General features: G+C 64.8%; 46 protein-coding genes (1 of these 46 running past the window's edge). 17 read left to right on the top strand and 29 right to left on the bottom strand.

Going from position 1 to position 55061, the window contains the following annotated elements; translation table 11 throughout:
- Positions 1–223: 223 nt before the first annotated feature.
- From VKR55_RS01060 to VKR55_RS01050, 3 genes are all read right to left on the bottom strand, one after another.
- Positions 224–1009, bottom strand: a complete 786-nt coding sequence (locus VKR55_RS01060; RefSeq protein WP_324398939.1) for a 2-keto-4-pentenoate hydratase — start codon at positions 1007–1009, stop codon at positions 224–226.
- Between the two features lie 141 nt (positions 1010–1150).
- The gene (dksA, locus tag VKR55_RS01055; protein WP_324398942.1) at positions 1151–1561 is read right to left on the bottom strand and encodes an RNA polymerase-binding protein DksA; all 411 of its coding nucleotides are present in this window, start codon (positions 1559–1561) and stop codon (positions 1151–1153) included.
- Between the two features lie 186 nt (positions 1562–1747).
- The gene (locus VKR55_RS01050) at positions 1748–2359 is read right to left on the bottom strand and encodes an NAD(P)-dependent oxidoreductase (protein WP_324398938.1); all 612 of its coding nucleotides are present in this window, start codon (positions 2357–2359) and stop codon (positions 1748–1750) included.
- A 101-nt stretch (positions 2360–2460) separates the two neighbouring features.
- Here VKR55_RS01050 and VKR55_RS01045 point away from each other — a divergent pair, with 101 nt between their 5' ends.
- Entirely contained in the window at positions 2461–2832 is a 372-nt protein-coding gene (locus VKR55_RS01045; protein ID WP_324398937.1) for a winged helix-turn-helix transcriptional regulator, read from the top strand.
- A gap of 207 nt (positions 2833–3039) precedes the next feature.
- Here the strand turns inward: VKR55_RS01045 and VKR55_RS01040 are convergent, their stop codons facing one another.
- Positions 3040–3459: a flagellar assembly protein FliX gene (locus tag VKR55_RS01040; protein WP_324398936.1), complete on the bottom strand. Its 420-nt coding sequence runs from the start codon at positions 3457–3459 to the stop codon at positions 3040–3042.
- A 269-nt stretch (positions 3460–3728) separates the two neighbouring features.
- On the opposite strand from VKR55_RS01040, the gene VKR55_RS01035 reads away from it, so the two are divergent.
- The 5 genes from VKR55_RS01035 (at position 3729) to VKR55_RS01015 (ending at position 8214) form a co-directional block, all read left to right on the top strand.
- The gene (locus VKR55_RS01035) at positions 3729–4853 is read left to right on the top strand and encodes a flagellar basal body P-ring protein FlgI (RefSeq protein ID WP_324398935.1); all 1125 of its coding nucleotides are present in this window, start codon (positions 3729–3731) and stop codon (positions 4851–4853) included.
- A complete protein-coding gene (gene flgJ / locus VKR55_RS01030; protein ID WP_324398934.1) occupies positions 4853–5212 on the top strand; it encodes a flagellar assembly peptidoglycan hydrolase FlgJ in 360 nt (119 codons plus the stop codon). The genes VKR55_RS01035 and flgJ overlap by 1 nt, the downstream gene beginning before the upstream one ends.
- Before the next feature lie 21 nt (positions 5213–5233).
- Positions 5234–5725 (top strand): hypothetical protein, encoded by a 492-nt coding sequence (locus tag VKR55_RS01025; RefSeq protein WP_324398933.1) that lies wholly within the window; start codon positions 5234–5236, stop codon positions 5723–5725.
- Between the two features lie 156 nt (positions 5726–5881).
- The gene (locus VKR55_RS01020) at positions 5882–6247 is read left to right on the top strand and encodes a hypothetical protein (RefSeq protein WP_324398932.1); all 366 of its coding nucleotides are present in this window, start codon (positions 5882–5884) and stop codon (positions 6245–6247) included.
- Between the two features lie 122 nt (positions 6248–6369).
- Positions 6370–8214 carry a tetratricopeptide repeat-containing glycosyltransferase family protein gene (locus VKR55_RS01015; protein ID WP_324398931.1) on the top strand — a complete coding sequence of 615 codons (1845 nt, stop codon included), beginning with the start codon at positions 6370–6372 and terminating at the stop codon, positions 8212–8214.
- A 36-nt stretch (positions 8215–8250) separates the two neighbouring features.
- Here VKR55_RS01015 and flaF read toward each other — a convergent pair whose 3' ends face one another.
- The 3 genes from flaF to VKR55_RS01000 all read right to left on the bottom strand — a co-directional run bounded on the left by flaF (position 8251) and on the right by VKR55_RS01000 (position 12104).
- Positions 8251–8616, bottom strand: coding sequence for a flagellar biosynthesis regulator FlaF (flaF, locus tag VKR55_RS01010; RefSeq protein ID WP_324398930.1), 366 nt, complete (start codon positions 8614–8616; stop codon positions 8251–8253).
- 199 nt (positions 8617–8815) lie between these two features.
- On the bottom strand, positions 8816–10354 hold the full coding sequence (locus VKR55_RS01005; RefSeq protein ID WP_324398929.1) for a flagellin N-terminal helical domain-containing protein: 1539 nt from the start codon (positions 10352–10354) through the stop codon (positions 8816–8818).
- A 208-nt stretch (positions 10355–10562) separates the two neighbouring features.
- The gene (locus VKR55_RS01000; RefSeq protein WP_324398928.1) at positions 10563–12104 is read right to left on the bottom strand and encodes a flagellin N-terminal helical domain-containing protein; all 1542 of its coding nucleotides are present in this window, start codon (positions 12102–12104) and stop codon (positions 10563–10565) included.
- Positions 12105–12456: 352 nt separating this feature from the next.
- Here VKR55_RS01000 and flbT point away from each other — a divergent pair, with 352 nt between their 5' ends.
- On the top strand, positions 12457–12879 hold the full coding sequence (gene flbT, locus VKR55_RS00995; protein ID WP_324398927.1) for a flagellar biosynthesis repressor FlbT: 423 nt from the start codon (positions 12457–12459) through the stop codon (positions 12877–12879).
- Positions 12880–13081: 202 nt separating this feature from the next.
- On the opposite strand, the gene VKR55_RS00990 is transcribed toward flbT, so the two are convergent.
- The 9 genes from VKR55_RS00990 to VKR55_RS00950 form a co-directional block, all read right to left on the bottom strand.
- Positions 13082–14569: a pyridoxal phosphate-dependent decarboxylase family protein gene (locus tag VKR55_RS00990; RefSeq protein WP_324398926.1), complete on the bottom strand. Its 1488-nt coding sequence runs from the start codon at positions 14567–14569 to the stop codon at positions 13082–13084.
- A complete protein-coding gene (locus VKR55_RS00985; protein WP_324398941.1) occupies positions 14566–15756 on the bottom strand; it encodes an ATP-grasp domain-containing protein in 1191 nt (396 codons plus the stop codon). Before VKR55_RS00985 ends, VKR55_RS00990 begins: the two co-directional genes overlap by 4 nt.
- Positions 15757–15808: 52 nt before the next feature.
- Complete coding sequence (locus tag VKR55_RS00980; RefSeq protein ID WP_324398925.1) at positions 15809–17434, bottom strand: hypothetical protein; 1626 nt, start codon at positions 17432–17434, stop codon at positions 15809–15811.
- A 13-nt stretch (positions 17435–17447) separates the two neighbouring features.
- Positions 17448–18227, bottom strand: a complete 780-nt coding sequence (locus tag VKR55_RS00975) for a hypothetical protein (RefSeq protein ID WP_324398924.1) — start codon at positions 18225–18227, stop codon at positions 17448–17450.
- A 92-nt stretch (positions 18228–18319) separates the two neighbouring features.
- On the bottom strand, positions 18320–20203 hold the full coding sequence (locus VKR55_RS00970; protein WP_324398923.1) for a flagellar protein: 1884 nt from the start codon (positions 20201–20203) through the stop codon (positions 18320–18322).
- Positions 20204–20215: 12 nt separating this feature from the next.
- A complete protein-coding gene (gene flgK / locus VKR55_RS00965) occupies positions 20216–22072 on the bottom strand; it encodes a flagellar hook-associated protein FlgK (protein ID WP_324398922.1) in 1857 nt (618 codons plus the stop codon).
- A 50-nt stretch (positions 22073–22122) separates the two neighbouring features.
- Positions 22123–23958, bottom strand: a complete 1836-nt coding sequence (locus tag VKR55_RS00960; protein ID WP_324398921.1) for a flagellar hook-basal body complex protein — start codon at positions 23956–23958, stop codon at positions 22123–22125.
- Positions 23959–24145: 187 nt separating this feature from the next.
- Positions 24146–24646, bottom strand: a complete 501-nt coding sequence (msrB, locus tag VKR55_RS00955) for a peptide-methionine (R)-S-oxide reductase MsrB (protein ID WP_324398920.1) — start codon at positions 24644–24646, stop codon at positions 24146–24148.
- Between the two features lie 82 nt (positions 24647–24728).
- Positions 24729–26312: an NAD(P)/FAD-dependent oxidoreductase gene (locus VKR55_RS00950; protein ID WP_324398919.1), complete on the bottom strand. Its 1584-nt coding sequence runs from the start codon at positions 26310–26312 to the stop codon at positions 24729–24731.
- A 133-nt stretch (positions 26313–26445) separates the two neighbouring features.
- Between VKR55_RS00950 and VKR55_RS00945 the strand changes: the two genes are divergently transcribed.
- From VKR55_RS00945 to VKR55_RS00935, 3 genes are all read left to right on the top strand, one after another.
- On the top strand, positions 26446–26988 hold the full coding sequence (locus VKR55_RS00945) for a SixA phosphatase family protein (RefSeq protein ID WP_324398918.1): 543 nt from the start codon (positions 26446–26448) through the stop codon (positions 26986–26988).
- A gap of 52 nt (positions 26989–27040) precedes the next feature.
- The gene (locus VKR55_RS00940) at positions 27041–27466 is read left to right on the top strand and encodes a universal stress protein (protein WP_324398917.1); all 426 of its coding nucleotides are present in this window, start codon (positions 27041–27043) and stop codon (positions 27464–27466) included.
- A 168-nt stretch (positions 27467–27634) separates the two neighbouring features.
- Complete coding sequence (locus VKR55_RS00935; protein ID WP_324398916.1) at positions 27635–27940, top strand: hypothetical protein; 306 nt, start codon at positions 27635–27637, stop codon at positions 27938–27940.
- 108 nt (positions 27941–28048) lie between these two features.
- Here the strand turns inward: VKR55_RS00935 and VKR55_RS00930 are convergent, their stop codons facing one another.
- Together VKR55_RS00930 and VKR55_RS00925 are read right to left on the bottom strand one after the other, a co-directional pair.
- Positions 28049–28639 (bottom strand): YdcF family protein, encoded by a 591-nt coding sequence (locus VKR55_RS00930; protein WP_324398915.1) that lies wholly within the window; start codon positions 28637–28639, stop codon positions 28049–28051.
- Between the two features lie 73 nt (positions 28640–28712).
- Positions 28713–29306, bottom strand: a complete 594-nt coding sequence (locus VKR55_RS00925; RefSeq protein WP_324398914.1) for a hypothetical protein — start codon at positions 29304–29306, stop codon at positions 28713–28715.
- Positions 29307–29372: 66 nt separating this feature from the next.
- Here VKR55_RS00925 and VKR55_RS00920 point away from each other — a divergent pair, with 66 nt between their 5' ends.
- The gene (locus tag VKR55_RS00920; protein WP_324398913.1) at positions 29373–29807 is read left to right on the top strand and encodes a hypothetical protein; all 435 of its coding nucleotides are present in this window, start codon (positions 29373–29375) and stop codon (positions 29805–29807) included.
- Here the strand turns inward: VKR55_RS00920 and VKR55_RS00915 are convergent.
- Positions 29804–31201: an MFS transporter gene (locus VKR55_RS00915; RefSeq protein WP_324398912.1), complete on the bottom strand. Its 1398-nt coding sequence runs from the start codon at positions 31199–31201 to the stop codon at positions 29804–29806. The two genes, VKR55_RS00920 and VKR55_RS00915, sit on opposite strands and share 4 nt — an antisense overlap.
- Positions 31202–31444: 243 nt before the next feature.
- Here VKR55_RS00915 and VKR55_RS00910 point away from each other — a divergent pair, with 243 nt between their 5' ends.
- A complete protein-coding gene (locus tag VKR55_RS00910; RefSeq protein ID WP_324398911.1) occupies positions 31445–32674 on the top strand; it encodes an MFS transporter in 1230 nt (409 codons plus the stop codon).
- Positions 32675–32700: 26 nt separating this feature from the next.
- Here VKR55_RS00910 and VKR55_RS00905 read toward each other — a convergent pair whose 3' ends face one another.
- The gene (locus VKR55_RS00905; RefSeq protein ID WP_324398910.1) at positions 32701–35100 is read right to left on the bottom strand and encodes a bifunctional diguanylate cyclase/phosphodiesterase; all 2400 of its coding nucleotides are present in this window, start codon (positions 35098–35100) and stop codon (positions 32701–32703) included.
- Between the two features lie 596 nt (positions 35101–35696).
- Here VKR55_RS00905 and VKR55_RS00900 point away from each other — a divergent pair.
- Complete coding sequence (locus VKR55_RS00900) at positions 35697–36857, top strand: lysylphosphatidylglycerol synthase transmembrane domain-containing protein (protein ID WP_324398909.1); 1161 nt, start codon at positions 35697–35699, stop codon at positions 36855–36857.
- A gap of 71 nt (positions 36858–36928) precedes the next feature.
- Positions 36929–38947, top strand: coding sequence for an SGNH/GDSL hydrolase family protein (locus tag VKR55_RS00895; protein WP_324398908.1), 2019 nt, complete (start codon positions 36929–36931; stop codon positions 38945–38947).
- Between the two features lie 180 nt (positions 38948–39127).
- Here VKR55_RS00895 and VKR55_RS00890 read toward each other — a convergent pair whose 3' ends face one another.
- Positions 39128–39370 (bottom strand): hypothetical protein, encoded by a 243-nt coding sequence (locus VKR55_RS00890; RefSeq protein WP_324398907.1) that lies wholly within the window; start codon positions 39368–39370, stop codon positions 39128–39130.
- 171 nt (positions 39371–39541) lie between these two features.
- Positions 39542–41005, bottom strand: a complete 1464-nt coding sequence (gene pdxR, locus VKR55_RS00885; protein WP_324398906.1) for a MocR-like pyridoxine biosynthesis transcription factor PdxR — start codon at positions 41003–41005, stop codon at positions 39542–39544.
- Between the two features lie 112 nt (positions 41006–41117).
- On the opposite strand from pdxR, the gene VKR55_RS00880 reads away from it, so the two are divergent.
- Positions 41118–42371, top strand: a complete 1254-nt coding sequence (locus tag VKR55_RS00880) for a hypothetical protein (RefSeq protein WP_324398905.1) — start codon at positions 41118–41120, stop codon at positions 42369–42371.
- Positions 42372–43674: 1303 nt separating this feature from the next.
- On the opposite strand, the gene VKR55_RS00875 is transcribed toward VKR55_RS00880, so the two are convergent.
- Together VKR55_RS00875 and VKR55_RS00870 are read right to left on the bottom strand one after the other, a co-directional pair.
- Positions 43675–44274, bottom strand: a complete 600-nt coding sequence (locus VKR55_RS00875; protein WP_324398904.1) for a DUF2147 domain-containing protein — start codon at positions 44272–44274, stop codon at positions 43675–43677.
- A 133-nt stretch (positions 44275–44407) separates the two neighbouring features.
- On the bottom strand, positions 44408–45436 hold the full coding sequence (locus tag VKR55_RS00870) for an NAD(P)/FAD-dependent oxidoreductase (protein ID WP_324398903.1): 1029 nt from the start codon (positions 45434–45436) through the stop codon (positions 44408–44410).
- Positions 45437–45611: 175 nt separating this feature from the next.
- Here VKR55_RS00870 and VKR55_RS00865 point away from each other — a divergent pair, with 175 nt between their 5' ends.
- Positions 45612–46085 carry an acyl-CoA thioesterase gene (locus tag VKR55_RS00865; protein ID WP_324398902.1) on the top strand — a complete coding sequence of 158 codons (474 nt, stop codon included), beginning with the start codon at positions 45612–45614 and terminating at the stop codon, positions 46083–46085.
- A gap of 2 nt (positions 46086–46087) precedes the next feature.
- Here VKR55_RS00865 and VKR55_RS00860 read toward each other — a convergent pair whose 3' ends face one another.
- Positions 46088–46408 (bottom strand): 2Fe-2S iron-sulfur cluster-binding protein, encoded by a 321-nt coding sequence (locus VKR55_RS00860; RefSeq protein WP_324398901.1) that lies wholly within the window; start codon positions 46406–46408, stop codon positions 46088–46090.
- Positions 46409–46536: 128 nt separating this feature from the next.
- Positions 46537–46884 (bottom strand): Hpt domain-containing protein, encoded by a 348-nt coding sequence (locus VKR55_RS00855; RefSeq protein WP_324398900.1) that lies wholly within the window; start codon positions 46882–46884, stop codon positions 46537–46539.
- Between the two features lie 425 nt (positions 46885–47309).
- Between VKR55_RS00855 and VKR55_RS00850 the strand changes: the two genes are divergently transcribed.
- On the top strand, positions 47310–52517 hold the full coding sequence (locus VKR55_RS00850; protein ID WP_324398899.1) for an apolipoprotein A-IV repeat region-like domain-containing protein: 5208 nt from the start codon (positions 47310–47312) through the stop codon (positions 52515–52517).
- A 102-nt stretch (positions 52518–52619) separates the two neighbouring features.
- Here VKR55_RS00850 and VKR55_RS00845 read toward each other — a convergent pair whose 3' ends face one another.
- The 3 genes in view from VKR55_RS00845 to VKR55_RS00835 are tightly spaced (at most 13 nt apart) and all read right to left on the bottom strand, a layout consistent with a single transcriptional unit that may run on beyond the window.
- Positions 52620–53489 carry an MlaD family protein gene (locus tag VKR55_RS00845; RefSeq protein ID WP_324398898.1) on the bottom strand — a complete coding sequence of 290 codons (870 nt, stop codon included), beginning with the start codon at positions 53487–53489 and terminating at the stop codon, positions 52620–52622.
- A gap of 13 nt (positions 53490–53502) precedes the next feature.
- Positions 53503–54282, bottom strand: coding sequence for an ABC transporter ATP-binding protein (locus VKR55_RS00840; protein ID WP_324398897.1), 780 nt, complete (start codon positions 54280–54282; stop codon positions 53503–53505).
- Between the two features lie 2 nt (positions 54283–54284).
- Positions 54285–55061, bottom strand: partial view of an MlaE family ABC transporter permease gene (locus VKR55_RS00835; RefSeq protein ID WP_324398896.1) — the 3' portion only. The gene runs 357 nt beyond the window's last position; only the last 777 of its 1134 coding nucleotides appear in the window; its start codon lies off the right edge, out of view — the gene reads right to left on this strand; it ends in the stop codon at positions 54285–54287.

The following is a 55061-nucleotide window of genomic DNA, read 5'->3' as shown; positions in this document are numbered from 1 at the left end:
GGGAGACCACGTATAAGCCGTAAACCATCGCGCAGGGAATGCCGGAGTGTTTCGGTTGTACCTGTGGATGACTCGTGTGCGTTTTTTGCGCATTTGCTGCACACGAGAGCGCGGGTGCAACGGCACCCGGCATTCCCTGCGCCCTCCCTTTGAGAGGGTGAGATCGCAAAGCCCGGGCGATTCGCGCCGCGGGAACGAGAAGCCATGTCCGCTTTCAAGCCCCTCACCCAAAGCTCGCTTCCACCGTCCCCAATCCACCCAGCTCCATGACGACATGGTCACCGGCCGCAAGCCAGATGGTCTTCACCAGGCTTCCCGTCAGGACGATCTGGCCGGCGTGGAGGCCCCTGCCCTCCGCGGCCAGATGATTGGCGAGCCAGGCCAGCGCATGGTGCGGATGGCCGAGCACGTCGGCGCCGGTGCCGCGGCCGGCCTCTTCTCCGTTGATCAGCGCTCGGCCTGTGACGGTGAGCAAGTCGGGTGCAGCAGCGCGGGCGACCGGCGCGCCCAGCACGCAGCCGGCGGCAAAGAAATCGTCAGCGATCAAGGTTGGCGCGCCCAGCGTCTCCCACTTTTCATAGCGGTCGTCGACGATCTCGATCGCCGGCAGATAGGCCTCGATCGCTTCCGCCACGACAGCGTCCATGAACGGCGCCGCGGCCGGCGGCAGGTCGCGCGCGAGCCTGACCGCGATCTCGCATTCGACGCCGACGCGGACGTAATCGGCGGCGCGCAGGTGCACGCCCGACTCGTGCACGCCGCGGGCAAATACGCCGCCGCCGCATGGATGCGGAATGTTGAGATATTGCTGCATCACCTTGCTGGTGCAGCCGATCTTGTAGCCGACGAGCGGACCCGCGCTCGGCAGCAACAGATCATGCAGCGCGCGCTGGACCTTGTAGCCCTCGGCCTCGTCGCGCGGCGCGCTCCAGGCCGGCAGGGTCTTCAACGGAGAACGATTGCGCCGCACCGTCGCAATCGCCTGGGCGCAGGTGAGAATTCGGTTCATGGGCAAAGACCATCACTCTGGCGATTGATCTTCGCCCACGGCATCAACGCAAGCGGAATCGTTGATTCAACAGGTCCGGCGAGCGGATTGATTTCAAACGGAAAAATGCCGGGACTTCAAGTGGAGGACGAATCGCAGCCCCTATTCGTCGCGATAAACCTTCTCGCGCTTCTCGTGGCGCTCCTGCGCCTCGACCGACAGCGTTGCGATCGGGCGGGCCTCGAGCCGCTTCAGCGAGATCGGCTCGCCGGTCTCCTCGCAATAGCCGTAGGTGTTGTCCTCGATCCTCTGCAGCGCGGCGTCGATCTTGGAGATCAGCTTGCGCTGGCGGTCGCGGGCGCGCAGCTCGATGGCGCGGTCGGTCTCGGAGGATGCGCGATCGGCGAGATCGGGATGATTGACGTTCTCCTCCTGGAGCGTCTGGAGGGTCAGCTTCGATTCCTTCAGGATCTCTTCCTTCCAGGCAAGAAGCTTGGCGCGGAAATATTCGCGCTGGCGCTCGTTCATGAAAGGCTCTTTTTCCGAAGGTCGGTAGTTCTTCAGCTTTTCCAAGGTCAGCCCATCTGTACGCACTGGCGCCTCGCCTTTGCGGCGGCGGGTGGCCGGATCGGAACCCCCGCGCGCGCGCCTTATATAGCGAGGTCTTGTGACAGACAATATCAGCGGAGCCCAAAACAGGACCCGCCCCAAAGCCTTGCACAGGCAGGTTTATCCAACCTTAGCGGCGAGGGCCGTGCCTTAGTAACCGACCGTAAAGCGCTTCCTCTGATGCGCCGGCCGCTCGATCTCGTCGGCGAGTGCAACTGCGAAATCGGCGAAGGAAATCCAGCTTTTGCCGCTCGCATCGGTCAGGAGCTGGTCGGTCCCGAGGCGGAACTTTCCGGTCCGCTCCCCTTCCGTGAACAGCGCAGACGGCGACAGAAAGGTCCAATTCAGGTCTTTCTGAAGGCGAAGCAGGTCGAGGAAATCGGCCCCCTTTTGGGCTTCCGCCTTGTAGGCGGCCGGAAAGTTGGGGGTCGTCACCAGCCGGACGCCCGGCGCGACCTCCAGGCTGCCGGCGCCGCCGACCACCAGATAGCGGCCGACCCGGGAATCCCTGGCGGCGCCGATCAGCTTCTCGGGGTCGCTCGCCGTGAAGTGGACGGAACTCACCGCCGCGTCGTGCCCGGCCCAAAGCGCGGCCATTCCCGCCTGGTCGAACACGTCGCCTTTTTTGGCGGTGACGTTCGGCAGCTTGGCGATCTTCTCGGGGTTGCGGGCGATGGCGGTGACGGCGTGGCCGCGGCGGGCTAGCTCGGCCGTGATGTGCGAGCCTGCCCGGCCCGAGGCGCCGGTGACGGCGATCTTCATGAGGGTCTCCTGTAATGGTATCCAATGGCGACTAGATATCTCACAGTGCGTAAGTGTTAAGAGCGCACTTTGAGATCACCTGATTACCCGGGAGTGACCTTATGAAACCCAACGCCTATTCGGCCGATTGCCCGACGCGCCAGATCCTCGATCGGGTCGGCGACAAATGGGCCGTACTGATCCTGCTCCTGCTGCGCGATGAGCCGATGCGTTTCAACCAGTTACGCCGCGCCATTGAAGGCATTTCGCAGAAGATGCTGGCGCAGGTTTTAAGGAGCCTCGAGCGCGACGGGCTGGTCAAGCGCCGCGCCATCCCGACCGTTCCGGTGACGGTTGAATATTCGATTTCGCCACTCGGCATCACGCTCGCCGCCGCGGTCGATCCGTTACGCGATTGGGCCGAGCGCAATCTGAAGGACGTGCTGGCCGCCCAGCGCCGCTACGACGCCCAGCGCAAGGCGATGGCGGCGTGAGGCGAAGGGATCAAGAGCGTGAGCAGAACTGCGACCGCGGCGGTGGCTGCGCTCCCTCTCCCGCTCGCGGGGGAGGGCTGGGGTGGGGGTGCCTCCGCGATTCACAGCGCTCGAGTTGAGAGAGTTCCCCCCACCCGCATCGCATCTTCGATGCGATGCGACCTCCCCCGCAGCGGGAGAGGTGAACAAGTCCGCTGATGGGCCGTTTCAGACCCGCCCTGCCTTGGCGAGCTCGACTTCGACGCGAAGCTCGATCTCGGACAGCACGGCATCGAGACCGGGATCGCCGGAGGAGGATTTCAGATTGGCGGCGGCATCGCGCAGCCGCGACACGGTGGATGCATCGAGGTTGCCGGACAACAGCCCAAGCTTGAGATCGTCGAGAACATCGAGCGCGCCCTTTCCGCGCGCGACCGACCGCCGGCGCCGCTCGGCCGGATCCTCCTCGATGCCCTGCAACGCAATCAGCGCGTCGATGTTGGCAGTCGCCTTCGGCGCCAGGGTGGCGCGGGCTTCCGAGGCCGAGGCGGCGTCATCAGGCGGCAGCGAGAAGCTGCTCGAAGAGGTCCGCTTGGTGCTCGAGGCCGGCGTTCCCAACGCGGTGCCGTTCGGTCCGTAGATGCGCATGATCTGATCCTGCGAGTGCTTGGCGTGAGCTTCGCCTTCTTATGGTTAACGGGGCGTAAACAGGGCGGCAAAAACTGCCGGGAGGCGGCAGTTTCGCCGCTATGAGTAACCGCCCAGCTCACCTTCACTCACAAATTTTAGCCAATGAAATCAACAAAATATGCACGCAAACCGGCTTGGCACGGCGCTCGCATAGTTAACGGCGGATGCGAACGCCATGGGAGTGGCGGATGCGTCCTGGAAGACGTGAGTTTTGAGGGGAGCAGAGGATGCGCGGCATCCACGCTTTGAGATTTTTGCGACTGACGTGCGCCGCGTTTGCCGCGCTCGCGCTGTCTGCCGTGTCCGCCGAGGCGACGTCCCGCATCAAGGACCTCGCCAATATCGAAGGCGTGCGCCAGAACCAGTTGATCGGCTACGGCCTCGTCGTCGGCCTCAACGGCACCGGCGACACGCTCAACAACATCCCTTTCACCAAGCAGTCGCTGCAGGCGATGCTGGAACGCATGGGCGTCAACATCCGTGGCGCCACCATCCGCACCGGCAACGTCGCGGCCGTCATGGTCACCGGCAATTTGCCGCCGTTCGCGACCCAGGGCACGCGGATGGACGTCACCGTCTCCGCGCTCGGCGACGCCAAGAACCTGCAGGGCGGCACCCTGCTCGTCACGCCCCTCCTCGGCGCCGACGGCAACGTCTATGCGGTAGCGCAGGGCTCGCTCGCGATCTCCGGCTTCCAGGCCGAGGGCGAAGCCGCCAAGATCGTGCGCGGCGTGCCGACCGTCGGCCGCATCGCCAATGGCGCCATCATCGAGCGCGAGATCGAGTTCGCGCTCAACAGCCTGCCGAACGTGCGGCTGGCGCTGCGCAACGCCGACTTCACCACCGCAAAGCGCATTGCGGCCGCCGTCAACGACTATCTCGGCGTCAAGACCGCCGAGCCGATCGATCCATCGACGGTGCAGCTCACGATCCCGCCGGAGTTCAAGGGCAACGTCGTCGCCCTGCTGACCGAGATCGAGCAGCTTCAGGTCGAGCCGGATCTCGAAGCCAAGATCATCATCGACGAACGCAGCGGCATCATCGTGATGGGCCGCGACGTGCGCGTGAGCACAGTAGCGGTGGCGCAAGGCAATCTCACCGTCACCATTTCCGAATCGCCGCAGGTCAGCCAGCCCAATCCGCTGTCGCGCGGCCGGACCGTGGTGACGCCGCGCACCAGCGTCGGTGTCAGCGAAGACGGCAAGAAACTCGCAGTCGTGAAGAATGGTGTCTCGCTGCAGCAGCTCGTCGACGGTCTGAACGGCCTCGGCATCGGGCCGCGCGATCTGATCGGCATCCTGCAGGCGATCAAGGCCGCTGGCGCGATCCAGGCCGATATCGAGGTGATGTGATGCGCCTGACGCCGGTCGGCTCCTCCAGCCACATCTCCACCAACTTCAGCATGCCCGTCATCAACAACCGGCCGGACCTCGAGTTCGCCGCCGCGCTGGAGAAGGTCTCACCCAAGGCGCAGGCGAAGGCCAAGTCGGTCGCTACCAACTTCGAGGCGATGTTCCTCAACTCGATGTTCTCCGAGATGACCGCCGGGCTAAAGGGCGAAGGGCCGTTCGGCAGCACACAAGGCACCGGCGTCTGGCGCTCGATGCTGACCGAGCAATACGCCCAATCCTTCGCGCGCGCCGGCGGCGTCGGCATCGCCAGCGAAGTCTATCGCACGCTGATCCTGCAGCAGGCCAAAACCAAGAGCTGATTTTCCGTCGAGGGGAACTCCATGAACGCACAGGCACAACGACAAGGCACTCCCTCCCTTTATCCCGCCGCGGCCAACGCGGCCGAGGCGCGCAAGCTCGCCGAGAACCTGATGGACGTCATGAACGCGCTGCTCTCGGTGATCGAGCGCGAGACCGAGCTCGTCCGCGCCGGCAAGCTCGCCGAGGCGATGCAGTTCGAGCCGAAGAAGGCGGAGCTGTCGCGCCGCTACGTCGCGGTGGTCGGCCAGATGAAGGCGAGCCAGAAATATCTTTCGCAGGCCGCGCCCGATCTTTTGAAGAGCTTGCACCGCCATCACGACGTGTTCCGCTCCATGCTGCAGGTCAACCTCACGGTGCTTGCGACCGCGCATGCGGTCTCCGAGAACATCGTGCGCGGCGTCAATGCCGAGATGCAGCGCCGCAACATGCCGAACACCTATACGGCGGCCGGCCGCCGCGCCGCGCCAAGCCCGCGGCAGCCGACGCCGCTCTCGGTCAGCCGCTCGCTGTAGCGTCCGGCCGAATGCAGACAATTTTAGGCAAAACCGCGCGCCCTCATGAGCGCGCGATTAAGGGCGTTCTCTAACCGAACATTGAAGGCTCACTGGCAAGCTTGCGGACGGGACGGGGTTGGGATTTGACTTGTGGAGCGGCTTGAGGAGGCTGCCATGAGTACGGATTTCAGCATCAGGCCGGTGGGATCGCCGGCCCCCTCGCCCGTTGTTCAACCGGTCAGTCAGGCCGCGAGCAACGCCGTCCCGACGGAGCTGCCCGCAAGCCAGAGCGTCGGCGCGTCCGACGCGAGCACCGTCACCCGCAACGACGCGCAGCTTGTGACCTTCGATATCTCGCACGAAGCCTTCTACGACCGCGCCGCCGGCTCGATGGTCTACGAGGTCGTCGACCAGAAGACCGACGAGGTGGTCACGCAGTACCCCGATGAGGCCGTGCTGCGCCGCCGCGCCTACTTCCGCGCGCTCGAAATGAGCAAGGACGATCCGCCACGGGCGGTCCCGACCGATCTCGTCGCCTGACGAGCAATCGGCGCAAGACGCTTCCGCGCAGCGCGGCAAAGGCGGCGCGCCAAAATTCTCCGCGTTTGCCAAAGCGGGCCAGAATCACCTAGGAGATTCGGCATTTCCTGGCAAATCAGCCCATGGACCGCGCCGAACATCGGGCACACGCCCAAAAATCGGATCAGGAATCGAACCAGACCTCGAGCGGTTCCGGCATTGCGACGGCGACCGGGCTCTACGAAGCCGGCCTTCAGCACATGCAGGCCGGCCGGCATCTCGAGGCGCAGCTCTGCTGCCGGCAGGCCCTGGCGGCTGATCCCGACCATGTCGACACTCTGCACCTCATGGGGCTCTTGTCGCTGCAGGCGAAGCAATACGATCACGCCATCGCATGGATCGCCCGCGCCAATCGGCTCGACCCTGCGACGGATTATCTCTTCAGCCTGGGGACCGCGCTTGAACAACAGGGCTTGCGTCAGGAGGCATTCAACGCGTTTGACCGCGCCGTGCAACTCAGGCGCGACGATGCCGAGTTGTGGGCGGCCCACGGCAACGCGCTGGCGCAATTGGGGCGGCTAACCGAGGCGCTGTCGAGCTACCAGCGCGTCCTCGTGCTCGATCCGCGGCAGGCGGACGCGGCCTTTCGCTGCGGGCTTCTGTGGCTCACGCTGAAGAAGCCGGAAGGAGCCCTCGCCTGCTTCAATCTCTGTAATGAACTCAATCCGAACCACGCCGCCGTGCTGGAGCAGCGCGCCCTTGCGTTGCATGACCTGAAAAGATTTGACGAAGCCCTGGCCGACAATCTGCGGGCGCATGCGCTCAATCCGGCCAACGCGCAAGTCTGCAACAATATCGGCGCCGGCCTGCAACGGCTGCGGCGCGACGCCGAGGCGCTGCCGTGGTTCGACAAGGCAATCGCCCTGCAGCCGCGCTTCATCGTCGCGCTCAACAACAAGGCGTCCTCGCTGACGCAAATCCGGCGGATCGCCGAGGCGATCACGGTCTACGAACAGGTGAGGATGATCGATCCCGGCAACGCGGACGCCGACTGGAATCTGTCGCTGCTTGACCTCCTGATCGGCAACTACCAGGCTGGCTGGGCGGGGCGCGAGGTGCGGTGGAAGGCTCACATGCGTCCCGCCGCCTATCCGCATTTCCCGCAGCCGATGTGGCTCGGCAAGGAAAGCATCGAAGGCAGGACCATCCTTGTCTATGCCGATGAAGGAATCGGCGACACCCTGCAATTCGCGCGCTACGTGCCGATGCTCGCCGCGCGCGGCGCGCGCGTCATCCTCGCCGTTCAGGATCCTCTGCAGCCTTGGCTTGCGAAGCTATCCGGCGTTGTGCAATGCGTCCCGAGATCGGCCGCGCTGCCGCCGTTCGACATGCACTGCCCGGTCTGCACCCTGCCCTACGCGTTCCGCACGCGCCTCAATACCATCCCGGCGCCGGCGTCGTACCTGCCTCCTGCGCCCGCGGCGCGGGTGGAGGCCTGGGAGTGGCAGCTTCGTCAGCGCCTGGGGGCGGAACGGAAACTCCGTGTCGGCCTCGTCTGGTCCGGCAATCCGCAACAGATGAACGATCACAACCGATCGGTGCCGCTGCGCCTGTTGCTGCCGTTGCTCGATGTCGATGCCAACTTCATCAGCTTGCAGAAAGATCCAAGGCCGGACGATCAGGCGGTGCTCGCGCGCAGCGGGATCGTCGATTTCGCCGCCGATCTCACCGACTTCGTCGAGACGGCCGCGCTTGCAGGCTGCGTCGACCTCGTGATCTCCGTATGCACCAGCATCGCCCATATGGCCGGTGGGCTCGGACGGCCGACCTGGGTGCTTTTGTCCTACGCGCCCGACTGGCGCTGGCTGCTCGATCGCGACGACAGCCCCTGGTATCCAACAGCGCGCTTGTTCCGGCAGAATGCGACGCGCGACTGGGCGGAGCTGATCGGGCGGGTACGCCGCGAGTTGGCGGAGTACCGCGCGTGATGGCAAGTGAAAGGTCAGGACTGAACCCGCGTCGGTTCAGCCGCGTCCCGACAGGCCGGCCGCGATGTTGCAGTTGATCTCGATCAGCGACTTCAGCTTCGCCGGATCCGGATCCATCTGCATCTCGATGGTCTGCTTCATCACGAACACGCCGATATTGGCGATGTTCTGCCGCACTTCCAGCGAATGCGGATTCTCGTTCGATTCCGCCGCGGTGAGAAAGATCGACCACAGGCGGCGATTGAACATCAGCGCCTTGTGCATGTTGCGATCGGGACCCTTCCAGTTGTTCTGGATTTCCTGAAGCTGTCTTGCTGCTTTCAGAAGAGCCTGCGCCTCGATTTCCCTCGGAGATGCCGTCGTTTGCGAAGTACGAGCGTAGGCTTGAGCGGCATGAGACATCCAGAACCCCGGGATTACGCCAAAGACGCGACGAGACTGCCCGCGTTTTGTACGTGGTTGCCTTTAAAATATGGTTAGCGGTTGTTTCAGTAGATGTACGGAGCCAACAATCGCCCGACCATGCGCGTCGGTATTGCAAAACAGCATAAAAAAACGGCGGGAAAAATCCCGCCGTTTTGATTCTCTTTTGGCTTCGGACTCAGCGCAGGAGCTGCAGCACGCTCGCCTGCGACTGGTTGGCCAGCGCCAGCGCCGAGACCGCGATCGATTGGCGCGTCGAGAGTGCCTGGCTGTTGGCCGCTTCCTCGTTGGTGTCGGCGAGCGTCAGGTTCGACGCGCCGGTCTGCAGCACGTTGATCAGGTTCTTGTTGAAGTCCTGACGGATCTGCACGATCGAGAGGTTCGAACCGAGCGCGGAAGATTCGCCGCGAAGCGTGGTGGAGGCTGCCTGGAGCGACGTCAGCACCTTGTTGGCCGAATTGGAGTCGAGGAAGTCGGTGCCCGCGGTGAGCGTCGACAGGCCAAGGCCGGCATCGTTGAAGGTGACGCCCTGGATGCTCAGCGTCGACCGTCCGGTTTCGTTGAACACCAGCTTCAACGTATCGCCGTTCAAAAGGTTGACACCGTTGAACGACGCATCCTGCGCGGTGGTGTTGATCTGTGCCAGCACATTGTTGTACTGCGACACTAGATTGGCGCGGGTCGCCTGCGAGTTGGGATCGACGATCGGCGCACCTCCCGTGAGGCCGTTGAAGGCCTGACCGGAGGACGTCGCCGAGCCGGTGATCGCACCGATCGTCGAGGAAGCCGCGTCGTTCGAGGTGACGATGTTGATCTGACCGGTCGTAGAGACGCTGGCCTGCAGATTGTTCGCCGCCAGTGCGTTGTTAAGATCGTTCAGGGTCGCGATCTTGCCCGTGCCGATACCGAAGGTGAGTGCGGTTGCCGTGCCGCCGCCGGTGGAAGCGATCGACAGGGTCTGGCCGGCCAGGCCGTCGCCGACGGTGGAGAGGCCGAGCTTGGCGAGCGCCGAGCCGGAGAGCGTGAGGCCGGCGGCAGTGGGATTGAGGGTGATCGCACCGCCCGCAACCGACGACGTGCCGCCGGTCACCGCGTTGATGGCGGAGAGCAGATGGGCGACAGAGTCGCCGATACCGATGCTGGTGCCGGTGCTGCTGGTTCCGGCGACGAAGCTGAAGGTGGTGCCGTTGACGACCAGCGTGTCGGTGGTGGTGATGCCGGTCGACAGGTCGTTGGACGTCGAGCCGCCGGTGCCCGACAGCAGCGTCGCGGTCGTGATCGCCGCGGCCGTGGTGTTGTCGTTGTTGACGGCGGAGCCGGTCACCGGGGTCGAGACCGCGGCCAGCAGGGTGGTGGCGCTTGCGCCCGTCAGCGTCGCCGAGGTCACGTTGGATTTGGTGTCGTATCCAGTCGGGCTCTGCAGTACCTGGTTGGCGATCGATTGCGCGTCGGACACCAGGCTCGAGAGCGACGTAAGGCCGGTATTGGCGGCCTGCAGGATCTGCACGCCGTTACCGATGCCGTCGAGCAGGTTGGCAATATCGCTTGCCCGATTGTTCAGTGATTGCGCCGTGAAAAATTCGGTCGGGTTGTCGAGCGCCGTATTGACCTTGTTGCCGGTGGCTAGGTCATTCTGGGTCTTTGCGAGCAGCGAGGCCGTCGACTGCAGCGCTAGCAGATTCTGGCGAACCGATGCCGAAAGCGTGATACCAGACATTGTCTCAAACCTTCCTAGTCTTAGGTATGCCTATTTCTAGGGAGACACGCTTAAATTATGGTTAATGGCGCTTTAAATTCATTGGTTAATAATGTGTTACCGCAGCGATCCCGACGCATATACCGGGCACATATGTAAAGAGTGACGTACGCAAACGAAAAAACGGCGGGGTTTCCCCCGCCGTTTTGCATCTCTTCTGTCGTCAGACTTAGCGCAGGAGCTGCAGCACGCTCGCCTGCGACTGGTTGGCCAGCGCCAGCGCGGAGACGGCGATCGACTGGCGGGTCGAGAGCGCCTGGCTGTTGGCCGCCTCCTCGTTGGTGTCGGCCAGCGTCAGGTTCGACGAACCGGTCTGCAGCACGTTGATCAGGTTCTTGTTGAAGTCCTGACGGATCTGCACGATCGAGAGGTTCGAACCGAGCGTCGAGGCTTCCGAGCGCAGCGTCGAGGAAGCGCTCGAGAGCGCGGTGAGCGCCTTGTTGGCCGAGTTGTTGTCGAGGAAGTCGGTGCCCGCGGTGAGCGTCGACAGACCAAGGCCTGCATCGTTGAAGGTCACGCCCGTGATGCTCAGCGTCGACTTGCCGGTCTCGTTGAACACCAGCTTCAAGGTGTCGCCGTTCAACAGGTTGATGCCGTTGAAGGACGCGTCCTGCGCCGTGGTGTTGATCTGCGTCAGCACGTTGTTGTACTGCGACACCAGGCTCGAGCGGGTGGCCTGCGAGGTCGGATCAGCGACCGGAGCCGTCGCGGTCAGGCCGTTGAAGGCCTGGTTGGTGGCCGTCGATGTGCCCGTGAGCGCGCCGAGCGTCGAGGAAGCCGCATCGTTCGTGGTGACGATGTTGATCTGGCCGGTCGACGAGATGCTGGCCTGCAGGTTGTTGGCCGCGAGTGCCGTATTGAGCCCGTTCAGCGTCGAGATCTGACCCGAGCCGAGGCCGAAGGTGATCGCGGTCGCCGTGCCGCCGCCGGTGGCAGCGATCGACAGCGTTTCGCCGGAGAGGCCGTCGCCGACGGTGGAGAGGCCGAGCTTGGCGAGCGCCGAGCCGGAGAGCGTCAGGCCGGTGTTGCTGTTGGGAGTGATCGTGATCGCACCGCCCGAGACCGACGACGTGCCGCCGGTCACCGTGTTGATGGCGGAGAGCAGATGGGCGACGGAGTCACCGATACCGATGCTGGTGCCGGTGCTGCTGGTGCCGGCCACGAAGGAGAAGGTGGTGCCGTTGACGACCAGCGTGTCGGTGGTGGTGATGCCGGTCGACAGGTCGTTGGACGTCGAGCCGCCGGTGCCCGACAGCAGCGTCGCGGTCGTGATCGCCGCGGCCGTGGTGTTGTCGTTGTTGACGGCGTTGCCGGTCGTCGCGGTGGTCGCGAAATTCAAGAGATTGGTGGCGCTGGCGTTGGTGAGCGCGGCCGAGGTCACATTCGACTTGGTCGAATAGCCGACCGGGCTCTGCAGCACCTGGTGGGCGATCGACTGGGCGGAATCGACCAGGCTCTGCAGCGAGGTGATGCCGGTGTTGGCGGCCTGCAGCACCTGCACGCCGTTGCCGATCGAGTCGAGCAGGTTGCCGATGTCGCTGGCGCGGTTGTTCAGCGCCTGGGCCGTGAAGAAATTGGTCGGGTTGTCGAGAGCCGAGTTGACCTTGTTGCCGGTGGCGAGGTCATTCTGGGTGGTGGCGAGCAGCGAAGCAGTCGACTGCAGCGAGAGCAAATTCTGGCGGACTGACGCCGAGAGGACGATACCGGTCATTTTTCATACCTTTCTGGTGTGAAACACAGAGTACTGCCCGACCTTCTTGGTCAGGTGACCCCGAGACGGTCGTCTGAAGTGGCTAACAAAGCATGAAGTCGAAGGCCCCGGATGCCTCCGAGATTAAGCAAACCGCGCACCGCGTTTCGATTTCCAAACCACGCCCAGCGCCGAGCCCATTGATCTCATTGCAGATTTCCGCAAGGCGCGCGTCGTTTACCAAGCATTAACCTTGATCGGAAAGGATTGCGGCGAGTGGACAAAAAGGCTCAGGCGAGCCGCCCCGCGAGCCTATGTCTATCAAAATCGCTGTAGTTGATCGCCGGCGTCTGAAGCGGCAACGGAGAACAATATGGCCCTGAAAGTCGAACTCAAGCCGCACGAACGAATCATCATCGGCTCCTGCGTCGTCACCAACACCGACCAGCGCGCCCGCCTTCTCATCGACGGCGACAACATTCCGATCCTGCGCGAGAAGGACATCCTGACGCCGGAGACGGCGAACACGCCTGCCAAGCTCGTCTATCTGGCGGTGCAGCTCATGTATATCTCGCCGGACCCACAGAACAATCACGGCACCTATTTCAACCTGCTGCGCGACATTGTCGTCACTGTGCCGAGCGCCTGGCCCATCATCGAGGGCATCAACAACCACATCCTGAGCGGCGATCTCTACCAGGCGCTCAAGGAAGCCAAGAAGCTGATCGCCTACGAGAAGAAGCTGCTGGACCAGCACGAGGCGATCGAGGCGAGCCGCAAGGCCGAAGTGGCATAGCGGCTTCAGCGGAGCTTCATCTTTCGTCCTGGCCGGGCATAGCCGTTCGAAGAACGGCGTCGCTTACGCTCGCGTATGACTCGCCTGCGGCGCCAAAGACCTGAAGCCCGGCGCCCGTCTCCGCCGGGCTGCAAACGCGCTCGGCCGGCGTAGCCTTAGCGAAGACGGCAAGGCCAGGCATGACAAGTTTCAGACAACCCGCTCAAACCGCGAGCGACTGTCCGACCTGGGCGCGCGAGTCGGCCGCGCGACGCGCGCCGAACTCGAGCACGGCGGAAACGAGCCGGTCGACGTCCGCGACATCGGTGCGGTGATTGACGATCGCCGCGCGAATGGCGAGCTTGTCGTTCAACACCGTCGTCGACGGCGCGGCGATGCCGGCCTCCTGGATGTTGACGACGACCTCGCGATTGACTTTGTCGGCATCATCGGCGCGGTAACGGAAGCAGACGATATTGAGATTGACAGGCGCCAGGAGCTCGAGACGTGGCTCCGCCAGAATGCGTCCTTCCAGATATTTGGCCAACGCGCAGCAGCGCGCGATGACCGCACCCAGCCTGTCAGCGCCATAGGTCTTCAACGTGAACCAGGTCTTGAGCGCGCGGAAGCCGCGCGACAGGTCGGGACCGAGGTCGCACGGCCATTGCGCGCCGGCCGCAAGCCCGCGCGTCTCGCGCCTGAGATAAGCCGCAGGCGCTGCGAATGCATCGCGATGCTTGTCGCCGTTGCGGACCATCAGGAAGCCTGCATCATAGGGCACCTGACCCCATTTGTGGAAATCCAGCGCAATCGAATCCGCATGCTCGATGCCGGCGAGACGCGGCGCGAGTGTCTCCGAGAGGATCGCGAGCGCCCCGAATGCGCCGTCGACGTGAAACCAGAGATCCTCCTCGCGGCACAGCCCGGCGACGGCCTTTAGATCATCAATCGCGCCGATATCGACGGTGCCGGCGGAGGCGACCACCAGGAATGGCATCCGTCCGGCGGCCCGATCGCGCCTGATCCTGTCGCGCAACGCGGCGACATCGATGCGATGGCATTCGTCGACGGCAATGCAGCGCAAGGCCTCGCTGCCAAGGCCGGCGATCTCCATCGCCTTCGTGATGCAGCCATGCGCCGCCTTCGATGTATAGGCCGTGAGCAACGCGCCCGCCTCGCCGATCCCCCGCTGCCGCGACAACCTGCCGAGCGCGTCGGTGCGCGCCACCAGCACCGCCATCAGATTGGCCATGGACGTGCCGGTCACGAAGATCCCGCTTGCGGCGGAGGGAAAGCCGAACATCTGGCGCGTCCACACCACAATCTGCCGCTCGACCTCGATCGGCATGTGATCACGCCCGCCGAGATTGGCGTTGAGCCCGGCCGCAAGCATTTCCGCCAGCATCCCGACCGCAGAGCCGCCGCCATGCACCCAGCCCATGAACCCCGGATGCACATTGCCGGTCGCATAGGGCACGACGAAATCGGTGAAGTCGCGATAGACGTCGGCGAGACCCGAAGGTTTTCGCGGCAGCTCTGCGCGAAACTCCGCGCGGACTGCGTCGGGGATCGGCTGCCAGACCGGCCGCTCGCGAATGTTTGCGATGTAGTCGATCATGTCATCGAGCATGCGATGACCTTGCGCGCGGAGCTCGTCCCACTCCCGCGGGTCGAGTGTTTCGCTCCCTTCAGGCGACAGCGATGCGGTCACGCCGCGCGCTCCTGTCGCGCTCTTGCGTGCCGCACCAGCATCGCGGCAAAGGCATCGAAGATCCTGCGCATCTGCGGCGGCTTGTAAGGAAACACGTTGGCATGATCCATGTTGTGGACCACCGCCGTGTTGTCGGCCTCGAAGATCAGGAGCGCGCCGTCGGCGGTTTCCGCGCAATCGATGGTGAAATATTCGAGTCCGATGCGATCGGCGACCGCGGTCAGCGCGGCCTGGTGCCGGCGTCCAAAGTTGATGTCGAAGGTGCGCATCCAGGTTTCCTCCTCGATGCGCTTCGCCACGCTCTGCGACATGCCGGCGTTGAGATACCAGATGTCCCAGCGGTCGGCGATCGCCATATGGCAGGCATAGGGCCGTCCGTCGATGAAGACGATGCGATACTTGCGGAAGAGCCGGTCGGCGCTCGAATAGTCGATGAAGCGCGAGATGAAGAACATCTCCTCCTCGCTGCTCTCGAGATAAGTCGCAAGCGCCGCCGCATCGTCGATCTTGGCGAGGCCCGATCCCGCATGCGACCCGCGCGGGCGGACGATGATGGGGAAAGCGAGGCTCTCGGCGATATCGGAAAGCTCATCCGGCGATTGCGCGACGTCGATCAGACGCTCGCGCGTCACCACGAGCGTTGCCGGGATTTCGAGCCCATCGATGCCCTCCAGCAACCGATACAGCTTGTCGCGGTCGAGGCTGGAGACGAGCCGCGGCGGATTGAGTAGTGGACGCGGCCATTGCGGCACGGCGGCGTCGATCTTGGCGAGTGCTGCGCGACAGTCCTCGGAATCCGAGGCGATCAAGATCGCGACGTCGTGCTCGGGTAGCGGCGCCGGCAATTCCGCCTCGGGGATCACATAGAGCATCATCAGCTCCATGCCGGATTCCTCGAGCAGGAATTCGATCGGTGTGTTGCTGCCCATGTCGGTCGCGGCCGCCAGCGCCAGCACGCGCAGGCGCGGTTGCTTGCTGGCGCAGGGCGAGCGGAACAAACGATGCGACAGCAGCACCTCCTGCTGGATCGCAAGCCCCGCCTGCTTGTCGCCGAGCAATTGCGCGATCAGCGACAGATCGATCCCCTCTCCCGCATCCGCGGTGCCGTTGAGGAGCTTTGCGATCAGCTCGGCCCATTTGGGACGCAGATCGCCCCCGTCGAAGGCCATCTTGGCAAGCCGGGCCATGCCGATGCGCTCGGCACATTCGGCCCGCGCGGCCTCCGAGGTTTCCAGCGCCCTAAATTCCATCTGACAGCTCCGTCAATTGCGTAACGTCGGTGTGCGCGAGCAGGAGCTCGATCTTGGCGACGGTCTCGGCGATGTGGTCGAGCTCGCGGTGCAGGCTCCGCGCGGCCATCACTGCATCGGTGGACCAGGCCTCGGTAACGAGACGCGCGCCGACGCAAAGCCGAAGCGCTGCGGTCGGCTCGAGGCCCTGCCGTTCGATCCGCACCGGCTGGCCGAGGAGACAACGACGCGCGAGAACGGCGCGGTCGGGCCGGCTGCCGGCGATCACTTCGCCCAGGTCCTGCGCCAGCGCGTGGTAGAGCACGCGGCAGTCGGTCGCGGAGAGTGAGCGGCCCTGCCGTTCGATCGTGAAAGGGAAGATCGTGGCTTCGCTGAATTCCTCGTCGTCAGCGCCAGTCATGCCAGTCCCCGCGCAGATCGGGCGAAGCGAGGGCGACAGGGTGATCAGGCTTTCGATTCCTGCTCCGAGCTCGCGCAGCGCCATCGCGCGAAACGCCACCGGCACCTGGTGGTAAGCGCGAATTTCTTCCAGCGCGACTTCCCAGCGCAACCACTGGCCGAGATTGGCCCGGCTCTCGAAGAAAGAGCGCAGGCGGCTCCAGCGCCCCGGCCAATCGCTGCGACTTGCATAATCGACAAGCCCGGCCGCCATCTCCTCGCTTCCGTCGAGGGCTTGCGACAGCGCGGACGGCACCAGCAGCGCGCCGGAGAAGGCAGGCCCGCCGAAGAATTTCGAGCCCGTGATCAGGACCAGATAGCCGCGGTCGAGATAGGAGGCGAGCCGGCGGCGGGACAGGCGCATCTGGCAGGCATCGACGACGACCAGAACCTCGGCGGGCCAGCGACGCGCAATCTCGTCGAGACAGGCATCCGAAGGCGCGCGCCAGCCGAGCTTGGAGGCATCCATGATCTGCAGCAGCGCGCGACGGCCGCCCGCAACCGCCGCTTCGATCGAAGCAAGCACCGCGCCGTCGATATCGGAGCGCGACCTTACGCCCGTGGCATCCGAGAGCGGTAGCGCGACGCCAGCGCCCTCAAGCCCGGCGATCGCCGTATCCTTGCGTACCACCACGCCGTTTGCGGTGAAGCGGCTGAAATGCCGCCCCCGCGCGGTATAGGCCGTGCCGCTGCCGGTCTGGTCCGACCCGATGACGATCGACACGAGCCGCGGACCGAGCAAAGATCGCGCGAGCGCCAGGGCATGGAGCTGGGAGTCCGTGCCCGACGGCGAAAAGACGACGTCGACCTTGGCCTCAGGCAGCGTGAGAAGCGCTTTCAGCTCCTCACGCATCGTCTCGATGCGGTCTTCCAGCGCCTCCTCGAGGCCAGCGGCAATCGCCGAACGCATCAGCTCCTCGCGCGCGAGACCTGCGCGCTCATAGCCGCGCTCGGAGATCGACGACGCCGTGCTGGAGGCAAAGCTCAGCGTCTCGGGCGCAGGCGCCGGCCCGCAACCATAGTCGTTGAGGCGGCTGATCGGATCGAGCATCAGCCTGGAATCGCCGCCGCAGGCCAGAAGATCGTCCAGCGTCGCGAACAGATCGCGCAAGGCGCCCCTGAACGGGCGTGAGGCGGAATTTTCCGGAAGCTGCAGGCGGGGAGCGGCGAACGTCATTCGCGGATCCCCGTCAGGCGGCGTCCGCCGCCGTCGGCGCCGCCGCAAATTGCGAAGCGACATCGCCATGGAAGACCGTCGGCCCGACATGGTCGAGGCGGCTGTCGAGATCGGCCCAGATCTCGCCGCCGATATCGGTCCAGCGCTTGCAGAAAGCGAAATCCTCGCTGAGATAGGTGCCGGAGGCCGGATCGATCATGCATTCGAACAGCGCGAAGCGATTGGGGCTATTGGCCAGCGCGTCCTGCGAATGCTCGCGGAAGAACTGCAGCGCTGCATAAGCGGGATGCCCGCACATCCTCTCCAGGACATGGCGGCGGATCATCAGGAAGCCGGTGCCGGCGTAGCGCACCCGGGTGAAGCCGTTGACGACCCTGACGTGGTCGGGATCCTCGATTTCCAGCACATAATCGAGCGCGGCCGCTTCCAGGTTCGGCCGGCCTGCTTCCATCGCCCGCTTCGCCTTGTCCCAGTTGACCCGCTTGATCGGATAGCAGCCGGCAACGACGTCCGCTCCGCTCTCGATCAGGCGGAACACCTGCTCAGGGGTGAAGCCGATATCGGCGTCGATGAAAAGAAGATGCGTGCTTGAGGGATCGTCGAGGAACAGTGCAACCAGATTGGCCCGCGCCCGGGTGATCAGCGCATCGCCGTCGCGCAAATGCACCTTGAGGTCCACATTGGACATCTTGTGCACGGCACGCTGCAGGGCGAACAGCGAAGAGGCGTAGATGCTGGAGACTTGCCCCCCGAAACAGGGCGTGGCGACCACGAGTTGGAAACGTTCTGTCATGACTGGCTCCGAAGTCGCAAGCCGACGCCTGCCCTTCTCACCAATAGGTAAACAGACGTGGTTAACGAAAACCTAACGGACCGCCTCCCCCGTTAAGCCACCGGCAGGAACTTGGTGAGGCTGAGCTGGGACAGCATTGCGGTCGTCTGGTAGGACGCCTGCAGGCTGGTCTGCAGCGCCAGGAGCTGGCTTGCGACCTGGTTCTGGTCGATGCCTTCCGTCGAAGAGACCAGGTTCTGCAGCGCGGTCTGGGTCTGGGTCTGCCGCGCCTGCGCATCCTTCATCGTGGTTTGCGCGGTGGCAAAATCGGTCTGGATGTTGGAGATCGTCTGCTGGCCAAGCTGCGGCGTCAGGTTGGTGGCGATGCGCTGGCTGAGAGCCGCAGTGGCCGCCGGCGAGTTGGTGCCCGTCGGCGACACCGTCACCGCCGCATAGGTTGCGACCGCCTGGATTGCCTGGCGGATCGCCTGCTCATTGGCCTGCGCGCCGAATTGCACGGTCTGCGAGGAATCGATGCGCACCGTCGCGGTCGAGCGCGCCGAGCCGGGCCCCGAATTGCCGGTGTACCATTGCACCGTGTTGGCCGAGCCGTTGACGAGCTTGGTCGCCGACGTCAGCGGCGTGCCGGAGACCCTGAGCGGCGGCTGGGCCGCCGTCACCGGACTTGTAGTGAAGCCGAGTGCGGCAAGCGCGGCCGCATTCGAGCTCGTGATCGAGAGCGTCGAAGCGTTGGGCGTATTGATGGTGATCGAACCGCCATGCACACTCGACGGCGTCGAGGTGCCGGTGATGGCATCGATCTTCGACAACAACGTCTGAACGTTGTCGGTGACGTTGAGCTGGCTTCCGGTCGCGCCGGAGGCGACGAAAGTCAGGGTCTTGCCGTCGACCACGATGCTGTCGCCGCTGGCGAAGCCCGTGGTCAGCGAGTCCGTTCCCGCGGTGCCCGACAGTGCGGTGGTCGAAGAGATCGGAGTGGTGCCGCCCGTCACCTGGCTGAAGACCGGGTTGCCGATCGCCGAGCCGTCGGTGTTGAAGAAATTGTCGCCCGCCTCGACCGCCGAGGCCGCGACCAGCGAGGTATTGGCGAGCGTCGAGATCGAGGACGTCAGCGCGGCGTTGAAATTCGCCGCGGTCTGCGTCGTCGTCGTGCCGATGGTGAAGCTGCCGGTCGGCGCCGGAGAACTGTTCGTCGCGGTCAGCTTGAAGGAATCGGTCGTGCCATCCGGCTCGTTGAAGGTAAAGCTGATGGTATCACCCGGGTTGGGATTGCCGCCCGTGAAATCGACCTTGACGGCGGCCGGCGAGCCGGCAGGCCCGGTCACCACCGCATTGGTCAGCGACGAGGACACCGCATTGAGCTTCAAGCCAAACGGCGAGCCGGCGACGTCTTCGGCGACCTGCGTCGAGGTCGAGGTCGGCGCAGTGACGACAAGCCGGCCCAGGCCGCTGGCGCCGAGGTCGGCCTGCTGCCGTTCCGAAATCACCTGCTTCAGGCCGGCCTGCGTCGTTGTGCCGTTGAGGATGTCGTCGGCCGACGCCAGCGCCGGCGTGTTGATGGCGGTGCCGGCGAAGATGAAGCGGTTGCCGACCTGGGTGTTGAGAATGCCGACGATCGCGGACAGCTCTGAGATCGCGTTCTGCTGGCCGATGGTCTGTCCGGTCGAGGTCAGGTTCTGCGGCGAGGAGGACGCATTGCTCTGCACCTGGCCGGTGATCTGGGACAGCGATTGCAGGCTGTTGTTGGCCGCATCGATGACGGTGTTGACGTTGGTCATCGTGGTGCCGAACGCCGCGATGTCGGAAAGCTGCGCGCGCGCCGCGATCGCGAAGCCCTCGTTGACCCCCATTCCGGCGTAGTTGGTCGACTTCACCCCGCTCGAGAGCTCGACCGAGAGGTTCGAGAGCTGGTTGGAGATATTCTGCACGGAAAGGCCGAGCAGAGAAGAACCATAATTGATGCTGGCGATCGACATGGCTTACGCTTCCTACACTTGAGCCTGCAGCAAGGTCTGCATCATGCTTTGCACCACCGACATGATGTGGGCGTTCGCTGCGTAGGTATTTTGCACCTGGATCAGATTCGACATCTCGGTGTCGATATTGACGCTGGCGGTCGAGTTGAACTTCTGCTGCAGCGTGTTGACCACGACGCTCTGACCCTGCTGCAATTGCGTTGCGAGCGTCGAGGCGTTGCCCTGCTGGCTGATGAAGGATTGCAGGTAGTTCGAGATCGTGCCGACGAACGGTTGCGCAGCGGAGCCGAGCCCGGTCGACGGCGAGTAGGTGAATCGGCCGGACGTGAGCTGCGAGAACATGAAATCCGAGCGCGTGTTGTCGCCGCTCGGGGTCTGCGGCGACGTCGAATAGATGCTGAGCGCCGACGGATTGTTGATGACGGCCGGATTGATGCTGATGCGCCCGGCAAGCCCCACCATCTCGCTGCCGTTCTTGGTGTACTGGCCGCTGTAGAGCGAGTTGCCGTCGGTGAACAGCGCGAACTGCGGGATGCCGCTCGCCACCGTCTGGCTCGTGATCGTGCTCGAAGCGGCGTTGACGGTAGCGGCCGATGATCCCACGACGTTCAACGTGGAGCCGGAGCCGGAGAAGCTGAGCCCGTTCGCACCGAGCGCGGTATTGAGCTGCGCGACGATGGTGGCCATGGGCTGCGTGAGGTCCACCCCGACCAGGAGCGGATTGGCATTGGCGCCGTTCTGCAGCGGCAGCGCAGCAGGATCGGTGACGTTGACGATCGAGACCTGGTGCTGGGTGTTGGACGAATCCGTGTAGGTCAGGTTGATCGTGTTGCCCGGCAGCATGTTCGAGGTGCTGACGGAAAAGCCGGCCGGTGGCCCCGTGATCGCGGTGCCCGCGGTGGTCACGTCGGAGAGTGAGGACGAAAGTGTCGCCGCCATCTGGTCGACCTGGGTCTGCGCCTGCACCAGCGTCTGGTCGCGCAGCTTGATGTCGGCGGCGATCTGGCCCGAGGATATGACGTTGTTGGCGACCGCGTCGATGGAGGCGCCGTTCGGCAGCTTGATCGCAAGCGAGCCGACGCCGTTCTGGCTCGGATTGGTGTTGTAGAGCGAGGTCGCGGTCAGCGCGCCCTGCGAGGTGTAGGTGAAGGTCGACGCCAGGCCCTGGCCGACGAGCTGGATGCCGGAATTGGTGAACACACTGACCTGGTTCGACTGATCCGTGACGGTGCGGACGTCCATCAGCTTCGACAGGTCGTTGATGGCGTTATCGCGCTGGTCCGCCAAGGTCGCGGCCAACGGATCGGTCGGGTTCAGGCCCTGCAGGCGGGTGTTGATGTTGGCGATCTCAGTCATGTCGGTATTGGCCTGGGTGGCCGAATTGCCGATGTCCTGATCGACATTGGAGCGCAGGGTCTGGATGCCCTGCGTTGTCGCGTTGAGTTGGCTCGCGAGCGTCTTTGCCGCCGACAGCGCCACGCTCTGCGCCGAAGAATCGCCCGGGCTGTTCGACAATGATTGCAGCGCTGTGGTGAAATTGTTGAGCGCGTTTTCCAGCGTGCCGTCGCCGCCGGGTGTGCCGTAGACGCTCTGGAGCTGGCTCAGGATGTTGGAGATCTGGTTGGCGTAGGCGCCGCCCGAGGTCTCGGTGCGAAGCTGGGTCTGCACGAACGTGTCGAGCGCGCGGTTGACGCCGGTGACCTGGACCGACGAGCCGGTGGTGCCGCTCGCAACCTCGATCTGGGTCGGGGTCTGATCGACATAGCCGGGCGTCTGCGCGTTGGCGACGTTGGACGAGATGATCGACAGCGCCGCCTGATTGGCGCGCAGTCCCGACATCGCCGTGGCAAGGGCTGAACTCAAACCCATCTTGATGGCCCGCCTTGAGCTACGTTACACAAACCCGTCAGCCGCGCCGCTCAGCGCAGCACGTTCAGGAGGTCCTGAACCATGTTGTTGGCCGTCGTGATCACCTTGGTGTTGGCGGAATAAGCCTGCTGCGTCACGATCAGCTTGGTGAACTCGTCGGCGATGTCGGTGTTCGATCCTTCCAGCGAGGAGCCGGAGATCGTTCCGGAAGCGCCGATGATCGCCGGACCCGACTGGTCGGTGACCTGGTAGGCGCCGCCGTCGAGCGCCTTCAGGTAGTTGGTGCCGTTGAAGTGCGACAGCGTCACCGCGGCGAGGTCGATGTTCTGGCCGTTGGAGAAGGTGCCGACCACGAGGCCGGAGTTGTTGATTGCGACCGACTGCAACTGGCCTGCCGCAAAACCGTTCTGCGTGATGGCGTTGATGGTCGCAGCCCCGCTCGAGCTGGCGAATTGTGTCAGCGCGCCGGTGGTGATGTTGACGGTCAAATTCCCGAGCGATTGTCCGTCCACCATCACGTTGGGAATGGCGAGCGCCGTGCCGCTCGGCGAGGCCAGCGCACCGTTGGCGTTGAAGACGAAATTGGTGCCGGTGTTGACCCAGGCGGTCTGGGTTCCGGTCGCGGTGGTGGAGGTCTGGTAGAACAGGTTCCAGGTGTCGGTATGCCCGGCCCCGAGTGAGGCGCTGTCGGTCTTGGCCCAGCGCAATTGCAGGTTCACCGGTGTACCGGCCGCGTTGTAGGCCGTGACCGCACCGCCGGAGATCGATTCATTGGTGAAGGTCTGGACGTCGTTGGCGATGACGACACCCTGGCCGACATTGGTGCCGGTCCCCATGGACTTGGTGATGGTCCCGGAGGCGAAGCCGAGCGCCTTGATCACGTTTGTGGCGTTGGCCGTACCGCCGGTAATATTCAGATTCTGGTTGGTGCCGGTGTGCACGGTGACTTCACCGGCGGGAGCGGTCGTCGAGACGCTGGCGGCAGCACCGGTGATCGCCGAAATCTTGGCGAGCAGCGCCCCCACATTGTCGGTGACGTTGAGCTCGCTTCCAGTCGCGCCGGAAGCGACGAACGTGATGGTCGTACCGTCAACCACCAGGCTGTCGCCGGACGCAAATCCCGTGGTCAGCGAGTCCGATCCGGCGGTGCCCGACAGCGCCGTGGTGGGAGAGATCGCGGTCGTGCCGCCCGTCACCTGGCTGAAGGCCTGGGCGCCGGTGATGCTGGCATCGACCGGCGGCGCTGGCGAACCCACCGGCAAGGGATTGACAGCGAAATCGGAGGGATTGATGTCGCCGGAGGCGGTCAGCGAGTTGGCGGATGAGGTGGAACTCGCGGGCGTCTTCGGCTGCGTCGGCAGGTTCGCGGCATAGGTGATGGCGGTCGTCGCCTGCGCCGGGATGAAGTTGTTCTGGAATTGGAGCACCTGCGGCACGTTGCCGGTCGGGTTTCCGGTCTTGGGGTCGACACTGACGCCCATCAGGTAATAGCCGGCGCCGTTGACCAGATTGCCGTTGGCGTTGACCTGGAAATCGCCGCGGCGGGTGTAGTCAGTGACGCCGGAAAACACCGGCACGTTGTCGGTGACCGAGGTCGGCTTCTGCACGGAGAAGAAGCCGTCGCCGTTGATCGCCATGTTGGTGGCGACCGTCGTCGCCGACACCGTGCCCTGGGTGGTGATGGTGGACTGCGAGAAGGCCGTCACGCCGCCGGCGACCTGGCGGTTCGGTGTGGTTGCGTCCGGAATGAGATCTTCGAAAGAGGTGTCGATGCCCTTGTAGCCCGTCGTCGAGGAGTTCGCGATGTTGCCGGAAATGTTCTGCAGCGCGAAGGACTGCGCCGACAGACCACCCACCGCAGTATTCAGCGCGTCGAAGATACCCATAACATTGTCTCCACATGGATCCGGCGGCAAAGGCCGCAACTCGCGGGAGACTGTCGCAAGGGCTGTGCCAATATATAAATTGTTGTAATATCATATACTTAAACGAAAGGCCCCGGCCATCTGACCGGGGCACATTTGCCGGGCGGGCAACAATTGCCGGGCGAAGCCGGGCAGGTTCGCCCGCGGCTCAGCTCGACTTTGAATCCGCTGGATGGAACACCAGCGCGTAGCCATCCATGCAATAGCGCAGGCCCGTCGGCTTCGGGCCATCGTCGAAGACGTGGCCAAGATGACCGCCGCAGCGCCGGCAATGCACCTCGGTCCGCGTCATGCCGAAAGTGCGGTCCTCGGTGGTGCCGACCGCGTTGTCCAGCGGCTGGTAGAAGCTCGGCCAACCCGTGCCGCTCTCGAACTTGGTGTCGGACGAAAACAGCGGCAGGTCGCAGCCGGCGCAGGCGAAGATGCCTTTGCGGTGCTCCTTCAGAAGCGGGCTCGAGCCCGGCCGCTCCGTGCCCTGATTGCGCAGGATTTCATATTGCTCCGGCGTGAGCTGCGCGCGCCACTCGGCATCAGTCTTCTCGATCTCGAACTTCTGACCGGCGCGAGCCTGCGAGAAGCCGAGCCAGCGGAAGGCCGCCAGTCCCAACAGGCTGGCAGCAGAGGCAAGCAGAATACGGCGGTCGATCATGATGGTCTCCGTGTGACTGTCCGCCCCGAGATACGGGTGCCGCTAGCCGACGTTACACCGCTTTGCGCCGATTATTCTCAACTTAATGCGAGCCTGAGGCCGGCGAGCCGCCATCACCCTCGCTGTGATCGGCCGGAACGCGTGGCTCCTGGTAGGTTTGCGACGGCTCTTGATGGGCTTGCGGCGGTGCAGCCTGTGCGGCTGGCCACTGCTCGGCCTGCGGCGCATCTGGTGCCGGCGGCGCCTTTTGCGGCGCGGGACGTGAGGGCCGCGGCCGGCGCTGCAGCGCCGGGCGCGTTGCAGCCTGACGATTGGCTTGCGCCAGCCTCTCTTCGCGGATGCGCTCCTGGATTCGCGCCCGCTCACGATGACGCGCGAGCGCGCCGGCGCTCGCGGAGCTGCCCCGATGCCACAGGCCGACAAAGTAGCCGGCGACGCGGCCGATCGGGCCGCCCGCCCATACCAGCTCGAACGGCGAGAACAGCCGCCAGCGTTCATCGCCCCACAGGATGCTGCGCGCGATGAGCTGGCCCGCCATGGCCGAGGTGTTCATGCCCTGGCGGCCGAAGCCGCTTGCGACCCACAGGCCTTTGCGGAGCTGGCCGATTTGCGGCATGCCATGCACGGTCGTGCCGACCGCCCCGCCGAAGGTCTCGGCGATCTCGAGCGGGCCGAGCGTGGGAAAGATCGTGCGCATGCGGCGCGCGATCGCGCCGGCGAATCGCCGCGGATTTCCCGACCACGTGGTTTCGGGGCTGGCCCACATCAGCCGGTCGCCATGGACGATACGGAAATGATCGATGCCGTCGGTGTCGGTCACCGATCCCGTGAACGCGATGATCTCCTTCAGCCTGTCGCCGAGCGGCGCGGTGACGCCGGCATAGCGCCAGATCGGCAAGAGCGTCTCCGACAAGCGGCGGAGCGGCGCGCCGAGATGGATATTGCCGGCGAGCACGATGTGGGACGCGCGCAACCGCGCCGACGGGGTAACGATGCGCTTGCGGATGCCGGAAGAATCGATGCTGACGACCGGCGTGTCCTCGAAGATGCGGGCGCCGGCGCGGCGCGCCAGCGAGGCCAGACCGTGAACATATTTGCGGCCGTCGATCTGGAACGCCTTGGGGTAATAGATGCCGTGGAAATAGCGATCGGTCTTGAGCTCGCTGCGCACGCGCTCGACCTGCCAGCCCTCAACCTCGGTCTCGAAATCCCCCGACAGCATCTGCAGCCGGCTGATGAGCTGCTCGCCGACGTCGATGTTGGAGACTTCGAGCGCGCCTTCGCTCAAGGCAATACCGGGCATCGCCTCTTCGGTGGCGGTGGCGCGCACGAACTCCGCGCCCTCCTTTGACAGCGACCAGAGCTCGCGCGTGTCCTCGAAGCCAATGCGTTCGATCAATTCGCCGATCGGAAGGCCGAAACCGGGCATGACTGTGCCGAGCTGATGGCCGGAGGCGTTCCAGCCGACCTGCCGTCCTTCAAGCACGGCCACGCTGGCGCCGAGCCGCGCGGATTCCAGCGCCACCGTCAATCCGGCGAGGCCCGCGCCGACGATGCAGATATCCACGTCGAGATCGAAGGAAAGCCGCGCATGATCGCTCGTCGCCGCGGCGTCGGCGCGGCCGGTCTTGGCACTGCCGCTTCTGGCCCTGGATGTCTCGCTCATGCCGTTTTCTTGAAAATCCCTCTTCCGCGCCCTTCTTCACAACCCTTTTCTTAGGAATACTTGGCGTGCTTGTCACCTTGTCCTAAGCGCGGGCTTGTAGACTAAATTGGGAAAGATACGAATCGAGACTGTCATGCGCCGCTTGATGCTGTTGCGTCACGCCAAGACCGAGACGGATGCACCATCCGGCCGCGACCAGGACCGCCGCCTCGACGAGCGGGGCCATCGGGATGCCGCCGCGATTGGCGCCTGGCTTGGAAGAAACCCGCCCTTTCCCGATCTCGTTCAGATTTCCCCCGCCGTTCGGGCCAAGCAGACCTGGGAACTCGCCTGGGACATGATGAAGGATCGCGTCCCGCCGCCCCGCATCGAGCTTGTGCCGGAACTCTACGGCGCCGATCCCGCGCAGTTGCTGCATGCCATCCGCCTCGCATCCGTGACCGACCCGAGGCACTTGATGGTGGTCGGCCATAACCCGGGCATGCATGAGTTCGCGCTGATGCTGGCCGGTAGCGGCGACAAGGCCGGCCGCCGTGCGCTTTCCGACAACCTGCCGACCTCGGGGCTTGCCGTATTCGAATTCGCGACCAACGATTGGAACGACGTGTCGTTCCACCGCGGCAAGCTGGTGCTGTTTGTCAGCCCGAAACTCTTGAAGCAGGCGTCGGGCCACTAACCGGACGGAGTATTGGTTTGTGCTAGTCTAAAATACCGACAGGGAGGCGCAGGTGTTCAAATCCATTCTCGTGCCGATCGATCTGGCCGATACTGATCTCGCGAAGCCGGCGATTGCGACCGCCGCGACGCTGTCGCAAACCTGGAACAGCGCGGTGCGGCTGTTGAACGTGCTGCCGATGACGCCGGTGATGCTGGCCGAATATGTCCCTGCCGATTTCGACGAGCAGCAGCGCCAGAGCTCGGAGGAAGCGCTCGCCATCGTCGCCCGCGAATCCGGCATCGACCAGCGGCGCATCTCGAGCGTGGTGCGTCAGGGCGGCATCTATCACGAGATCCTGGAAGAGGCCGCCGGCGTCAAAGCCGACCTGATCGTGATGACCTCGCATCGTCCGGCGATGCGCACCTACTTCCTCGGCTCCAACGCCGGCCATGTCGTGCGCTACGCCAAATGCTCGGTGCTGGTGGTGAGGCATTAAGCCTTGTTGTCCTGCAGCGTGAGCAAGTCGCTCTCGCCTTAGCCGGATGGTCGTAGCGACACAGGGAAAATGTCAGAAATTTTCTCAGCGCTGGCACCTGCCCCGAGGAACCCTCGGGGCTCGCACTCGTTGCATCTCCCAAATCGAGCGCAAAGGGAGGATTCCCCAATGATCAAGATCGTTGTCGGCGTGCCGGTGGTCGCCGCCGTGCTGATGACTGCACCACTCATAACCCCGACGAAGGCGCAAGGCGTCAAACTGGCCCAAGGCGTCGATGTTCAGGTCGGCCGGGACCGCAACTACCGCTCCGACTACGATAGGGACCATCGTCGGCGGTATGACTCCGGTACCACCGTTGGAATCGGCCCGGGTGGTGTCCGCATCGGCCCGCGTGAGCACTGTCGCACGGTGACCACCACAACTGAACGGGACGACGGTCGCATGATCACGCACAGGGAGCGCCGCTGCGACTGAAAAGGCCGCGGCCTCGGTGATCGCCCTTAGGTCGAGAACCTGAACGGTCGGCCCCTCGGGGTCGCGGAAAAGGGTCTTTGCGCCATCGCGACGCGTCGGGAGCACGCGTCACACAGGCCACTCCGCGATAAAGCCCTTGCGCTGGTACGGCTCGATCTTGTCCCATTCTCTCAGCACGCGGCGGCGGAATTCCGCGTCCGTGTGCCAGAGCTCGCGCGGCGTCGCAAAGTTGTCGACGGTGATCAGCATCTTCTCGACCTCGGGCCAATGCCGCTGCAGCGTCATGGCGTAGCGGCGTCCGGTCCAGGTGTTGCCGAGGCAGATGACGCTCTTGATAGTCTTCAATCCGAGCGCCGCATCGATGATGGGCAGCGAGAACATCACGTTCTCGCCGGTATTGATGGCGCGATGCTCTTCGAGGATGCGATCGGCTGGAATGCCCCCCTCGACCATCAACGGCTTGATGATCGCGCATTCCGAAAGCTGCGATCCCTCCGTCACCCCGCCACTCACGATGGCATGGCGAAACAATCCCTCGCGCCACAGCCGGCAGGCGGTCGCCGCGCGCAAAACCTCGTCGTGGCGCGTGCCGAACAGGAAAAAGAGATCGGCGGGCTTGAGCGGCGTATTGATCAGATGCGTGGCATTGATCGCGGCAATCTCGGCCGCGTCCGGTATCCGGTCGCTTCGATCGTCCACGGATGTCCCTCTCGCCCGGCAGGACGATGCCTCGCGTCGGGGCAAGCGCGAACTCAAAAATCATTGCGCTTGGTTACGGCAGCAGCGTTTCCGGGATGCGGTCGAACGCATACGAGAGCGGGCGGTTGCGCCGGACGAAGCCGCCGACCTGCCATGCGAACAAGGCGGCAAAGCCAACGAAGAACAGCGCGCCGGCAAATTCGCCGATCGCGAGCGCGCGAATGAAGAGGGCAAGCAGCATGACGCCGACCAGCGCCACCAGTGCCAGCGCGGCGAGATAGGTATTGCGTCCAAGCCCGCCGGTGAGCTCGGCTCGGCTTCCTGCTTGCGCCATGCGCGCATGCAGTTCGGTGACGAAGGCGCGGTAGCCATTGTCCTGCGGGGCCATCAGCGCCGCGGTCTGCCAGGAGGTCGAGAGGACAGGCAGGCGTCCGCCGGCCTTGTTCCGGATGTCGGCGCGAAAGCGATGCGCCTGCATCGACACCGGCCGGTATGACAGGCGGATTGCCGAGATATCGGCGTAAGGCCATATGCCGGAACGGCCCGCGAGGTGCCATGACAGGCCCTGCTCGGCCAGCTCGAACCGGTGCGCCGCGCCGATCAGCGACGCCTTGTAGGCATAGCTTGTGACGGGCGTCTTTGCTGGTGTCGTCGCCTGTTCCTGCATTCGATTCCCGCCACTTCGCACTTCGTCGGCTTGCGGTGCGACATCGCTTTATCCTACAAGTGGCTCATGGCCGAGACGACCTTTTTTCCGCGCCGCCTGATCCTGGGCGGCGCCGCGATCTCCGGAGTGCTGCTGGCGCTGGCCGTGCACATGCTCGGCGCGCGCTATGGCCTCGACCTCGGCGGCCTCTGGCGCTCGGATTCCAGGAGCTTCATGCCGGCGGGCGCGGCGATCGCCTGGTGGCTGATCGCGACCGTCGGCTTCTCCGGCGGCTATTTCACCGCAAGCCTGATGCACAGCGCCGTCTCCGGCCAGATCCCGCGGCGGATGCGGCAGTTCCTGATCGTGGTCGGCGTGCTCCTGCTCGCGGGCGCGGGACAAGCCGCCGCCGCGCCAAGCACGGTGTCGACCATTTCCAGCGTGCTGGCCGGAATGGCTGCATTGTGCCTCGGCGCCGTCATGGCGTTCTGCGGCGCGAATTTCGCGCTGCGCAAGGCTTAGTTCTCGCTCCGCCGCACGAGAATGGCGGCTGCGCCCACGAGCAACACGGCGGCTGAGATCACGAGGGCGGCATGCGCGCCCGCGACGAACGCGTCGCCGCGACCGAGCAGCGATCCGAACAAGGCGACGCCGAGCACGCTGCCGGTTTGCCGCGTCGCGTTCAACACGCCCGCGGCGATGCCGGATCGCGATTTCTCGACGCTGCCGAGCAGCGTCGCCGTGAGCGGCGGCACCAATAATCCAAGCCCACCGCCGATCGCGACGAGCTGCGCGCCGATCGCCAGGTAGCCCGTGCCGGGCGCGATCGAAAGCAGCGTCAGGCAGCCTGCGGCCGCGATTGCGGCGCCCAGTGCGATCGCCTGCGGCGCGCCGATCCGCTCGGCTATCCGCGCCGCCACGAGGTTCGCCGGCAGCACCATGCCCATCATCGGCACGAAGGCCAGGCCTGTGGCGAACGGCGACCAGCCGTTGACGTCCTGGAAATAGAGGCTGAGCACGAAGATCAGCCCATAGAACGCGATGTTGACGAGGAGGCCCACCAGTGCGCTCAACGCGAACATGCGGTGGCCGAACAGCGAGAGCGGCAACATCGGCTGCGGAGCGCGCGCCTCGCGATGGACGAACAGACATCCGATGACGGCCGCCAGCACGAAGCCCGCGATCACCCGTGGATCGTCAAAGCCGAGCGCGCCGCCTTCAATGATCGCGCCTGCGAGCGCACCGAGCGCCGCGATCGCCGCAACCTGACCCGGCAGATCGATCTCGCGCCGGGCAAGCCGCGGCGTCTCCTCGGCATAGCGCCAGGCGAGCCAGAGGCCGGCGAGCCCGATCGGCAGGTTGACCAGGAAGATGGCGCGCCAGCCAACCAGCGTGATCAGCGCGCCGCCGATGAAGGGACCTGCCGTCAACGCGAGGCTCGCGCCCGCGGCCCAGACGCCGACCGCCCGTCCGCGCGCCTTCGGATCGGTGTAGGTATGGTTGAGCAGCGCCAGCGAATTCGGCACCAGGATCGCGGCCGCAAGGCCCTGCACGCAGCGCGCGGCGATCAGGATCACGGCGGTGGGCGCCAGCGCACAGGCGAGCGAGGCCAATGTGAACAGCGCGAAGCCTGCCATGAAGATCCGCCTTGCGCCGAGGCGGTCGCCGAGCGCGCCCGCGGTGAGAATGAACGCCGCGAAAGCGATGGTGTAGGCGCTCACTACCCACTGCAGTTCGGCGACACCGCCGCCGAGCGAGGCGCCGATCGAATTCAGCGCCGTGTTGACGATGGTGACGTCGAGCTGGACTACGCCATAGCCGAGGCTCATGGCGGCAAGCGTCAGCACTGTCGCCAGATGCGAACGGGTGTGTTCCGGTTGCGCTGTGAACGAATGAAGCTTGAACGTCGTCTGCATGGTCACTTTCCCACGTTGCCAGGAAACATGACCGACGAGATAAGCCTGATTTTGCGATAATCCTTCCATACCGCTCGAACAATCATCGGAACGCTTCGCTCTTGATCGAAATGTCGTTGCTTGATGGGACAAATCGCTCCGCGCCGGGTTATCTCGGACCACGCCGCACATATTTTTGCGCGTTCGCCGATTGCAGAAACGCGACGCGCACCTAGTTCTTGTGGCCAGTCACGGAGCATCCTGATGACATCTGCTGACACTTCGAGGCTCGACCGGCCGCAACGGCACATCGAATTGAGCCGCACCGCGGCGACGGCAGCGGTTGCCGTTCTGATCGGCGTGCTGTTCGCCGGCAGCACCGCGGTGACGCCGCTTTACATCATGTACAAGCAGGCCTTCGGCTTCTCGCAGATCACGCTCACGCTGATCTATGCGGTCTATGTGGTCGGAAACCTTGGCGGGCTGCTCTTGTTGGGTCGCCTTTCCGACCAGGTCGGCCGCAGGCCGGTGGCGGCCGCGAGCATCGCTCTCGCCATCATCAGCGCGCTCGTTTTTCTGTTCGCGCGCGGTGTCGGCGCCTTGTACCTCGGGCGCATCCTGAGCGGCCTTGCCATCAGCATCGGCGTCGGAACTGGAACTGCGTGGCTTGCAGAGCTGATCGACGACGAGAGCAAATCGCGTGCGACCGTGATCGCGACCAGCGCCAATTTCATCGGCCTTGGTGTCAGCGCGTTGATCGCGGGCCTGCTCGCCGAATATCTGCCCTGGCCGTTGCACCTGACCTATATCGTGTACCTGCTCGCGCTGTTTGCGGCCGCAACCGCAGTTCTCATGGCGCCCGAAACCGTCACCAGGTCGCGGCCTTCGCTGCCTTTGTCGATCCGCCCACGGGTCTCCGTGCCGCCTCAGATCCGCGCCCAGTTCGTGGCGCCCGCGGTCACGGGATTCGGCTCGCTTGCCCTGGTCGGCTTCTACGCGGCGCTCGCGCCGTCCCTTCTCGCCGATCAACTCCATGTGACGAACCATGCCGTTGCCGGCGCGATCTTCCTGGAGATGGCCGTGTTCGTCGCCGGCGCCATCGTCGCGACCCGATCGTTGTCGAGTCGCGCCTCGATGTTGCTTGCGCTCGCGCTGATGCCGCCGAGCGTGGCCCTGATCGTCGCCGCGCAACTGGCGGCATCGATGGCGCTTCTGATCATCGCCACGGCCGTTTGCGCGGTCACGGCAGGGCTCGGCTACCGCGGCAGCCTGCAGGTGACGAACCAGATCGCGCCGCCAAATCAGCGCGCCGAGACCGTTTCGAGCTACCTGATTTGCGGCTTTGCGGGCAACGCACTGCCGGTGATCGGCATCGGCGTGATCTCCACGCTGGCCGGGGCGAACGCCGCAAGCCTGGCCTTCGCCGCCACCATCATCGTCTTCGCTGTGATTGCGCTCTATTTCGGGATGCGACAGCCGCCGAAGGGTGAATGAAGGCGGACGTCCCGGCCAGTGACGGGCTAGGCTACAGCGCTCTCGCGGCGCTCGATCAGCATATCCCGCAGCTCGGCGATCGGACGCGGCTTGCTGATCAGATAGCCCTGCGCCTGCGTGCAGCCCTCGCGGCTCAGCACGTCGAGCTGCTCGGCGGTCTCGACGCCTTCCGCGGTCGTGACCATACCGAGGCTCCGCCCCAGGCCCGTGACGGCCCGAATGATCGCGAGCGAATCGTTGCGCGCCGGAAGCTCGCTCACGAAAGAGCGATCGATCTTGATCTTGTCGAACGGGAAGCTGCGCAGATAGCTCAGCGAGGAATAGCCGGTGCCGAAATCGTCGAGCGAGATCTTGACGCCGAGCTCGCGCAGCTCGAGCAGCATCTCGCGCGTCGTCTCGCTGCTCTGCAGCAGCACGGATTCGGTGATCTCGAGCTCGAGCCGCCCCGCCGGCAGGCCGGACTGCTTGAGCGCCGCTTCCACGCTCCTGACCAGGTTGGGATTGCGGAATTGCACCGGCGAAAGGTTGACCGCGACGCAGGCCTTGGTCCAGCTCACCGCATCCAGGCAGGCCTGTTGCAACACCCAGTCGCCGAGCTTCATGATCAGCCCGGTCTCTTCGGCAAGCGGAATGAATTGGTTCGGCCCGATCAGGCCGCGCTGCGGATGTTTCCAGCGCAGCAGCGCCTCGCACACCACGATCTCGTCGGTTGCGAGGTCGCGTATCGGCTGATAGTGCACCTCGAACTCGCTTCGCTGCAGCGCGAGGCGGAGATCGAACTCGAGCAGGCGGCGGGCCTGGGCGCGCGCGTCCATGCCGGCCTCGAAGAAGCGGTAGGTGGCGCGGCCGTCGGCCTTGGCGCGATAGAGGGCGAGATCGGCATTCTTCAGCAGCTCGTCGGGATTGGAGCCGTCGTCCGGCGAAAGCGAGATGCCGATGCTGACGCCGATCACGAGCTGATGGCCGTCGATATCGTAAGGCGCGGCCACGATCTCGACGATGTGGCTTGCGAGCGCGGAGACCGCCGTCGGATCGCAATCCTTGCAAAACTGCACGATGGCGAACTCGTCGCCGCCGAGCCGCGCCACGGTATCTCCCGCACTGAGACATCCGGAAAGCCGCGAGGCTGCCTCTTTCAGCAACGCGTCGCCGATGGGATGGCCGAGCGTATCGTTGATCTTCTTGAAGTGGTCGAGATCGAGGCAGAGCACAGCGAGCTGATCGCCGGGCCTCGCAAGCTTGACCGCCCGCTCCAGCTCCTCGCGAAACAGCGTGCGGTTCGGCAGGTTGGTGAGCGCGTCATGGCGCGCCATGTGCGAAATCTGCTCCTGCGCGCGCTGCCACTCGGTGATGTCCTCGAAGGTCGAGACCCAGCCCCCGCCGCGCATCGGCTGGTCGACCATGCGGATCGATCGCCCCTGCCAGTCGAAGGTCCGGGTGACGGTCTTGCCCGCGCGTGCTTCGGCGAGCAGCTCGGCGAAGAAATCGTCGGGATCACCGCCAAACCTGCCGTTGGCCTTCATGAGGCGCAGCAGATCGAGCAGCGGCCGGCCCACGAAGTTGACGATGCCCGGCCCCATCAGCGCGACGGTGCGTTCGTTGTACAGGAGGATGCTGCCCTCGGCATCGAACATGCACAGCCCCTGCGACATGTTGTCGAGCGCAGTGTCGAGCAGCACCTTCTGCCGGCGCAGCGCGCCCTTGGCGCGCCGGTCCATCGCGGCCACCGACAGCGAGACGCCGAGAATGGCGAAGGCGCAGCCCGCGAGCAGGAACGACAGCGTGGTTGGCGAGATCTTCAATCCCTCGAACACCAGCGTCGGATCGGGGACCAGCGTCACCGCGCCCATCGCGGTGAAATGATGCGAGACGATGGCGAGCGTCAGCAGTACCGTTGCTCCCGCCGAGCGGCCGAAGCTGTCGCGGCCCGAGGCGACCAGGAGCGCGAATGCGCCAAACAGGCTGCCGAGCACCACCGAGGCGATCACGATATCCCAGGACCAGACGATGCGAGCGGGAAGCTCGAGCGCCATCATGCCGGTGTAGTGCATGGCGGCAACGCCGATGCCGACGATCGCGCCGCCGATGATCGCAAGGAAGCGCTGCTGACCGGAGAGCGCGATGCCAAGCCCGATGCCGTTGATCAGGATCGCAAAGACCAGCGACAGCATGGTCACGCGGATCGAATATCCGGCGCCGGCACTATGATCGTAGGCGAGCACGGCGATGAAATGGGTGGCCCAGATGCCGCAACCGCTGACCACGGCGTCGAGGGCGACCCAGACGGCGCGGGCGCGTCCTTGGCTGGCCCGCGCGCGATCGAACAGGCTGACCGCGACCGCGCTGGCAAGCAGGCAGACGGCACCGGCCAGCACGACCAGCCGCCAGTCATGCTCGGTGGTCAAACAGGTTAATACGCGGTACATGCCGGTTCCCGGGCCCATTGCGGATCGCAATCAAGCCCGGCGACCAATTCCACGAAGTTAACCCTCGTTGTTTCCTTGGGGTGATAGTGAACAAGCCTTGAATGCTAAGCGGCAGGTTCCCTTAAAAAATCCGCGGATTCCTTCACCGCGGCCGTCAGGGCGAGTGCCGCAGCCGCCAGGACGGGGTTTCCTCGCCGGGTTCCCGGCCCTGGTCTTGGCCGGGTTTCCCCAAGCGTTTCGGGGCGTTAAGCCTGCCACGCGACGTTATGTCTCAACTTCGAAGGCGACAGGAATGCGGCTTCCGGTCGTTGCTAACAGATGCCAAGAGGCGAAATGCGGAACGCAATGGACTTCAAGGGAATTTAGGGGCGAGGAGCGCCTCGGCCTGCCTCAAATCCACCGGCTTTGCCGCCGATTCGGCAGGCTAGGGACGCAAGGGTCGGGTTCGTGCGAGCCTTAAGCTGCGGTTGTCAAGGACTGCACAACGCAGTGTTTTTGTCTTATTTGGAACCCGGGAGACGGAGCGATCGGCCCCGCGTTCGATCGATGGTTGAACGGGTTTCTCTTTGGATCGTGTCGCCCTGCCGGGAGGATGAATGCAAGGATTGCTGACCGCGCTCAACCGCGGTTTCAAGAAATGGATCGGCTGGAAACGGCTGGGGTTTGCGGCGAGCCTGCTGATCATCACCCTTGCGATCAGGACCCTCGTCCATACGCTGAGGGGCGTCGACACCGGCGTGATCCTGACTGCGCTGACGGACATTCCGGCAGGCCATATCGCGTGGGCTGCGCTATGCGTGGTCGGTGCGTTTTTTACGCTGACCTTCTATGATTTCTTCGCGCTCCGCACCATCGGCAAGAAGCGGGTGCCCTACCGCATTGCCGCGCTTTCGGCCGTCTGCAGTTATTCGATCGGCCACAATATCGGCGCCACCGTTTTCACCGGCGGCGCGATCCGCTTCCGCATTTATTCCGAGCACGGGCTGAGCGCGATCGACGTCGCCAAGATCTGCTTCCTCTCCGGCCTCACCTTCTGGCTCGGCAATCTCGTCGTGCTTGGCGTCGGCATGACCTACCATCCAGAGGCGGCCTCTTACATGGACCTGCTGCCGCCGGAACTGAACCGCCTGATCGCGCTGGCCTGTCTCGGCGGCATCGTCGCCTATTTCGTCTGGCTGATGACCGGCGAGGAACGGCGCAAGCTTGGGCAGAACGGCTGGAAGGTGGTGCTGCCCTCAGCCAGGCTCACGCTGGTGCAGGTCCTGATCGGCGTGGTCGATCTCACCTTCTGCGCGACCGCGATGTACCTGCTCATGCCGACGCAGCCGCATATCGACTTCTTGTCGCTCGCGGTGGTGTTCATCCTGGCAACACTGCTCGGCTTTGCGAGCCATGCGCCCGGGTCGATCGGCGTGTTCGACGCCGCCATGCTGGTGGCGCTGCCGCAATTTGGCCGCGAGCAGCTGCTGGCGACGCTGCTCGTGTTCCGCGTCCTCTACTTCGTGATTCCCTTCTCGATCGCGATCTCGATCATGGGCGCCCGCGAACTCTGGCTCAACGTGGTGGTGCCCTGGAAGGCACGCCGCAGCAAGCTGAACGGCAACGGAAACGGTAACAGCGATAGCCAGTGCGCACCGTCCGACGCCGCGACCTCTCCGGCGCCGGCGCCCGCGCCAACCCCACTGCCCAAGAACAAGCCGCTCGCCACCACCGCCACGATGAGACAGCCCCTCAAGCGCCGGCAGTCACAGGGGTGAAATCACGTTAAGTTGGTCCGGGGGCTACTCCTCTTATTTCTGCCCCAACTGTAACGTCAAACGCGCGGGCCATGACGCGATTTTGCCTTCGTTTGTTCCTCACAGGCGCCCTGCTCGCGGGTGCGCTGTGGGCTTCCCCCTTCCAAAAGGCGGCAGCGCAGGACGCCTCCAATGCCGCGCCGATGCAGATCACCTGGGAGGTCCGGAACCGCTTCCGCCTGTTCCGCGAGGAGCGCGATTTCCAGCTCCATGTTGAAAGCCTGAAAGGCCGCAGCATCCTTGCCTCCGAGGACGCGCTCGAGCTGCAGAGCGACGGCCGCGGCTGGGCACGCAACATGGTCAACCGCCTCTGCATCGATTTGCAGGGCCGTGTCGCCAATCCATGCGTGCGCGACAACGTCAAGGAGAATTACCTTACCCCGATCGATCATCCGATCACCGTCCGCCTCAGCGGCGAGGTTCCGGTCGGCGCCACCTGCGCCTGGTCGTTCGACGACGGCGACGGGCCGCAGAAATCGACCTTCGACTGCGCCGAGCCGGTCAATTTGCGCGTCCGCTATGGCCGCCAGACGGTTGCGGCCGTCGAGGTTGCCTCGGGCTCCGAGCCCACGCAGAAGATTTCGACCGAAATACAGGTGCGCGATCTCCTGATCGCCGGTCTCGGCGACAGCATCGCCTCCGGTGAGGGCAATCCTGACCGCGCGGTCGCACTGTCGGACGAGGGTTTCTGCTTCCGCAGTTATCTGGCCTCGGCGGCAGCGCAATACTACCGGCCGAGCCGCGCCGGCTACAAGGGCGGGCGGGCCTGCGAGGCACCGGACGCCCTGGCGAACTGGCAGCGCTATGGCGCGCTGTGGTTCAACGCCGCCTGCCATCGCTCGCTCTACAGCTACCAGACCCGCGCCGCGCTCGCCCTCGCCGTACAATATCCGCACATCGCGGTGACCTATCTGCCGCTTGCCTGCACCGGCGCCACCATTGCCGACGGCCTGTTCGGCAGCCAGCGCGCCCGCGAATGTCCGCCGAGCAAGTCGAGCGCGTCGTGCCAGGCCGGGGTCAACGGGCAGCTCGCCGAATTGCGCGCGGCGCTCACGGCGGCCAAACGGCGCCAGCCCGACCGCACGCTCGACCTGGTGCTGCTGTCGATCGGCGCCAACGACGTCTACTTCTCCGGTCTCGTCGCCAACGTGATCGTCGACACGCCGACCGAGCGCGCGCTGTTCCGCCGCACCGGCGTGATGGCTTCGGTCGACGATGCTCGCACCGCGCTGGCGCGCGATTTGCCGCGAGGCTTTGCAAAGCTGCGCGAGGCGCTGAAACCGCTGGTCGGCGACCTCTCGCATGTCGTCTATACCTCGTACGCCAATCCGGCGCTGTCGAACGGCGGCACGCCGTGCCCGGGCGGCCGCGCCGGCTTCGACATCCATCCCTCCTTCAATGCCGATCCGCAGCGGCTCGCGGACGTCTCGGCCTTCGTGCAAAATGAATTCCTGCCGCAGCTCAAGGCGCTCGCGACGTGCACGTCGGGCACGTTGTGCAGCGATCCCGCCGCCGACCGCTTCACCTTCGTCGAGGCGCATCAGGCCGCCTTCGATGACCACGGTTTTTGCGCGCGCGCCGAAAGCGATCCGCAATTCGACCGCGACTGCTTCTCACCCAAGGGCGAGAGCTTCGATCCCGACATCGTCAACTCCGCGAACCAGCCGCTGCTCTGCGGCCGCAGCGCCGGCGAATACCGCGCCTATCTCCCGCGTGCGCGCTGGATCCGCGACGCCAATGACAGCTACTTTGCCGCGATGACCTATCCGCAGGGGTTGCCGACCTCGATGCAGCCGACCGACATCCATGACGCGACCTGGGGCATCCTGTCGGCGGTCTATGGCGGGGCGGTGCATCCGACCGCCGAAGGCCACGCCGCGATGGCCGACGCCGTGCTGCCCGCCGCGGCCAATGTGCTGCGGCTCGACGCCGTCGAGCCCGACGTTCAGAGCGGGCCGATCGCACCGGCCGAAGACGCGCGGCAGCCGGCGGGCACGGCGCAGCAGCCGGCTGGAACGCCGCAGCAGCCGGCGGGAACACCGCAGCAGTAAGTGCGTAGGATGGGTTGAGCCAACGGGTCGCGCGAACGCGCGCCCGATGACAGGCTCCGCGAAACCCATCGCTTGGCTCAACCCATCCTACGAACTACGAACCAACATAGGTGGGCGGAGAACGGCCGGGCCTTTCGACCCGGCCGTTCTCGCCCGTTACCAGTCGCCAGTTCTGGTGAACTAGTCGTCCCAATCATGGTGACGGATCACCACGCCGCGGTCGCCGTAATAGTCGCGGTGATACCAGCCGCGGTGCCAGCCTCGGTCGTGTTCATAGAACCCGAAGCGCGGACCACAGTAGTGGTAAGCGCAGTAACCGGGGCCGCCGCCGATGCGGAAGCCGAATTCCGCCGCGTTGGCGATCGTAGGCGCCGTAACGGCCACCGCAGTCACGGCAGCGAGTACGTAAGAGAGCTTCCTCATGCGCTCCTCCTGTCGCTGGTTGCGCAGCAGGGAAAACGAATGCGACGGCTGCCGGTTTCGCGAACGACACAGGAACTTTCTTGAATGGATGTTCACCATCATTGCATCGTGTGGGTTCAATCGGAACATTGAGGATCGCGACCACTGCGCCACGATAGGACAAACCTGTGCCTAGTCCCGGCCGCGACTGGCGACGAGACGCGCCAGTCGTGCGGCCGCCGGAACGATGAGCTGCCGCGGAAACCCCGAAAAGCCCAGCATCAGCCCCGCGCGCGGGCGCGCCGAGCGATAGAAGCGGCTGATGGCGCGCACGATGATGCCGGCGCGGCGCGCGGCCTCCTCGATTTCGACGTCGGACGTGCCGTCACGCAGATAGGCGACGAGATGCATGCCCTGATCGGGCAGCGCCACGTCAAGGCTGCCGGCGGCGCGACGCGTCAACGTCTCGGCCAGCGCATCGCGCTGCTCGCGATAGAGCTGACGCATGCGGCGAACATGCGCGGCAAAGTGGCCCTGCTGCATGAACTGGGAGACGACCTCCTGCTGCAGCGTCGCGGGCTGGCGATCGATCAGATAGCGCGCCCCGACGAAAGCCTGCAGCAACGCCCGCGGCACCGCGGCATAGCCGATGCGCAGGCCGGGAAACAGCGCCTTGTTGAGCGTGCCGACATAGATCACTTGCTCGGACCGATCGAGCCCCTGGAGCGATGCCAGTGGCGGGCCCGAATAGCGGAATTCGCTGGTGTAGTCGTCCTCGACAATGAACGCGCCGCTTTGCCGCGCCCAGGCGAGCAGCTCCAGCCGTCGCGCCATGGACATCGCGACGCCGCACGGAAATTGATGCGACGGCGTGACGAAGACCGCTCGCGCGCGCGGCGCCTTGCGGCGGCCGGTATCGACGATCAGGCCCTGGTCGTCCACGGGGATCGCGTGCGGCCGCACCTTGGCGAGCAGGAGCTGTGCATGGGTCAGGGGATAGCCGGGATCCTCGACCCAGACCTCGTCGCCCGGCGCAAGCAGCACGCGGATCGCGATGTCGATCGCCTGCTGGGTGCCCGCAGTGATGACGATCTGCTCCGCCTCGCACTGAACCGCACGGGCCGCCCGCAGGTAGTCGCAGATATTGGCGCGCAGCGCGGTGAGGCCCGCCGGATCGGCGTAGCCGAGATCGTTCGATCCGAATTGGCGCACGGCGCGATGCGTGAGGGTGCGCCAGGTGTCCGCGGTGCGCGCGTCGATCAGCGTACGCCCGGTGTTGAACGGACGCGCGTCGCCCTGCACCGCCGAGCGCTCGAAATCGGGAAAGGCCCTGGCCATCGTCGGCACCGTGCGCTTGATCGCGCGCGGAGCGCGCCGGCGTGTCGCGAGGCCCGCGACATCGTTGGAGATGAAGGTGCCCGACCCATGGCGGCTCTCGACATAGCCTTCGGCCAGCAACTGCTCATAGGCCGAAACCACCGACGCCCGCGCCACGCCGAGCTGCCTTGCCATGGCGCGCGACGACGGCATGCGCGCGCCCGCACAAAGCGCGCCCGAGGCCACGGCGGAGCAGACCTGCATGTAGATCTGCCGCGACAGCGGCGTGCGGCTCGCGCGGTCGAGTTGCCAGGAGTAGAGATCAGCCCATCCTTGCAATGACGACGCTCCCGAAAGTGGTCTGCCCCAATGAGCAAAATTGGACCATCCAGCCGATCCAGTAAAGGTTAGCCTCGGGCCTCGCCGTTCCGTTTGCAAGGATTTTGAAATAATGACCGCGTCCGAGCCGCTCGACCTAGCCTGGCGCTACTCCTTGTTCGAGGCGATCTATGGCCGGCGCTCCCGGCGTTTCGGTCTCGGCTTCGAGATGCCTACCGGGCCGTTTCGCTACAAGTCCACGCACGCGCCGTTGCCGCTGACCGAGCTCGAGGAGGCGCTGTTGGTCGGCGCGGGCGCCGGATTCACCGGGCTCGCGCTCTGGGACCTGCCGACGCCGGCGCCTTATTCCCGTCGCAGCGGCCGCGCCTTCCCGACGACGCACCCCGGCGGCCAGACCGCGCTGTTCTTCACCAACGACGAAGGGTTTTATGTCCTCGACGACGACGTCGCCGCGAGCAAGCCGCGCGAGATCGAATCCACGGAGGAGCGCGGCAAGCTGCTCGAGATCTACCGCGCGCAACGCCGAACGCTGAAGCCCGGCCGGCTCGATATTCCCCGCCGCGCGCCGACGATGAGCGGTCACGACCACTGGGATTCGAACCGGCCCGGCTCCACGCTGTTCATGCCGGTCTGCGACGTCAGCGCATCGCTGATCTCGTTGATCGCACAGTTCGTCGATCCTGCGCTGCGCCGCTATGCGGCCGGAGGCCGCGGCATGAATATCGTCGACGACCGCCACGGCTTTCGCCCGGCCGGCACGGAACGCTGGCTCAAGGATGGATTGATTGACGCCGAGCAGGTCTTGCCGCTGTCGATCGTCGAGCGACAGGCCTGCTACTACGTCTTCAGCGAGCCGGCTGCGATCTGCCAGAACATGTTTCTCGCGACCGAGGCGATCGGGCTCGGCGGCTGGAAGCATTGCGGATTCCTGTCGCTCGGGATTCTCGAGCGCATGGGATTTCGCATCGTGCCTGCCGCGAGCGGCGGGTTGTTCGGCAATCCGATCGGGCTCGACGGCGTATTCGAGGCAAGCTGTCCACCCTATCATGCGAGCATGGATGCGGCGGTCGATGCGGCATTTTCGCGGAGGGCCAGCGCGGAGACGGCGGTCGTGCCGCATCGCATGTCGGAGGCCGACCATCGCGCCGGAACGGTCCGTCTCAGCGCCGAAGGACTTGCCTGCACCAAGGCGGTCTGCAACTACATCTACGAGACCTACGGCCGCTTTCCAGCCACGACCGACGCCATGCATCTGATGTGGGTGATGCAGGCGCACCACATCGACACCGACTACTACGACCGCTTTTTCGGCGCGAACGCGTACGGATCGACGCACGCGGCGCATATGGCAAATTGGCATCGGTAAGGGATCGGTTGTCGCACGTCGTGCACTACGCATGGTGAGAACGGGCACGCTGCCGTAAGGCGGCCAAAGCCGCGGAGCGCCGTGCCCACAATCACGCCCCGATCCTCACCACGCATCACGATCTTCAGCTCTTCATCGAACAAAGTGTGATCGCCGACACATCACCAAGGCGCGGAGCCTCGTTAACTATCATGCAGAGGCGGACGATCCTTGTCCGCCGCTCATGATCAGAGAGGAGACCCCTAAATGACGACGACATACGGAATCCTTGGTTCCGCATTACTGCTCTCGGTGGCACTGGCGGCCGGCTCTACAACCGCGGCTTTGGCGGGAGGCACTCGCGTCCCGGTCGTGCATCCTCCGATCTCGCGTAATCACCTGCCGGTGTACCCGCCGCAGCCGCGCCAGCCGCCGGGTGGCGTTATCGGCGGAGGTGGTGCAAGCTCATCTTTATGCTACGAAGACGAGATTGGACACAACGGGTGTCACACACCGTATTAAAGCCACCGCACTGACAGTCCAGGCTCAAGAGCCCTGGCGCGATAACTGATCCACGCCGGGGCTTCTCTTTCGATGCGATGCGACCTCTCCCACGAGGGAGACGTGAAGAAGGCACTGCCCGTCAGGCAAAGCACTTCGCTTTATCAGAAGACGCTTTGCCTTAAGTCAAGCCCTCTCGCGAAAAATATTCCGCTTCCGTTTTTCGGAAGACCGTGATTAGTTTTGCGCATCCCGCTCCGGCAAGAGGGGCGTTTCGGCCGATCGTCACGAACGTAGGCAGCGGGATGCGATGGACGTGTTGCAGCCGGTCAGACGAGCGGGGTGCGATGCGGACGGCGAAATCGCGTGGTCCTGGCGCCCCGACGCTGGCGTCAAGCTTCGCTTCTGATGATGGCGAGGCGACGGAGGCTAACAAGCCCGGCACTCCGGGGAGATCGCGTATAAGCCGTAAAACCATTGCGCGGGGAATGCCGGTTGTTCCGGCTGCCCTGTTGTTGCCTGCGTGCTCAAAGTGCACTTTTCTTTGCACGCAAGGCTCGCGGGTGCGGCCTGCACCCGGCATTCCCTGCGCCCTCTCTTTCTTTCGAGGGCCACGAACGATGCATCACTCGGGCGGATTTCCGTCGCGGGAATGGTCAGTCACATCCCCTCCACTGTCGTGCCCCGCGCATGCGGGGCATCCAGTACGCCGAGACGGTCATGAGAATCGAGATAGCGGTGATTGCTGGATAGCACGGTCAAGCCGGGCGATGACATCCGAATGGACGGCTGCTTGAAATTCTAATCCGAAAATCGCCACGCTTCAATGCCGGGGCGCGGCCTTCTTGCCGACGGTCGGCTTCATCCCGGCGGTTGGCTTCATCGCCGCTGCCTGCGCCGGCAGATATTTCTGTACGATCGAGGGATCGAGCTCGGCCACCGCGCTGTCGGGCAGGCGCACCCAGATCTCGTCCTTGCCGAACAGCGAGATGCCGAGATAGCCGCGCATGGTGAGCTGCTGACCGTCCGGGCTCAGCGTCATCTTGGCGTTGTAGATATTGCCGTCGCGCGGATCGAGCACGTTGCCGTCCTCGTAGCTCAAACCGTTGCGCTTCATGTCGCGGATGAAGGGAATGCCGAGCCACGGCATATCCTTGCGATCGTCAGTGCATCTGGAGCAGACCGGATTGGGCGGATCGCCTGGTTTCAGAAACATCTTGGCGATGACGCCTTCGTAGGTGCCGTTGTTGTCTTCGATCACCAGGAACCAGCCGACCGACTTGCCGTTCTCGATCTTCTGCCACAGGCCCACGGCCGAGGTCGGATCGAACGCGCGCGCAGCCGTCGTGCCGGTGAGCGAGACCGCCAGCGCGGCAGCGGCTGCGAGCAGCCGAAGTTGGAAGAGCGATTTCCGCATCGTCATCACCTGACCAATCAACAAATTGAATGGCCGGAGACTACGGCCATTTCGAGGTTGGTGCCAGTGCCCCGGGGCGCGAGATTGCCAGGTCGCAATGCACCTTCGCGAGAGGCAGCAGGTCATAATTCCGTTGGAATCAGCTGACGCCGAGCTTCTTCTGCAGGCTCGACGACGAGGTGGTGTACTGGAACACCAGCCGCTTGTCCGGATAGACGTAGCGGTGTGCTTTCTGCGCCATCAGCGCGCCTTCGTGGAAACCGCACAGGATCAGCTTCAGCTTGCCAGGATACGTATTGATGTCGCCGATGGCGAAGATGCCGGGCACGCTGGTCTCGAACGCGCTGGTCTCGACCGGAACGAGATTGTGCTCGAGCTCGATGCCCCAGTTCGCGACGGGTCCGAGTTTCATGGTGAGCCCGAAGAACGGCAGCATGGTGTCGCAGGAGACCTTGGTGACGCTGTTATCGTTGCCCTTGACGGTGGCGCCCTTGAGCTTGCCGCCCTCGCCTTCAAGCGCGGTGACCTGGCCGAGCTTCAGATCCATCTTGCCGGAGGATACCAGCTCGCGCATCTGCTCGACGCTGTGCGGCGCGGCGCGGAACTCGTCGCGCCGGTGCAGCAGCGTCACCCGCTTGGCGATCGGATGCAGATTGAGCGTCCAGTCGAGCGCGCTATCGCCGCCGCCGACGATCAACAGTTCCTTGTCGCGGAACTGCTCCATCTTGCGCACGGAGTAGAACACGCTACTGCCCTCATAGGCCTCGATGCCCGGCACCGGTGGACGCTTGGGCTGGAACGAGCCGCCGCCCGCGGAGATCACCACGACCTTGCATTCGAATACCTTGCCGGCGTCGGTGGTGACGCGGAAGGCGGGATCACCGATCTTCTCGATCGTGTCCACCATCTCGCCCAGATGAAAGGTCGGCGCGAACGGCTTGATCTGTTCCATCAGCGCATCGGTCAGCCCCTGGCCGGTGACGAAGGGAATGCCGGGAATGTCGTAGATGGGTTTTTCCGGATAGAGCTCGGCGCATTGGCCGCCGACCTTATCGAGGATGTCGACCAGATGCGCCTTCATGTCGAGGAGGCCGAGCTCGAAAACGGCGAACAGTCCGCATGGGCCCGCGCCAATAATCAGCACATCGGTTTTGATCGCTTCGCTCATATCGCTTCTTTTCGGTTGGACCGCCCGGTGGGAAAAAGATAGGGGCGACCGCCTGTCTAGCCAACCATGCGAGATCAGGAAAGCCCATAAATGAAGGGGCTGGCCCGCCGCACACCCCCTTGCCGCAGACGGCAAGGCGGCTAGTAACGGGGACGAGAATTGCGGAGATTGCGTCGTGAATGCACCGATACGTCAGAATGCCGAGCCGCGGCTGGAAGATTTTCCCTATCGGATCGCGGACAACGTCCGCTACGCCGATCTCGATCCGAACCAGCACGTCAACAACGCGGTCTATGCAAGCTATTTCGAGACCGGACGCGTCACGCTGATGAAGGACCGCTCCCGCGGCCTGATGCCGGAAGGGTTGTCGTGGATGATGGTGCGGCTCGACATGCATTTCCGCGAGCAACTGCGCTGGCCCGGCACAATCGAGATGGGGCTCGGCCTCGTCAAGTTCGGCCGCACGTCAGTGACGTTCGACCAGGTGGTGTTCTCGGAAGGAAAATGCGTGGCGTCGGCGCAGTCGGTCAGCGTCCTGATCGATGCGGTGACCCACAAGCCGATGCCGCTCACCGCAGGAATCGTCGCGGCCTTCCAGCCGTGGCTGCGCCGCGGCGTCGAGATCGTTCAGCCGAAATTTCGGGCGTGATCCTACGCCTGGCGCTCGGGTGTCGCGACGGTGAGCCCATCGAGTTCATCGCTCACCTTGATCTGGCACGACAGCCGCGAATTGGGCCGCACGTCGAAGCCGAAATCGAGCATGTCCTCTTCCATCGGCGAGGGCGGGCCGACCTTCTCGCGCCAGGCTTCGTCGACATAGACGTGGCAGGTCGCGCACGCGCAGGCGCCGCCGCATTCGGCCTCGATGCCGGGAATGGCGTTGCGAATTGCCGCTTCCATGACGGTGGCGCCGTTCTCGACGTCGACCGTGCGGGTTTCGCCGTGATGATCGACAAAGTTGATCTTGGCCATGTGTTCTCGTGTTGCCCGATGAAAAGGTTCGGGCTGTCCTATAACGGGTCGATTTGCCGAGCGCTAGGGACCGAGGCCGCAGACCGGGCCGGTTTGGCGGCCTTTTGGGCAGATCGGCCCGCAGGGAATCAGAGCCGCCCGAGCCGAGCCTCGATCACGCCGCGCGCCTCCGCGACCGCCGCGCAGAGCGCAGCGAGCGGCCGGGAGGGATCGCTGCCACGGCGAGCCGCTTCCTCGAGCGCGGCCGCAAGGTCGGCGACGCGAAATGCGCCGATCGCCCGCGCCGAGCCTTTCAGCGTATGCGACAACGCGGCGACCTCGGCCGACTTGTCCGCAAGCGCATCGATGAGGCCGCTTGTCTGCGTCAGAAACAGCGCGAGCACCTCGCGCTCAAGCGCTTTCTCGCCGCCGGTCATGCGCGCAAGATGGTCAAGGTCGAGCGGCGCGGCATCGGGCGCGAGCGCTGTGGATGGCATCGGAGATATCCGCGGCATGTGTACTTTGAGGATTAAGCCGAACGCGCCTGCCTTTTCCCTTGCCGAAACCAGCGCTTCCTGCTGGCAATGGAGAACATGGTTAACAGAACGTTTGGCGTACCGGCCCATACTTTGCCGCGTTTTTGACGACAAGTCGCCGCAATCTGCAAAAGCAACTGGGAATTTCGTGGACTTTTAATGCCTTATCGGCTTGTGCTGTTAACGATGATTAAGATTGTATTAAGGTCCGCCATTTCATTCACGCCACACAGCCAATAGGATGTTTGGCGGATTTGCGGACACGCGCGCCCCGCTGGGTCGCGCTGGGACGCCGCATACGGCTTTGATGCCGGTCTCGAGCTTGCGGGGGGCGCTCACGCAAGGCTCGCCGGGGGCATGCGTTTAGTAAGAGGGCTCGGACTCACATGGCAAACAATCCCAAGAAGGTCAAAGACCCTACTGAGGTTGCGCTTTCTGCCATTCAGGAAGCTTTGAACATCAGCGATACTGCCGCCGACACCAGCCGCAGCGCTCCGCGCAGCGAGCCGGCGCCGCCGATCCCGCCTGTGACGCCAGATTTCAACGAGCCGGTTTTCGAGACGCGCCCGAGCGCGGAGATGCCGGTGTTCGAGCCGATTGAAGAGTCCCGCGCGCCGACCGCGCGCCGTGCGGCCAACGACGATCGCGAGACCATCGGACAACTCCTGCAGGCGATCCAGAAGGGCCGCCCGGCGCGCAACGTCTATACGCTCGCTACTCTCTTCGCCGGCGTCTGGCTGATCGGCTGCGGTCTGCTCACCGTGAGCTTCCTGCCCTCGCTGCAGGCCTCGATCGGCCAGGGCGCGGGCGGCGTGCTGGTGATGACTGGCCTTGTGGCGCTGTTCTTCGCGCCGGTGCTTTTGTTCTATTTCCTCGCGAGTCTCTCCTGGCGCGGCCAGGAATTGCGCATGATCGCGCAGTCGATGGCGCAGGTCGCGATCCGTTTCTCGGATCCGGAAACCTCGGCGAGCGACTCGATGGTCACGGTGGGCCAGGCCATTCGCCGCGAGGTCGCGGCGATGGGCGACGGCATCGAGCGCGCGATCGCGCGCGCGGGCGAGCTGGAAACGCTGGTCGCCAACGAAGTGGCGGCGCTGGAGCGCGCCTATACCGACAACGAAGTGCGCATCCGCGCGATGCTGCAGGACATCGCCCACCAGCGCGACAACCTGGTCGGCCAGGCCGAGCAGGTGCGTAGCGCCATTTCCGGCGTGCAGATCGACCTGCGCCACGACATCGCGCTGATCTCGGATGCCATCGCCTCCCGCGTCGACGAGGTGGCGAAAAGCATCACCAGTGCGCTGGAAGAGCGCGGCGCCCACATCACCTCCGCGCTCTCCAATGCCGGCGACAACATGATCCTCGCGCTCGGCGAGCGCGGCGGCGACCTGCTCGACCGCCTCGAGGAAGCGAGCGCCGAGACCACGCGCGCCGTGCTCGATGCTTCCGAGCGCCTCACCACCAGCCTCAACTTCAAAACCGGCCACGTGCACGACGAGTTCGTCGATCTCGCCGACCGGGTCCACGACATGTTGAACGAGCGCATCGACCGCATCACCTCTGATTTCGAGCAACGCTCCTCCGGCATCGTCGACGGCATCTCCGACCGCACCGAGCAGGTTCACGACTCGCTGAAGAACTCCTCGGATTCGCTCTTGCTCGAGCTCGAGCTGCGCAGCAATGACCTCGTCGGCAAGATCGACGACGCCGGCAACCGGCTTGCGACCTCGATCCTCACTTCCGGCGACAAGGCAAGCGACGCGCTCGATGCCACCGTCAACGCGCTGGTAGCCAAGGTCGTCGGCCAGACCGAGACCACGCATGACACGCTCTCGCTGCAGATGAGCGCGTTCGATGAGCTCGTGAAGAACCAAGGTGCGGAGCTCGCCGAGAAGTTCGCGCGCGACTCCGGCACGCTTGGTGCGCTGATCACCCGCCACATCTCCGAGTTCGACCGCACGGTGAAGACCTTCGGGGGCGAGATCGTCGATCGCATGGGTCAACGCACGCAGGACATCAACGACACCCTGAAGAACTATGTCGACAATTTCGACAGCAAAGTCACCTCGAACGGCGGGGAGATCACCGCCGCCATGGACCAGCGGCTGGCGCAGTTCGAAACCACGCTGCAGGGCCGCGTCGAGCACCTCGACACCTCGCTCGACACCAAGATCCAGTCGTTCGACGAGACCATCGACAACCGTCTGAAGGCGCTGGAGGTCACCTTTGCGACCCGCTCCAGTTCGGTGACCGAGATCGTCGACAACAAGCTGAAGCTTCTGGAGACGAGCTTCGACACACGTTCGAGGTCCGTGACCGAGACCATCGACAGCCGGATCGCCACGCTGACGAGCTCGCTGACGGGCGGCACCGCACAAGTGATCCAGTCGCTCGATACCCGCCTCACCCAGCTCACCACCTCGCTGACCGACGGCACGGCGCAGGCGATCGCGGCAGTCGACACCCGCATCGCCAACGTCTCCGACACCATCAACGGCCGCAGCACCGAGCTCGCCAGCACCATCGCAGCGCGGTTCCAGGAGATCCACTCCGGCATCGAGAGCAAGGTCGGCGCGGTCGCAACCGACATCGATACACGCATCGCGCAGTTCGAGGACTTGCTCGGCTCGCGCGTCGAAGCCGTGGCGGGCCGCATCGAGAGCAGCGGTCGGCAGGCGAGCGACGCCCTGATGGCGCGCGCCGAGCTGCTGTCGGCCGGCATCAAATCGCATGTCGAGGATGCCGAGCGCTCGCTGACCAACCTCGTGGTCAACACCAGCGAGACCATCCAGACAGGCGCCCGCACGGCGCAGCAGTCGCTGCTGACGGTCTCCTCCGACGTCGGCGCCCAGCTCAAGCTCACCTCCTCCGAGGTCGAGCGCGCCTTGAGCGCGGTCGGCACCGGCGCCGCCAACTCGATCCTCAACAGCGCGCGCGACGCGCAGTCGACCCTGGTGACGGCCTCGACCGAAGCCGCAAACCAGGTCAAGTCGCTGTCGGCCGATGTCGAACGGGCGCTGCAGGCCGCGGGCTCCGCGACGGCCGCTTCGATTCTTTCCGGCGCGCGCGAAGTGCAGAACACGCTGGTGACGGCTTCCTCCGACGCCGCCAGCCACGTCAAGACGCTTGCGACCGACGTGCAGCGCTCGCTCTCGATCGCGGGTACCGCGACCGCGGAATCGATCACGGCCGGCGCCCGCGAGGCCCAGAGCACGCTGGTGACCGCGTCCTCGGATGCCGCCAACCACGTCAAGGCGCTCGCCGCCGACGTGCAGCGCTCGCTGTCGATTGTCGGCACCTCGACGGCCGAAACCATCGCGGCCGGCGCGCGCGATGCCCAGAACACGCTGGTGACCGCCTCCTCCGAGGCCGCCAACCACGTCAAGACGCTCGCCGCCGACGTCGAACGCACGCTGTCGGCTGTCGGTGCGGACACCGCCGCCTCGATCCTCAACAGCGCGCGCGAGGCGCAGAGCTCGCTGACGGCGACCTCGGCCGACGCCGCAACCCAGATCCGGGCGATCTCGTCGGATATCGAGCGCGCCCTCTCGACGGTCACCGCCAATACCACCGACAACATCCAGACCTCCGCGCTCAACGCGCAGAATGCGCTGGTCAATGCGTCCAACGACGTCTCCTCGAAGGTCAAGTCGACCGCCTCCGAGATCGAGCGCGCGGTCTTGTCCGCCAGCAACGCGTTCGGCTCGGCCATGACCGGCAAGACCGACGAGATCGTCTCCTACGTGCAGCAGCAGACCGACCGCCTGTCGCAGGCGATCGACGGCAAGCGCGGCCTGTTGGTGGAAGCGATCGGCGCCAAGACGGGCCAGCTTACGGTCGAGATCGACCGCGTCACCTCGGATGCGCTGAAGTCGATCGAGACCCGCGGCCAGGCCTTCTCACAGTCGATGATGGGCAACGGCAACGACGTCGCGCGGACCATCACCTCCGCGGGCGAGCTCGCCACCGGCGCGCTCAACCGCTCGCTCAGGGACATGGAGCAGGCCTCGAAGGCGGCGATCGAGCAGTCGCGCCAGGTTTCGGTGGCGGCCGTCACCGAAATGCAGGAGACCTCGAAGATCCTGCGCACCGACACGGTCGCGCTGTTCGAGCGGCTGCGCGAAGGCAACATCCTGCTGCAGGAAGTGCTGACCGGCGCCCACGACAACCTCAACTCGCTCGAGCGCGCGCTCGTGACCCGCGTCGCCGACTTCGTCTCGGCCATGAACGACGTCACCTCGCGCAACGGCGCGGCGACGCAGACGCTTCAGGACCAGCTTGGCATCTTCAACGACAAGACGGCGAAGGCGCTGGAGGATCTGGGTTCGCTGTCCGCCCAGTTCGACAGCCATGGCCGCACGCTCGTCGAGGCCGCCGCGGTGGTCGAGCAGGCCAACCGCTCCACCACCACCTCGGTCGCCGAGCGCAAGGCTACGCTTGAATCGCTGGTCACGACCATCGATTTGCGCACCGCCGATCTCGATCAGCGGCTGTCACGCTTCACGAGCCTGCTCGATGAATCGCTGGCGGCTGCCGAAGAGCGCGCCCGCGACATCGCGCGCGTGGTGGCGGAAACGGCCGGCGCCGGCTCGGCTGCGATCAGTCGCCAGTTCGAGGCGGTCCGCGCCGCCTCCGAGGAAGAGCATCGGCAGACCGTCGAGACGATGCACGACATCTACCGGCAGACCACGGAAGAAGCGGACTCGATGTTCAAGCAGTCGGCCGAGCGGTTCGCCAATCTGGTGGGTAGCATGAAACAGATGGCCGCCCAGATGCATCATGAGCTCGAAGCCACCCGCAACGAGCTCCGCCGCGGCGTCCTCGAAATGCCGCAGGAGGCGGCCGAGAGCACGGCGCAGATGCGCAAGGTGATCGTCGACCAGATCGAGGCGCTCGCCGAGCTCAACCGCATCGTCGCCCATCACGGCCGCGGAATGGACGTGGTGAGCCAGGCGCGTCCGAGCGTGCAGCGCCAGGAGGAGCCCGCGGTGGTGGCCGTTGGCGGCCGGGGTGACACCCGCGTGCGCGACATGCGCGACACCGGCAGCGTACGCGACGCCGGCGGCGGGAGTGCATCCAGCCTGCCCCCGCCCGACCTCGGCGTGCCCTCGCGCCGCACCGAGGCTCCGCCGGTCAGCCCGGCCGATCAGGGCCGCGACGGCTGGCTGTCCGACTTGTTGAACCGGGCCGACACCGGAGGGAGCCGGGATGCGCCTCCGGCGCCCTCGCGCGGCCGCGCGCCGCAGCCGGCCTCCGGCAACCCGCTGGAGTCGCTGTCGCTCGACATCGGCCGGCTGATGGACCGCAATCTCGCCGCCGAGATGTGGGACCGCTACCAGCGCGGCGAGAGCAAGGCGTTCAGCAAGCGCCTCTATACGCCGGCGGGGCAGAAGGCCTTCGACGAGGTCGCCCGCAAGTACCGCGCCGACCGCGGCTTCAAGCAGACGGTGGACCGCTACATCACCGAGTTCGAGCGGCTGCTCGACGAGGTCGCGCGCGAGGATCGCGGACCGCAGGCGCTGCGCAGCCACCTCACCTCGGAAACCGGCCTCGTCTACACCCTGCTCGCACACGCGGCCGGACGGCTGGGGTGAGAAGAGCAAATAGCGCGTAGCGAATCAAAAACGGAGGCCTCGCGGCCTCCGTTCTTGTTCGTTTTCCCTGCACGCTATTCGCCGCTCGCCATTCGCCACCCACTACCGCCGCCTCTCGACTGCAGGCGCCGGTGCCGGCTGCGCGGCCTGGGCACTGCTCGAGGTGCCGCTCGCGCCGAAGATCACCCGGGTCGGGTTGCGGTCGAAATTGTTCACGGCGCGGCTGATATCGGCGAGCGTCTTGCGGCCGTCCAACATCAACGCGCCCGAGCGCTTGTCAAAATCTTCGGCAAGCTCGTGGATGGATTTCACGGTCTGGAACAGCTCGCCGCCATCCTTGCCGCCGGCGAGCGTATTGAGGCCGAGCATCAGATCGTCGGCCTTGCCCATGACGCCGTCGACCCTGTCCATGATGGCGTCGATCCGCTCGGAGTTGCGCGCCAGCGCCTGGCTGAAGGTTTCCAGATTATGCAGCGAGTTCTTCACCGCCTCCTGGTTGTCGGCGACGATCTTGTTGATGTTCTGCAACGTGCCGCGGATGGCTTCGGTGACGTCCTGCAGCTTGTTCGGATCTGCAGTGAGCTCGGGAATGCCGTCGTCACCCAGCGGCACCGGAGGTGCGTCCTCGGCGCCGCCCTTGAGCGAGATCGCGGCAACGCCGGTGAGGCCCTGGAATTCCAGGCCGACCTGCGTGTCCTTGCGGATCGGCGCGTTTTTCTCGACCAGCGCCAGTGCAACCACGCGGCGCGGATTGTCGAGCTTGACCTTGATCACCTCGCCTACTCGGATACCGTTAAAATTCACGCTGCCGCCGTTGCGGAGGCCCGCCGCGGGACCCTCGAAGATGATCCGCAAGGGGCTGCGCTGCTTGGTGGTGTGGAGGCTCTGAAACCACAGAACGAAGCCGAACGCGGCCGCGATCACCGCCAGCGTGAAGGACCCGATCAGGACATAGTTCGCCCGCGTTTCCATGTTAACTCCGGTATTAGCCCACAACGGAGCGGGCGCGCTTGCCGTTGAAATATTGCCGCAGCCAGGGATGCTGCGATGCCTTCATGTCGGCAATCGATCCTGCAGCAATGATCTTACCGTTCCCCAAAACGGCAATACGGTCGCAAGCGGTATAAAGGCTGTCCAGATCGTGAGTTACCATGAAAACGGTCAGGCCCAAAGTGCGCTGCAGGGTCCGGACCAGCTCGTCGAAGTCGCCGGCGCCGATCGGATCGAGGCCTGAGGTCGGCTCATCCAGGAACACCAGCTCCGGATCGAGCGCGAGCGCGCGCGCTAGCGCCACGCGCTTGATCATGCCTCCGGAGAGCTCCGAGGGGAATCGGTCGGCGACCTCGGGCTTGAGCCCGACCATCACGAGTTTCGCCACCATGATCTCGTCGAGCAGCTTCTGCGAGACGTTGAGATATTCCCGCACCGGAAACTGGATGTTCTGGCGCACGGTGAGCGAGGAGAACAGCGCCCCCTGCTGGAACAGGATGCCCCAGCGGCGCTCGACCGCACGGCGCTGCGCGTCGTCGGCCTTGTCGAGGTCGACACCGAACACCTCGATGCGGCCTGCGACTTTCGGCACGAGACCAATGATCGTGCGCGTCAGCACCGATTTGCCGGCGCCGGAGGGGCCGACAAAGCCCAAAATCTCGCCGCGCTTGACGTCGAGGTTGAGACCGTCGAGCACGCGCGTCGAACCGAACTGCACGGTGATGTCGCGGACCCTGATGACGGCTTCGGAGATCGGTTGCGGAGCCTGCGCCATGGTCACATCCCGATCGACGCAAAGACGATGGCGAACACACCGTCCATGACGATCACGAAAAAGATGCTCTTCACCACCGAGGCCGTCGTGTGCTGGCCGAGCGATTCGGCGCTGCCCTGCACCGCGAGCCCCTCGACGCAGGCGACAATGCCGATCACTGCCGCCATCACCGGCGCCTTGATGATACCGACGGTGAAATGGTCGATCGAGATCGCGTCGCGCAGACGCAAGAGGAACGCTTCGGGATCGACGCCGCCGTAGAGCCAGGCGACGAGGCCCCCGCCATAAAGCGCAGCCATGGCGCCCAGGAAGGCCAGGATCGGCATCGCTATCACGAGCGCGAGCAGACGCGGCAGGATCAACACCTCGATCGGGTCAAACCCCATCGTGCGCAGCGCATCGATCTCCTCGCGCATCTTCATCGAGCCGAGCTCGGCGGTATAGGCGCTTCCCGATCGGCCGGCGACCATGATCGCGACCAGGAGCACGCCGATCTCGCGCAGCACCAGAACGCCCAGCATGTCGACAACGAAGATATCGGCACCGAAGCGGCGGAAATGGAAGATGCCCTGCTGCGCGATGATGCAGCCGATCAGGAAGGTGATGAGCACGATGATCGGCACCGCGCGCCAGCACACCTGCTCCAGATGGTGCACGGTCGAGGTCAGGCGGAAATCGCGGGGATGCAGGGCCACCCGGCCCGCCGCCACCAGCACCGCGCCAAGCATGTCGATCAGCCCGACAAAGGTGTCGCTGATGCCGACCACGCTGCGGCCGAC

This window comes from Bradyrhizobium sp., from assembly GCF_035309285.1.
Lineage (GTDB): Bacteria > Pseudomonadota > Alphaproteobacteria > Rhizobiales > Xanthobacteraceae > Bradyrhizobium.
This window is presented reverse-complemented; position numbering and strand designations above follow the sequence as displayed.

What these genes read in the sequence shown, in the direction of transcription:
- VKR55_RS01060 (WP_324398939.1), bottom strand. Translation starts at nt 1,009, where the DNA reads ATGAACCGAATTCTCACCTGCGCCCAGGCGATTGCGACGGTGCGGCGC.
- VKR55_RS01050 (WP_324398938.1), bottom strand. Translation starts at nt 2,359, where the DNA reads ATGAAGATCGCCGTCACCGGCGCCTCGGGCCGGGCAGGCTCGCACATC.
- VKR55_RS01045 (WP_324398937.1), top strand. Translation starts at nt 2,461, where the DNA reads ATGAAACCCAACGCCTATTCGGCCGATTGCCCGACGCGCCAGATCCTC.
- VKR55_RS01040 (WP_324398936.1), bottom strand. Translation starts at nt 3,459, where the DNA reads ATGCGCATCTACGGACCGAACGGCACCGCGTTGGGAACGCCGGCCTCG.
- VKR55_RS01035 (WP_324398935.1), top strand. Translation starts at nt 3,729, where the DNA reads ATGCGCGGCATCCACGCTTTGAGATTTTTGCGACTGACGTGCGCCGCG.
- flgJ (WP_324398934.1), top strand. Translation starts at nt 4,853, where the DNA reads ATGCGCCTGACGCCGGTCGGCTCCTCCAGCCACATCTCCACCAACTTC.
- VKR55_RS01025 (WP_324398933.1), top strand. Translation starts at nt 5,234, where the DNA reads ATGAACGCACAGGCACAACGACAAGGCACTCCCTCCCTTTATCCCGCC.
- VKR55_RS01020 (WP_324398932.1), top strand. Translation starts at nt 5,882, where the DNA reads ATGAGTACGGATTTCAGCATCAGGCCGGTGGGATCGCCGGCCCCCTCG.
- VKR55_RS01015 (WP_324398931.1), top strand. Translation starts at nt 6,370, where the DNA reads ATGGACCGCGCCGAACATCGGGCACACGCCCAAAAATCGGATCAGGAA.
- flaF (WP_324398930.1), bottom strand. Translation starts at nt 8,616, where the DNA reads ATGTCTCATGCCGCTCAAGCCTACGCTCGTACTTCGCAAACGACGGCA.
- VKR55_RS01005 (WP_324398929.1), bottom strand. Translation starts at nt 10,354, where the DNA reads ATGTCTGGTATCACGCTTTCGGCATCGGTTCGCCAGAATCTGCTAGCG.
- VKR55_RS01000 (WP_324398928.1), bottom strand. Translation starts at nt 12,104, where the DNA reads ATGACCGGTATCGTCCTCTCGGCGTCAGTCCGCCAGAATTTGCTCTCG.
- flbT (WP_324398927.1), top strand. Translation starts at nt 12,457, where the DNA reads ATGGCCCTGAAAGTCGAACTCAAGCCGCACGAACGAATCATCATCGGC.
- VKR55_RS00985 (WP_324398941.1), bottom strand. Translation starts at nt 15,756, where the DNA reads ATGGCCCGGCTTGCCAAGATGGCCTTCGACGGGGGCGATCTGCGTCCC.
- VKR55_RS00980 (WP_324398925.1), bottom strand. Translation starts at nt 17,434, where the DNA reads ATGACGTTCGCCGCTCCCCGCCTGCAGCTTCCGGAAAATTCCGCCTCA.
- VKR55_RS00975 (WP_324398924.1), bottom strand. Translation starts at nt 18,227, where the DNA reads ATGACAGAACGTTTCCAACTCGTGGTCGCCACGCCCTGTTTCGGGGGG.
- VKR55_RS00970 (WP_324398923.1), bottom strand. Translation starts at nt 20,203, where the DNA reads ATGTCGATCGCCAGCATCAATTATGGTTCTTCTCTGCTCGGCCTTTCC.
- flgK (WP_324398922.1), bottom strand. Translation starts at nt 22,072, where the DNA reads ATGGGTTTGAGTTCAGCCCTTGCCACGGCGATGTCGGGACTGCGCGCC.
- VKR55_RS00960 (WP_324398921.1), bottom strand. Translation starts at nt 23,958, where the DNA reads ATGGGTATCTTCGACGCGCTGAATACTGCGGTGGGTGGTCTGTCGGCG.
- msrB (WP_324398920.1), bottom strand. Translation starts at nt 24,646, where the DNA reads ATGATCGACCGCCGTATTCTGCTTGCCTCTGCTGCCAGCCTGTTGGGA.
- VKR55_RS00950 (WP_324398919.1), bottom strand. Translation starts at nt 26,312, where the DNA reads ATGAGCGAGACATCCAGGGCCAGAAGCGGCAGTGCCAAGACCGGCCGC.
- VKR55_RS00945 (WP_324398918.1), top strand. Translation starts at nt 26,446, where the DNA reads ATGCGCCGCTTGATGCTGTTGCGTCACGCCAAGACCGAGACGGATGCA.
- VKR55_RS00935 (WP_324398916.1), top strand. Translation starts at nt 27,635, where the DNA reads ATGATCAAGATCGTTGTCGGCGTGCCGGTGGTCGCCGCCGTGCTGATG.
- VKR55_RS00925 (WP_324398914.1), bottom strand. Translation starts at nt 29,306, where the DNA reads ATGCAGGAACAGGCGACGACACCAGCAAAGACGCCCGTCACAAGCTAT.
- VKR55_RS00920 (WP_324398913.1), top strand. Translation starts at nt 29,373, where the DNA reads ATGGCCGAGACGACCTTTTTTCCGCGCCGCCTGATCCTGGGCGGCGCC.
- VKR55_RS00915 (WP_324398912.1), bottom strand. Translation starts at nt 31,201, where the DNA reads ATGCAGACGACGTTCAAGCTTCATTCGTTCACAGCGCAACCGGAACAC.
- VKR55_RS00910 (WP_324398911.1), top strand. Translation starts at nt 31,445, where the DNA reads ATGACATCTGCTGACACTTCGAGGCTCGACCGGCCGCAACGGCACATC.
- VKR55_RS00905 (WP_324398910.1), bottom strand. Translation starts at nt 35,100, where the DNA reads ATGTACCGCGTATTAACCTGTTTGACCACCGAGCATGACTGGCGGCTG.
- VKR55_RS00900 (WP_324398909.1), top strand. Translation starts at nt 35,697, where the DNA reads ATGCAAGGATTGCTGACCGCGCTCAACCGCGGTTTCAAGAAATGGATC.
- VKR55_RS00895 (WP_324398908.1), top strand. Translation starts at nt 36,929, where the DNA reads ATGACGCGATTTTGCCTTCGTTTGTTCCTCACAGGCGCCCTGCTCGCG.
- VKR55_RS00890 (WP_324398907.1), bottom strand. Translation starts at nt 39,370, where the DNA reads ATGAGGAAGCTCTCTTACGTACTCGCTGCCGTGACTGCGGTGGCCGTT.
- VKR55_RS00880 (WP_324398905.1), top strand. Translation starts at nt 41,118, where the DNA reads ATGACCGCGTCCGAGCCGCTCGACCTAGCCTGGCGCTACTCCTTGTTC.
- VKR55_RS00875 (WP_324398904.1), bottom strand. Translation starts at nt 44,274, where the DNA reads ATGACGATGCGGAAATCGCTCTTCCAACTTCGGCTGCTCGCAGCCGCT.
- VKR55_RS00870 (WP_324398903.1), bottom strand. Translation starts at nt 45,436, where the DNA reads ATGAGCGAAGCGATCAAAACCGATGTGCTGATTATTGGCGCGGGCCCA.
- VKR55_RS00860 (WP_324398901.1), bottom strand. Translation starts at nt 46,408, where the DNA reads ATGGCCAAGATCAACTTTGTCGATCATCACGGCGAAACCCGCACGGTC.
- VKR55_RS00855 (WP_324398900.1), bottom strand. Translation starts at nt 46,884, where the DNA reads ATGCCATCCACAGCGCTCGCGCCCGATGCCGCGCCGCTCGACCTTGAC.
- VKR55_RS00850 (WP_324398899.1), top strand. Translation starts at nt 47,310, where the DNA reads ATGGCAAACAATCCCAAGAAGGTCAAAGACCCTACTGAGGTTGCGCTT.
- VKR55_RS00845 (WP_324398898.1), bottom strand. Translation starts at nt 53,489, where the DNA reads ATGGAAACGCGGGCGAACTATGTCCTGATCGGGTCCTTCACGCTGGCG.
- VKR55_RS00840 (WP_324398897.1), bottom strand. Translation starts at nt 54,282, where the DNA reads ATGGCGCAGGCTCCGCAACCGATCTCCGAAGCCGTCATCAGGGTCCGC.